49 protein-coding genes and 2 tRNA genes (1 of these 51 running past the window's edge) are annotated in these 57,671 nt (G+C 37.6%); 17 read left to right on the top strand and 34 right to left on the bottom strand.

All coding sequences use genetic code 11. From position 1 onward, the window contains the following. The 4 genes in view from mnmA to GM552_RS01735 are tightly spaced (at most 47 nt apart) and all read right to left on the bottom strand, a layout consistent with a single transcriptional unit that may run on beyond the window. Positions 1 to 652: the 5' portion of a tRNA 2-thiouridine(34) synthase MnmA gene (gene mnmA / locus GM552_RS01750; RefSeq protein WP_155565069.1), read on the bottom strand. The gene continues 410 nt to the left of window position 1, outside the view; 652 of the gene's 1,062 nt are visible here — the first part of the coding sequence; its start codon is at positions 650 to 652; the stop codon falls past the left edge of the window. Between the two features lie 4 nt (positions 653 to 656). Continuing rightward, a complete protein-coding gene (locus tag GM552_RS01745; protein ID WP_155565011.1) occupies positions 657 to 971 on the bottom strand; it encodes a ferredoxin family 2Fe-2S iron-sulfur cluster binding protein in 315 nt (104 codons plus the stop codon). A gap of 47 nt (positions 972 to 1,018) precedes the next feature. Further along, positions 1,019 to 2,170: a cysteine desulfurase family protein gene (locus GM552_RS01740; RefSeq protein ID WP_370533578.1), complete on the bottom strand. Its 1,152-nt coding sequence runs from the start codon at positions 2,168 to 2,170 to the stop codon at positions 1,019 to 1,021. A gap of 46 nt (positions 2,171 to 2,216) precedes the next feature. Continuing rightward, positions 2,217 to 3,338, bottom strand: a complete 1,122-nt coding sequence (locus tag GM552_RS01735) for a cysteine desulfurase family protein (RefSeq protein WP_155565009.1) — start codon at positions 3,336 to 3,338, stop codon at positions 2,217 to 2,219. A gap of 383 nt (positions 3,339 to 3,721) precedes the next feature. Here GM552_RS01735 and GM552_RS01730 point away from each other — a divergent pair, with 383 nt between their 5' ends. The 5 genes from GM552_RS01730 to GM552_RS01710 all read left to right on the top strand — a co-directional run bounded on the left by GM552_RS01730 (position 3,722) and on the right by GM552_RS01710 (position 8,110). Further along, a complete protein-coding gene (locus tag GM552_RS01730; protein ID WP_110439421.1) occupies positions 3,722 to 4,378 on the top strand; it encodes an alpha/beta hydrolase in 657 nt (218 codons plus the stop codon). A 138-nt stretch (positions 4,379 to 4,516) separates the two neighbouring features. Continuing rightward, positions 4,517 to 6,025: an APC family permease gene (locus tag GM552_RS01725; protein WP_155565008.1), complete on the top strand. Its 1,509-nt coding sequence runs from the start codon at positions 4,517 to 4,519 to the stop codon at positions 6,023 to 6,025. Between the two features lie 38 nt (positions 6,026 to 6,063). Continuing rightward, positions 6,064 to 6,885, top strand: coding sequence for a glycosyltransferase family 2 protein (locus GM552_RS01720; protein WP_155565007.1), 822 nt, complete (start codon positions 6,064 to 6,066; stop codon positions 6,883 to 6,885). Between the two features lie 22 nt (positions 6,886 to 6,907). Further along, positions 6,908 to 7,678, top strand: a complete 771-nt coding sequence (locus GM552_RS01715) for a TSUP family transporter (RefSeq protein WP_155565006.1) — start codon at positions 6,908 to 6,910, stop codon at positions 7,676 to 7,678. A 45-nt stretch (positions 7,679 to 7,723) separates the two neighbouring features. Beyond that, positions 7,724 to 8,110: a DUF4186 domain-containing protein gene (locus tag GM552_RS01710; protein WP_155565005.1), complete on the top strand. Its 387-nt coding sequence runs from the start codon at positions 7,724 to 7,726 to the stop codon at positions 8,108 to 8,110. Here GM552_RS01710 and GM552_RS01705 read toward each other — a convergent pair. From GM552_RS01705 to GM552_RS01690, 4 genes are all read right to left on the bottom strand, one after another. Beyond that, positions 8,052 to 9,221, bottom strand: coding sequence for a glycosyltransferase family 4 protein (locus GM552_RS01705; protein WP_155565004.1), 1,170 nt, complete (start codon positions 9,219 to 9,221; stop codon positions 8,052 to 8,054). The genes GM552_RS01710 and GM552_RS01705 overlap by 59 nt on opposite strands. Positions 9,222 to 9,229: 8 nt before the next feature. Beyond that, positions 9,230 to 11,137: a heparinase II/III family protein gene (locus tag GM552_RS01700; protein WP_155565003.1), complete on the bottom strand. Its 1,908-nt coding sequence runs from the start codon at positions 11,135 to 11,137 to the stop codon at positions 9,230 to 9,232. Positions 11,138 to 11,203: 66 nt separating this feature from the next. Then, positions 11,204 to 11,869, bottom strand: a complete 666-nt coding sequence (rpe, locus tag GM552_RS01695; protein ID WP_110439414.1) for a ribulose-phosphate 3-epimerase — start codon at positions 11,867 to 11,869, stop codon at positions 11,204 to 11,206. Positions 11,870 to 12,016: 147 nt separating this feature from the next. Beyond that, positions 12,017 to 13,339: an RsmB/NOP family class I SAM-dependent RNA methyltransferase gene (locus GM552_RS01690; protein WP_230882723.1), complete on the bottom strand. Its 1,323-nt coding sequence runs from the start codon at positions 13,337 to 13,339 to the stop codon at positions 12,017 to 12,019. Between the two features lie 291 nt (positions 13,340 to 13,630). Between GM552_RS01690 and GM552_RS01685 the strand changes: the two genes are divergently transcribed. The 5 genes from GM552_RS01685 (at position 13,631) to GM552_RS01665 (ending at position 19,039) form a co-directional block, all read left to right on the top strand. Next, positions 13,631 to 14,410, top strand: a complete 780-nt coding sequence (locus GM552_RS01685; RefSeq protein WP_155565001.1) for a glycosyltransferase family A protein — start codon at positions 13,631 to 13,633, stop codon at positions 14,408 to 14,410. Between the two features lie 111 nt (positions 14,411 to 14,521). Continuing rightward, entirely contained in the window at positions 14,522 to 15,229 is a 708-nt protein-coding gene (locus GM552_RS01680) for a YggS family pyridoxal phosphate-dependent enzyme (RefSeq protein ID WP_155565000.1), read from the top strand. Between the two features lie 57 nt (positions 15,230 to 15,286). After that, positions 15,287 to 17,395 (top strand): potassium transporter Kup, encoded by a 2,109-nt coding sequence (locus tag GM552_RS01675; RefSeq protein ID WP_155564999.1) that lies wholly within the window; start codon positions 15,287 to 15,289, stop codon positions 17,393 to 17,395. Next, positions 17,395 to 18,594 (top strand): radical SAM family heme chaperone HemW, encoded by a 1,200-nt coding sequence (hemW, locus tag GM552_RS01670; protein WP_155564998.1) that lies wholly within the window; start codon positions 17,395 to 17,397, stop codon positions 18,592 to 18,594. The genes GM552_RS01675 and hemW overlap by 1 nt, the downstream gene beginning before the upstream one ends. 19 nt (positions 18,595 to 18,613) lie before the next feature. Further along, complete coding sequence (locus GM552_RS01665; RefSeq protein ID WP_155564997.1) at positions 18,614 to 19,039, top strand: DUF1489 family protein; 426 nt, start codon at positions 18,614 to 18,616, stop codon at positions 19,037 to 19,039. Positions 19,040 to 19,093: 54 nt separating this feature from the next. Here GM552_RS01665 and GM552_RS01660 read toward each other — a convergent pair whose 3' ends face one another. Both GM552_RS01660 and metE read right to left on the bottom strand, forming a co-directional pair. After that, complete coding sequence (locus GM552_RS01660) at positions 19,094 to 19,300, bottom strand: hypothetical protein (RefSeq protein ID WP_110439407.1); 207 nt, start codon at positions 19,298 to 19,300, stop codon at positions 19,094 to 19,096. Between the two features lie 183 nt (positions 19,301 to 19,483). After that, positions 19,484 to 21,781: a 5-methyltetrahydropteroyltriglutamate--homocysteine S-methyltransferase gene (metE, locus tag GM552_RS01655; protein WP_155564996.1), complete on the bottom strand. Its 2,298-nt coding sequence runs from the start codon at positions 21,779 to 21,781 to the stop codon at positions 19,484 to 19,486. Positions 21,782 to 21,912: 131 nt separating this feature from the next. Between metE and GM552_RS01650 the strand changes: the two genes are divergently transcribed. Together GM552_RS01650 and GM552_RS01645 are read left to right on the top strand one after the other, a co-directional pair. Then, positions 21,913 to 22,812 (top strand): LysR family transcriptional regulator, encoded by a 900-nt coding sequence (locus GM552_RS01650; protein WP_155564995.1) that lies wholly within the window; start codon positions 21,913 to 21,915, stop codon positions 22,810 to 22,812. A gap of 136 nt (positions 22,813 to 22,948) precedes the next feature. Beyond that, positions 22,949 to 24,157 (top strand): lytic transglycosylase domain-containing protein, encoded by a 1,209-nt coding sequence (locus GM552_RS01645; protein WP_155564994.1) that lies wholly within the window; start codon positions 22,949 to 22,951, stop codon positions 24,155 to 24,157. Between the two features lie 82 nt (positions 24,158 to 24,239). Here GM552_RS01645 and GM552_RS01640 read toward each other — a convergent pair whose 3' ends face one another. The 7 genes from GM552_RS01640 to GM552_RS01610 form a co-directional block, all read right to left on the bottom strand. Further along, a complete protein-coding gene (locus GM552_RS01640) occupies positions 24,240 to 24,806 on the bottom strand; it encodes a DapH/DapD/GlmU-related protein (protein ID WP_155564993.1) in 567 nt (188 codons plus the stop codon). A 46-nt stretch (positions 24,807 to 24,852) separates the two neighbouring features. Next, positions 24,853 to 25,704, bottom strand: coding sequence for a carboxylating nicotinate-nucleotide diphosphorylase (nadC, locus tag GM552_RS01635; RefSeq protein WP_155564992.1), 852 nt, complete (start codon positions 25,702 to 25,704; stop codon positions 24,853 to 24,855). A 57-nt stretch (positions 25,705 to 25,761) separates the two neighbouring features. Continuing rightward, positions 25,762 to 27,282, bottom strand: a complete 1,521-nt coding sequence (locus GM552_RS01630; protein WP_155564991.1) for an L-aspartate oxidase — start codon at positions 27,280 to 27,282, stop codon at positions 25,762 to 25,764. Next, a complete protein-coding gene (gene nadA / locus GM552_RS01625; protein WP_155564990.1) occupies positions 27,279 to 28,247 on the bottom strand; it encodes a quinolinate synthase NadA in 969 nt (322 codons plus the stop codon). Before nadA ends, GM552_RS01630 begins: the two co-directional genes overlap by 4 nt. A gap of 66 nt (positions 28,248 to 28,313) precedes the next feature. Further along, positions 28,314 to 29,225 (bottom strand): NrtR DNA-binding winged helix domain-containing protein, encoded by a 912-nt coding sequence (locus GM552_RS01620; RefSeq protein ID WP_155564989.1) that lies wholly within the window; start codon positions 29,223 to 29,225, stop codon positions 28,314 to 28,316. Between the two features lie 81 nt (positions 29,226 to 29,306). Beyond that, positions 29,307 to 31,037 (bottom strand): ShlB/FhaC/HecB family hemolysin secretion/activation protein, encoded by a 1,731-nt coding sequence (locus GM552_RS01615; RefSeq protein ID WP_155564988.1) that lies wholly within the window; start codon positions 31,035 to 31,037, stop codon positions 29,307 to 29,309. Between the two features lie 333 nt (positions 31,038 to 31,370). Next, a complete protein-coding gene (locus GM552_RS01610) occupies positions 31,371 to 31,640 on the bottom strand; it encodes a hypothetical protein (protein ID WP_110439398.1) in 270 nt (89 codons plus the stop codon). Positions 31,641 to 31,804: 164 nt separating this feature from the next. Between GM552_RS01610 and GM552_RS01605 the strand changes: the two genes are divergently transcribed. Next, entirely contained in the window at positions 31,805 to 32,554 is a 750-nt protein-coding gene (locus tag GM552_RS01605; protein WP_122123063.1) for a helix-turn-helix transcriptional regulator, read from the top strand. A 30-nt stretch (positions 32,555 to 32,584) separates the two neighbouring features. Here the strand turns inward: GM552_RS01605 and GM552_RS01600 are convergent, their stop codons facing one another. From GM552_RS01600 to GM552_RS01555, 11 genes are all read right to left on the bottom strand, one after another. Then, entirely contained in the window at positions 32,585 to 33,076 is a 492-nt protein-coding gene (locus GM552_RS01600; protein WP_196424671.1) for a YdcF family protein, read from the bottom strand. A gap of 461 nt (positions 33,077 to 33,537) precedes the next feature. Next, on the bottom strand, positions 33,538 to 33,717 hold the full coding sequence (locus GM552_RS01595; protein WP_155564986.1) for a hypothetical protein: 180 nt from the start codon (positions 33,715 to 33,717) through the stop codon (positions 33,538 to 33,540). Positions 33,718 to 33,878: 161 nt separating this feature from the next. Beyond that, positions 33,879 to 34,943 (bottom strand): DNA polymerase III subunit delta, encoded by a 1,065-nt coding sequence (gene holA / locus GM552_RS01590; protein WP_155564985.1) that lies wholly within the window; start codon positions 34,941 to 34,943, stop codon positions 33,879 to 33,881. Between the two features lie 34 nt (positions 34,944 to 34,977). Then, positions 34,978 to 35,694, bottom strand: coding sequence for a hypothetical protein (locus GM552_RS01585; protein ID WP_155564984.1), 717 nt, complete (start codon positions 35,692 to 35,694; stop codon positions 34,978 to 34,980). Further along, entirely contained in the window at positions 35,694 to 38,306 is a 2,613-nt protein-coding gene (gene leuS, locus GM552_RS01580) for a leucine--tRNA ligase (protein ID WP_155564983.1), read from the bottom strand. Before leuS ends, GM552_RS01585 begins: the two co-directional genes overlap by 1 nt. A gap of 24 nt (positions 38,307 to 38,330) precedes the next feature. Then, positions 38,331 to 38,825 carry a DUF3576 domain-containing protein gene (locus tag GM552_RS01575; protein WP_155564982.1) on the bottom strand — a complete coding sequence of 165 codons (495 nt, stop codon included), beginning with the start codon at positions 38,823 to 38,825 and terminating at the stop codon, positions 38,331 to 38,333. Between the two features lie 152 nt (positions 38,826 to 38,977). Then, entirely contained in the window at positions 38,978 to 40,222 is a 1,245-nt protein-coding gene (locus GM552_RS01570) for a LarC family nickel insertion protein (RefSeq protein WP_110439390.1), read from the bottom strand. 156 nt (positions 40,223 to 40,378) lie between these two features. Then, positions 40,379 to 41,134 (bottom strand): aspartyl/asparaginyl beta-hydroxylase domain-containing protein, encoded by a 756-nt coding sequence (locus GM552_RS01565; RefSeq protein WP_155564981.1) that lies wholly within the window; start codon positions 41,132 to 41,134, stop codon positions 40,379 to 40,381. A 253-nt stretch (positions 41,135 to 41,387) separates the two neighbouring features. Then, positions 41,388 to 41,463: transfer RNA gene (locus GM552_RS01560), tRNA-Glu, on the bottom strand. A 188-nt stretch (positions 41,464 to 41,651) separates the two neighbouring features. Beyond that, entirely contained in the window at positions 41,652 to 41,786 is a 135-nt protein-coding gene (locus GM552_RS08990) for a hypothetical protein (protein ID WP_255412382.1), read from the bottom strand. A 224-nt stretch (positions 41,787 to 42,010) separates the two neighbouring features. Further along, the gene (locus GM552_RS01555) at positions 42,011 to 42,292 is read right to left on the bottom strand and encodes a hypothetical protein (RefSeq protein ID WP_155564980.1); all 282 of its coding nucleotides are present in this window, start codon (positions 42,290 to 42,292) and stop codon (positions 42,011 to 42,013) included. Between the two features lie 111 nt (positions 42,293 to 42,403). Between GM552_RS01555 and GM552_RS01550 the strand changes: the two genes are divergently transcribed. Beyond that, on the top strand, positions 42,404 to 43,393 hold the full coding sequence (locus GM552_RS01550) for an RluA family pseudouridine synthase (protein WP_155564979.1): 990 nt from the start codon (positions 42,404 to 42,406) through the stop codon (positions 43,391 to 43,393). A 373-nt stretch (positions 43,394 to 43,766) separates the two neighbouring features. Then, a complete protein-coding gene (gene rpoH, locus GM552_RS01545) occupies positions 43,767 to 44,675 on the top strand; it encodes an RNA polymerase sigma factor RpoH (protein ID WP_122122994.1) in 909 nt (302 codons plus the stop codon). 35 nt (positions 44,676 to 44,710) lie between these two features. Here rpoH and GM552_RS01540 read toward each other — a convergent pair whose 3' ends face one another. The 6 genes from GM552_RS01540 to GM552_RS01515 all read right to left on the bottom strand — a co-directional run bounded on the left by GM552_RS01540 (position 44,711) and on the right by GM552_RS01515 (position 50,130). Further along, on the bottom strand, positions 44,711 to 45,019 hold the full coding sequence (locus GM552_RS01540; protein WP_155564978.1) for an AzlD family protein: 309 nt from the start codon (positions 45,017 to 45,019) through the stop codon (positions 44,711 to 44,713). After that, entirely contained in the window at positions 45,012 to 45,806 is a 795-nt protein-coding gene (locus GM552_RS01535) for an AzlC family ABC transporter permease (RefSeq protein WP_155564977.1), read from the bottom strand. Before GM552_RS01535 ends, GM552_RS01540 begins: the two co-directional genes overlap by 8 nt. Before the next feature lie 472 nt (positions 45,807 to 46,278). Continuing rightward, positions 46,279 to 47,568: an adenylosuccinate synthase gene (locus GM552_RS01530; protein ID WP_155564976.1), complete on the bottom strand. Its 1,290-nt coding sequence runs from the start codon at positions 47,566 to 47,568 to the stop codon at positions 46,279 to 46,281. Positions 47,569 to 47,641: 73 nt separating this feature from the next. Beyond that, complete coding sequence (locus GM552_RS01525) at positions 47,642 to 48,787, bottom strand: ATP phosphoribosyltransferase regulatory subunit (protein ID WP_155564975.1); 1,146 nt, start codon at positions 48,785 to 48,787, stop codon at positions 47,642 to 47,644. A 42-nt stretch (positions 48,788 to 48,829) separates the two neighbouring features. Continuing rightward, positions 48,830 to 50,002, bottom strand: coding sequence for a phosphoserine transaminase (locus GM552_RS01520; RefSeq protein WP_155564974.1), 1,173 nt, complete (start codon positions 50,000 to 50,002; stop codon positions 48,830 to 48,832). Positions 50,003 to 50,046: 44 nt separating this feature from the next. Continuing rightward, positions 50,047 to 50,130 (bottom strand) — tRNA-Leu (locus GM552_RS01515). Positions 50,131 to 50,610: 480 nt separating this feature from the next. Between GM552_RS01515 and GM552_RS01510 the strand changes: the two genes are divergently transcribed. Together GM552_RS01510 and GM552_RS01505 are read left to right on the top strand one after the other, a co-directional pair. Continuing rightward, positions 50,611 to 54,660 (top strand): Hint domain-containing protein, encoded by a 4,050-nt coding sequence (locus GM552_RS01510; protein WP_155564973.1) that lies wholly within the window; start codon positions 50,611 to 50,613, stop codon positions 54,658 to 54,660. 411 nt (positions 54,661 to 55,071) lie between these two features. Beyond that, positions 55,072 to 57,671: Hint domain-containing protein (locus GM552_RS01505; protein ID WP_155564972.1), on the top strand; the 2,600-nt coding region annotated here is incomplete at its 3' end.

Raw genomic sequence — 57,671 nt, 5'->3', positions numbered from 1 at the left:
CTGGCATAACACCTTCTGGTGCCAATTTCTCAACAATTTTTATATAAGAATTATCTGTAACGAAACATATGTCCTGGCTATCCGACTTCTGAGCAACAGCCAAATGAAAACGTTCGGCTTCTTCCCGAACTTTATCTTTATTTGGCATGTCCCCTAAAGGAAAACGCAAATATTCAAGCTGTTCAAGGGTGGTGGCGAATAAAAACCATGATTGGTCTCGACTTAAATCAACTGGACGGTGCAACTCTGGACCATTTTTTCCCACAATTCGACGCACATAATGACCTGTTGCCATCGCTTCTGCCCCAAGCTCTCGCGCCATTGTCAATAAATCCGTAAATTTGACTCCCTGATTACAGGCAATACATGGAACAGGCGTTTCTCCCTTTTGGTAAGATTGTGCGAAACGTTCAATTACCGTTGTTTGAAAACGGTCTTCCGCATCGACAACATAATGCGGGATACCCAGCTTTTCTGATACCCTACGTGCATCCCTGATGTCCTGACCAGCACAACAGGCACCTTTTTTAACCACACCTCGCGCATCATAAAGCTGCAAGGTGGCACCAAAAACCTCATGTCCTTGTTCTTTTAGAAGAGCAGCCGTAACGGAACTGTCCACTCCGCCCGACATTGCAATCATAATACGCATTGGTTCAGGATAACTTTGGCAAGCGAACAACCAAACCATCTAATTCTTCTGTCATAATAATCTGACAACCCAATCGAGAGGTTCTTTCCAACCCAAAAGCCATATCCAGCATCTCCTCCTCTTCTTCTGCGGCGGGCTTTAATTTATCCCACCATGATTCATCAACAATTACATGACAGGTCGCACAAGCCAATGATCCCTCACAAGCACCTTCAAGATCAATTCCATGCTTATGCGCTATTTCCAATACTGAAAGCCCTACAGGAGCATCCACCTCACGACGTGTTCCATCTTGTTCAATAAAAACTATCTGTGGCATTTTATAGAATTCCTTATTTAAAAACCAATTAATATTCTGATTTTAACTCATGTCCCTTTTCTTACATCATACCATGCTGAATAAAGGTCATGAACGGTTTCAACGACTTCTTGTTTTGTTGTCATCCGACCAAAAGAAAGACGGATACTAGATAAAACTTCTTGTTCTGACAATCCCATGGATTGTAAAACATAGGATGGCATAGAAACATGATTGCATGCTGAACCTGTTGATAAACATAAATGAGGAATTCTTGCCAAAAGATCAAGGGCCTTAACCTCTGGAAATTGTAGATTAACACAATTTGACAAGGCACATTCGATTGATCCATTAATTTTAAGTTGTGGAATTCTTGCCTGCAATTCATTTATCAAAAAATGTTTATAAGATGCCAAACGCCTGATTTCTTCATTTCCCTCATTCTGGAATAGCGAAAATGCCTTACCCAAACCAACAATCAAGGGAACTGGCAAAGTTCCTGATCGAATTCCTCGTTCCTGATATCCTCCATAAAATAAAGGTTCCACCCTTACCCGAGGTTTACGTTTTACATATAAAATGCCAATTCCTTTGGGCCCATAAATTTTATGCCCGGAAATTGAGGCAAGATCAATTCCCCAGGAGCGCAACTGGATTTTTTCAGATATTTTTCCACAAGCCTGAGACAAATCACAATGAAAAAGAGCGCCATATTCATGAGACAATGCCGACAAATAAGGAATGTTCTGTATAACTCCTGTTTCATTATTAGCGGCCATGACACTGACTAATATTGTTGGAACCTGCAATGCCGCTTTCAAACTATCAGGATCAATCAATCCATCGGATTGAACTGGCAAAATAAAAGGATCAGCACCAATGGACTGTAAATTCTGGACTGTTTCAAGAACGGATTTATGTTCAGTCGCAATCGTGATAACCCGTTTGGTCTTGGGATAATGATCAATTAGATAACGCACACTACCCTGCAAGGCAATATTATTGGATTCAGTCGCACCAGAGGTAAAAATAATTTCTTGAGAAACCACCCCGAGCATTTCGGCAATATCGGCGCGAATCTTATCAATGGTTTCAGCAACATATTTACCCAATATATGCTCTGAATTGGCATTTGCAAAATTATGCACAAAATAGGGTAGCATCGCTTCAACAACACGTTCGTCACACGGTGTGGTCGATTGATAATCAAGGTAAATCACCTTTTCTTTTATCTTGTTTTTTCCTGAAAAATCCATTTTCTATAGATTATGAATCCTTTAACTTTTGAATCAACTGGCCATAAACATGAATAAAAGTTTCAACATCTTTTTGCTGGATATTCCATGGTAAAGATACACGGATCGTACAATCAGCCAATTCTTCCAACCCCATTGCTGATAAAACAGGTGAACGCGATAATTTTCCTGAAAAACATGCCGATCCCGTTGAGACACAGAAACCAGCCATATCCAAAGCCATAAATAATTTTTGCGCTGAAACTCCAGCATAAGCTATAGAGGATGTATTATCTAAACGTTCAGCTTCCTCGCCACAAATGACGGCTCCATATTTTTTCACTTCTTTTTCCAAATAATTACGTAATTTTAAAATATTGGAACGATCTTCTTTACAGGCCTCTTTTGCGGCAGTCATCAACCCTATAATTGCCGGAACAGCCAGAGTTCCTCCCCTTCTTCCCTGTTCCTGTCCTCCTCCACTAAAAAGAGGATTTATCTTTTTCGCATTTCTTTCATGACCAGCCAATAACAATGCGCCTACCCCTTTTGGACCTCCCATTTTGTGAGCTGAAAGAATCAGGCTGTCCGCTCCGATATCTTCCAAATTGAACATTATACGTCCAGCAGCCTGAGCTGCGTCTACATGAAGAATTGCACCATAATCATGACAAATTTTTGCTGCCTGTTGAATGGGATGTAATACACCTGTCTCATTATTGGCCAGCATTAAACACACTAAGGGAGGTATTGACGTTTTTTTTAGTGCATCTTCTAAAAAGTTAAGATCGACAATGCCCTGCCGTGTTACAGGTAAAATTTTTTTTGAAAGGTCAATCTGCATGATTGCAGGATGTTCCGTAGCTCCCACCCAAAGAGGACGTTGTTGATTGCCTTCACCAATCTGACCATGCACAGCCAGTACATCTGCCTCTGTCCCACCAGAGGTAAAAATACAATTTTGAACGCTCCCCCCGAATAATTCGACCAAGGTTTCTCTTGCATCTTCCGTTTGATTATAAATCTTGCGTCCCATTTGATGAACAGACGTTGGATTACCAGTCTGCTGCATGATATCCACCATTGCAGATATAACTGAAGAGCGCATGGGCTCACTGGCATTCGCATCTAGATATATAGATTGTCGTATCATTTCATTTATAATCCAATTTATTATATTAAACCATGAATTCCAAAATTAACCCGCATAATTTATTGCATTACAACAATAATTTAATTAAATCTGTATTTAATTTACAATATATAAATACAAATATGAACCCTGTTACCTTATAATAGAAATATTTTCACAGATTTACTGGTAAATAAGCAAAGATAAAGGATATGTTAACCTTGTCCGATCACCATATCGCTATTGATTTTTCATTTATATTTTATAGATAAGACAAAAACACTTTCACTTTATAAGAAATATCTTTATAGAGATAAACTGTTTTTATTGTTTTCCTACACTCACTTATATTATTGTTAAATCTTACAAATTGTGCCAGTTTTAATAGATAAACGGATCGTTCTATGCCAGAGGTAATGTTTGCAGGCCCAGCAGGTCGTCTTGAAGGACGCTATCACCATTCCAGTCAACCTAACGCCCCCCTTGCCTTAATCCTACATCCCCATCCTCTGCAAGGTGGGACAATGAATAACCGAATTGCCTATACAATGTATTGTGCATTCCAAAAAATGAATTTTTCTGTACTACGTTATAATTCCCGTGGTGTTGGACGGTCTCAGGGACAATATGATGGTGGTATTGGTGAAATATCCGATGCGGCAGCGGCCCTGGACTGGTTACAGATGGCGAATACAAATTCCAGGGAATTATGGATCGCGGGGTATTCGTTTGGAGCCTTTATTGGAATGCAGCTCTTGATGCGTCGTCCTGAAATACAAGGATGGATCAGCATCGCGCCATTGGCAAACCACTATGATTTTAATTTTCTTGCACCTTGTCCATGCAGCGGTTTGATGATCGCAGGAGAATCCGACAGCATTGTCCCATTGCAGGAAATTGACAAACTTGTTGAAAAACTTAACACTCAAAAAGGCATCAAAGTTGCCTATAATACAATCCCTAATGCCGATCATATTTTTGCCGATCAAACTGAGCAGATCGAAAAAACAATTACCAATTACGTTAAGAAAATTTTAAAGAACAGATCTGATCAACCTTAGATTAACGTTGTTCTTTTTATATCTCTTTAATTTTCCCGAATTAGATACATTTTATGTTAGGCAAAATATCTGAATTTTATTTCATCATAAAATGTTGTCTTTCTTTTGGTTTATTACCTAACCCTTTACACAAAAAATATGGCCTTTTTCTCTAAACGCAAATCACTGGAACAACTTACACTTGATTCAAAAAAACATGGTCTAAAACAATGTTTGGGTCCATGGCGTTTAACAATGATTGGGGTCGGCTCTACCATTGGCGCAGGCATTTTTGTCATGACAGGAACAGCTGCGGCTAATTTTGCTGGACCAGCAATTCTTTTATCCTTCATTATTGCTTCAATAGCATGTTTATTTACTGCCCTTTCCTATGGTGAACTGGCATCCACTATGCCGACTGCAGGATCGGCATACAGTTATGCCTATACATCACTTGGTGAAAAATTCGCTTGGATTGTTGGATGGTTACTGTTGTTGGAATATGGAATATCGGCTGTATCAGTTGCCTCAGGATTTTCAAGTTATAGTGTTTCCCTACTAAAAGATTTCCATATTCATATCGCTTCATGGCTACATAATCCCATGATTCAACCTGCAATTGGTGGATATGGAAAAGGAATTGTATTTGTTAAGTCCCTTGACCTGATTGGAGCAGGATCTGTTCTGATCGCAACCATCTTCCTCTTATATGGGGTTTCCGAATCAACAACAATTAATGCAATAATCGTCAGTTTAAAAATCGGAGTATTAATTCTTTTTATAATTTTGGGATTTCACTATATTAAACTGGAAAACCTGACACCTTTTATCCCCTCCTCAACAGGTCCGATGAATTTTGGAATCAGGGGCATTTTTCGGGCAGCCTCAACAATTTTTTTTGCCTATATAGGCTTTGAAGCTGTTTCCACAGCCGCATCAGAAGCAAAAAATCCTAAAAAGGACGTCCCCTTTGGAATCATAGCTTCCTTGTTTGTTTCAACCATGATCTATATTGGTGTAGCGCTAATTTTAGTCGGGGTTGTTCCTTATAGAAAATTAAACATTTCTGATCCACTGGCCCTGGCAATTGATTATATGAACATGCCAAACTTAGCCTGGATTTTGAAATCTAGCGCAGTTATCGGACTTTGCTCAGTAATGCTCGTTTTGCTATATGCTCAAAGCCGCATTTTCTACATCATGGCACAGGATGGATTGCTTCCACCAATTTTTAGCAAACTTCATCCTAAACATTGTACACCTTGGATAGGAACCATTATCCTCAGCCTCAGCATCGCCATTACAACAGCTTTTTTACCTATTGATATCATAAGTGACCTAATCAGCCTTGGAACCTCTCTGGCATTTGGTATTGTCTGTTTCACGGTTATATGGCAGCGGAATGTTCATCCCAATATTCATCGACCCTTTCAAGTACCCTTTGGTGGATTCAAGATTAGAAATATCTGGATTGGCTATATTCCCGTTTGCGGCATCCTATGTTGCCTGACCATGATTTTTCCCTTGATCATTGACATGATTTATTCCCTAATTAATCACAATCCACTTCCACTGCTCTTAATGTTTATTTATAGTGTAATCGGTGTCTTTGGCTATTATTATTACGGACGCAAACATTCAATTCTATCCAGTTCAAAAGAAAAATGATATTTTAAAAAAATAGTTTTTTTAAATATGATTTTATTATGAATTTTCCATCACCTCTTCGCATTGCCGCCATTACAAAATGCTATCAAGAAACAACCATGCTTCCCATATGGATCAGGCATTATGCCAGACTAGTAGGAAAAGATAACTTATTCATACTTGATGATGGCAGCGATCCGCCTGTCAAAGCTGAACAATACATTTATGTTGAGCACATTCCACGTCGCAAGTATTTGGATGAACAAGATAGCGTCAATATAATGAGCGAATGGCAGCATAAACTTTTAAAACTTTATGACTGGGTTCTTTGTATTGACACAGACGAATTTATAATTCCCCGTCCATCTCGTTGGACTTCCTTACATGAATATCTTGCACAATGTTCTGCCAAAACATGTCGATGTGTTGGTGTGGAAATCATTGATCCTTTGATTGGAAAACCTGTTGATTGGTCAAGACCCATTTTAAAACAACGTTCCAAGGGCACCATTAAAAGTTGGTCATGCAAACCCTCAGTTTCATCAGTTCCGACACAATGGGAACCCGGTTTTCATCGATGTCAAAATGAAACCCTGTTTGCGCACGATTTATGGCTGTTTCATTTGAAATATGCTGATCAGAACCACCTCCTAGAACGTTCAAAACTCAGACGCAGAATTCCAAGAAACCCAGAAGATATTAAAAATGGATTGGGAACCTCACATTTAATATCCGACAATGTTCTAATCAGGTTTCTAAAATCGCAGAGATCAAAAATTGGCACAGGAACCTTGGATGACTATTTGATCACTAATCCTGATCCTGATAACGCTGATTCACTCTATCTTGATATTCCCCATGAGTTTATTGATTTTTTATAATCAATTAAACAGACATCTCTAAATGCATTTTTATTTTTATGATTGTTTTCTATTTTTCATCGGTTTAATAGCCGGGACAATTGATACCCTTGCAGGTGGTGGAGGTTTAATAACCGTACCCGCTCTACTTTTTACCGGTATTAATATAATTCCTGCATTAGGTACAAATAAATTGCAATCAGCAATTGGTGAATTATCGGCCACATTACGATTTTGGAAAAGCGGACAACTAAGTTTTCATGGGCTTGCCATCCCTCTGTTTTTCACTGTAATCGGATCTGCCATAGGTACAATTACATTACAATACAGCGCTGATCAGACCTTGAACAAAATAGTCCCATGGCTTTTATTGGCAATATTGCTTTATTATTATTTATTTCCAAACCTACATTTCAATCTCGAAAAAAGACAGTTACCCATAAAACCGAAAATACTGCCATGGATGGGGACTGTAATTGGATTTTATAATGGCTTTTTTGGACCTGGAACAGGAGCGATCTGGACAATTTCATTAATGCAGATTTACAAATTACGTATTAACATTGCGACAATGATTGCAAAACCGTTAAATATCGCTGGAAATATTACCGCGCTCAGTATCTTCATATCAGGCGGACAAATCAACTATTTTAGTGCATTTATAATGGGTATTAGTTCTTTTATAGGCGGACAGATTGGTGCATCCTTGGTTATTTACAAGAGTTCACGTTTTTTACGGGTATTTTTTTTAATTGTCATAACATCATGCGTATTTTACAGTTTTGTCAAATATTATAATATTCATTTTGTTTGATTTATGATAATCACAGAAATAATTATTTATTAAAAAGTCACAAGAATGGTTCCTTCTTCCACAGAATTAATCTTGGATCGGCTTAATCGTTCAAAATTCCGGTCTAGATTTACATTACATGAAAAAGAACGAAAATATCTAATCGATAAAGGCCTTGATAAAATAATTGAACATGCTACGGATTTCATCAATCAACGTCTGGCTCCTGCTTTTCCAAAAAATGATGGAAAACAAACGCCATGGAAAGGACATCCTGTTTTTATTGCCCAACATGCCACAGCAACTTGTTGTCGTAGCTGCCTTGAAAAATGGTATAAGATTCAAAAGGGGCAGGCCTTAACACAGACAGAAAAAGATTTTATCCTCGATTTGATCAAGGCTTGGATAAAAAGGGATTATCAAACCCATCAATCTGTGAAAAAACATTCATAACACGATCCAGACAGATAGCTTCGGTATACATTGATAAAGCCCTGGCCCGCCCATTTTCTCCCATTTTTTTTCTTTGTTCTGGATGAAAGGCAAGCCAGGCCATTGCCCTGGATAGCAAAGATATAGAACCTGGCGGGATCAATAGCCCTGTTTCTGAATGCTGAACTTGTTCTCGGGGACCCCGTATTGAAGTGCCTATAACAGGTAAACCACTTAACATTGCCTCGATAATGGACATTGGTAACCCTTCAAAATGACTGGGTAAAACAAAAACATCAGCAGCTTTCATCAACTGATCTATGTCTTGACGATATCCCCAAAAACGTATTTGATTACCCAATTTTTTTTGTGCTTTAGTAAAAAGTTTATCCAATACCAAACCATAATCAGAAGACAATCTTTCGCCTACAATCCATAATTCAGCTTCTGGAAGCTTTTCTGCAATTGCAGAAAAAGCGACGATTAACTCTGGATAACCTTTATGTTGAACAAGACGGGAAACTATCATAAAAACTATATGATTCTGTGGAATCTTGTTTGCCTGTCTAAATTTCTGTTTCAGGGCAATATCAGAAAAGAATTTTGCTGGATCCCGACCGTTACCTATAAAAATAGGATTGGAATGAATGCCCAACCTTTTAGCATCCCGAGCCTCTTCCTGAGAGACAGTCATGTAAAAATTCGTAATTTTTCCACAACACCATTCAAGAACAAAGGATAATAGACGTCTTATCCATGATTTTATACCTTTCCCGGATTGATTAAAAAGATATCCGTGACAAGTATAAATAATTACAGGCGTTCCACATAAAAAAGCGGCTATACGTGCCAATACGCCACTTATGGGCATATGGGCATGAACGATATCTGGTTTTTCAAGTTTGATTATACGGTAAAGAACCCAAAAAGCTTTTAACTGACCTATGATCGAAAAAGAACGGACAAAAGGAACGGTTCGAATCTGAAATCCCTCTTGTCTCACTTTCTCCAATAACCTTCCTTCTGCACAAACACCAATGACTTGATGGTGACAGGAACGCAACCTACGCATTAAGGGAAGTAGAAATTGATATAAGGCAAAATCAACATGTGCAATTTCCAAAATTTTCATAAATTCATTTATGCCTTACGACGCAGAGCCCATCGAATTTTAGTTATTTTTTCTTTATCATTTTGAATATTCTTAATATTTGAATGATTTAGAGAACTATTTATTTCTGATTGCCTCTGAATTTCTGAAGTTTTTTCCGACAAATCTTCAGGCATTCCAACAGAAACATGATCCGCAGTGTTTCTTTGCCATATTTTTGCATCATCGTTTTGATTATGGAAAATAGCCACATAATCAGACCCTTCTTCTTCTTGCTCTTCGTTTAAAACCGATTGTTTGTCTTGTTTCTCAAATTTAGTTATAGAAGTTCTATTCTCTTCAACATCACTTTTTTTTGATTGATGCAGATTATATAAAACAATCTGTTTAGTCGCAAGTCGAACTTTTTCACCAAAGTAGACGCTATTTTCAACTTTTCCCTCTGCATCGGAAAAACGGAACCACCAAATTTGTTTACCTTCTTGAGGATGTTGAAACGATAAAACAAAAATTTTTTCCTTCTCATTTTTCCGAATTTCAACCAATTTTTCTTCAACTTTAACCGAAGGATGTAAATGAAAACGAATAGTAAAAGGATAAGACTGATCAAAATCGAGCGTTTCCTCCCCTCTTAAATCCTGACCATCCGCAGAAAGATAAAATTTACGATGATAAATTGCACCATATGCTTTTTGCCAGCCATTATGACTTAATTCCACCCAATGGGCACCCTCAGTCATTTCATGAATTGATTCAACTTTAAAATTTAAATCTTTTAATTGATTATCCTCCAGTAAAACACTTTCTGTATTGGATAATTTTAGAACAGAATGAGCCGCAGTTCCCGCCAACGCAGATCGCCAGGCTGATGATCCTCCAGCGCCACAATTAACAATTAATCTCTGTTTACCAGCAGAAAATTCAAAGGATAAAGCACCAAGATATTTTATATCTACCTTTTTCGGTGGAACACCACTGTCAATTAACAGAGTTGAACGATTGGCAAAACAACGAATATATCCACCCGCTTTCATATCCGTCATGGCAACACGTTTTTGTGTGGAATTACTCAGAACACGATCAATAAAATGTGCCTCATTCTCACTGGAACCATTAAATAGTGCAAGCCTGCCATCACCATGTCTCAATGCCCTTAAAGCACGGCTGACATTATCAAGCGCTAGAATAAGTTCGGAAGGGGGACGCATATTGATCAACTGGTACATCAAACGAATTTCGGTCAGATCTCTCAATACATAAAGTTGTATTTCAGGGTTTCGTTCAATATGTATTCCATCTTCAAGAATCTGTTCAGCCAGTTCACTTTGCAGGAATTTACTGATTTTTGGTATTAAATCAAATTGTTCCGGCATACATAATGCAAGAGCCAGAGCGGCCTTTAATAACGTAAAATTTTCATGTGTATGATTGTCCAAAGGAAGCATGGCAACAACATATCTTCCTTCTTTCATAATTCGACGCATAAATTGTTGATGAAAATATTTTTCTGCTGATGCCGCAAAAAAATCATAGAACCCCAACCAATTCACTATACGATCTGCAAGGATAATCGGTCTGTAAACAACAGAATCATAAGATGAAGGTGAATTGCCAATCCAATCCGTCACCAAATTTCTTGCTGCAAGACGCGCATTTTCTGTCCCTAGCTCTCGCATATCCCGTAACCACGAAAAACCATGCAGTTTGCCAATAATTTCACAGGAGAGGTTTTTATCACCCCATTGACCGGGATATAGGGAAATAACATAATCCTGGTAAATAAATTCCCCTTTTACAAGATGCATGCCATAAACAGAATTTCCGGTCCATAAATCTCGCAAAATATATACTGGAACTTCGGGAATCTGTCCATAACCAATGGCAGGTAATCGTACCAGAGAAAGTCGGATTTTTTTTACCATTTCTTGAAAAGCCATCCTAAGCCTCCCTATTTCTCTGAATCATTTCTCCTAATGGGTGAAAGTCATAATTTAGCAAATTTTTTACTTTTTAGTTCCCCGCAATGCATCTATTGCCTGACCATAATCAGGTTGACCATAAATTGAAGTTCCAGCTATCAAAACATTGGCTCCCGCTTCTATCACCAGGGGTGCAGTTTGAACATTAATCCCGCCATCAACACTAATATGAATGGAACGACCCGACTTTTGAACCATTTCATGTATTGCACGAATTTTCGCCAATTGACTGGATAAAAATTTCTGTCCACCAAAACCAGGATTTACAGTCATAATTAGAATATTATCTACAAGATCTATAACCTCGGAAATTGCATTGGCAGGTGTGGCCGGACATAATACTATCCCGGCTTTTATTCCAAACGATTTGATATGTTGCAAGGAACGATGCGCATGAGGCCCCGCCTCGATATGAAAAGAAATTTGATCGGCACCCGCCTGAACAAACGGTTCGATAAAAGGATCGACAGGTTCAATCATAAAATGCACATCAAAAAACAACTTGCTATAAGATCGCAAAGATTTGAGAACTACTGGGCCAAAAGTCATATTGGGAACAAAATGACCATCCATAACATCAAGATGTATCCAGTCAGCACCATGTTTGTCAACCGCCCTAATTTCCTCTCCCAAACATGCAAAATCTGCCGAAAGAACACTGGGAGCAATCAAGGGAACCCTTATATCCAATTTACAGCCTTTCTAAAATTTTCAAATATTATGTCAAACTATTAACTGCAGTTTATGATAAAATTTACGAATTGAACAGAAAAAACACGATTTGATTTTATCGTGTCCACCAATACAAAGATATATTTCACTTGAAATAATGTTTAATTAGTCTTCTTTTACAAAACGTGCGATAAAAAAACCATCCATTCCGCCTTTTTCTTGCCACATAGAAGGAAGCGTCCTAATCCATCCCTCTTCTGTTAATGCTTCAGTTAAAAATGGAATTTCTTTTTGTGTAAATGGTAGAGCCCTAACACCAGGTAAATTTCTAAAGAATTCTGCCTGCTCTTCTGCCTCGGAGCGCTGTAGGGAGCAAACACTGTAAACTAATCGTCCTCCTTTTTTTAGATAACTGATCGCTGCACCAATCAACTTTCGTTGAATCTTAACAAGACTTTGAATTTCATTTTCTTTTTTTAAATGCAAAACATCTGGATGTCGTCTAAAAATACCCGTGGCAGAACAGGGGGCATCCAATAATATCGCATCAAATTCATTTTGATAATTTAAACTTCCAGCATCACCAAGAACCAACACTGCATCCATCTGTAACCGGTTCAGATTTTCTTTCAACCGTTTTAACCGTATAGATTTTTTTTCAACCGCAACAACATTTCCCCCTGCTTGAATTAATTGTGCTGTCTTACCACCGGGTGCCGCACATAAATCAGCAACTTTTTCATTTTCCTTCACATTCAAAAGATAGGCAGGTAGAGATGCCGCCATATCCTGAATCCAGAACTGCCCCTCCTGATAACCGTCAAGCTGTTCAACCTTTACATGACAAGAATAACGCCAATGATTATTCATTAATTGCACACCTCCTTCTGGAACAGTGGCATTCGTTTTGAAATGCATATCCAAAGGGGGTTCACTATCCAACAGGGTTGCCAACTGACGAGGATTAAATCCTGCCTGATTCCATGACTTCCATAGCCATGCAGGGATATTCAAGCGATTTTGATCAAGATCCTTCAGTATGCTTGGTCCATTTTCAGAAATCCGCCTGAGAACAGCATTGACTAGACCCGTAAACTTTGCAAATCCATTATGACGCGCAAGTTCTACAGATGTATAGATAGCGGCATGTATAGGTGTTTCCAAAAAAAGAATTTGAGCCACCCCTAGCAAAATAATCCATAATACCTGCTGTGGTGGCGATCGTTTCAGAAAAGGTTCTACAAGCGCTTCTAATGTTCCTTTTTTTCTCAAGATACAGACAATTAATCGATATGCTGCTGCCTTATCCCTTTGATCAACATCAACAGGTAAAGCATTTTTTAATGCTGTTTCTAACGGAAGATGTTTCCAGTCAAATATCTGACAAACAGTATCAAAAGCAATTTGTCGAGTAGGATCATTATTTCTATCAGATCGGATATTTTCTTTCGATGACAGATGATTCTTAATTGATATATCTTTTTTCAAAAAATTATAACTTTTCTTACTTAAAATCATTATAGTTTTAAATGAATTAAATAGTAAATATATTCACTTTCAATAAATAAAATTACTACGTTCTCTGCTCTATTTTTCTGATAATCAATTTTTACCAGAATTGCGAGATTTCATCTTAACTAATTATTTATTTTAGACTCTAACAATAAAATATTATAAATTATCCAAAAAATAAATCCAATATAAAAGAATTTAATCCCGAATGAATTTAAATTTCATATTTAAAAAATTTATCAACATAAACCTAGAAATTATATTTAAATGAAAAATTGGACTATTCTTTTACCGTATTATAATGAAGCAACCTTTCTTCCAGGTACTCTTGAAAGCATAGCATTACAAAATTATCAAAAATTTAAACTTATTCTAATCAATAATTATTCCACAGATAATTCTGAAAAGATAGCCAGAAAATTTATGAATTTTTATCCTGCAATTGAGGTGCAGTTTATTAATGAAAAACTTCCTGGCAAAACAAATGCCTTACATACTGGATTAAATCATGTCACCACTCCTTTTGTGGCAACCATGGATGCTGATACTTACTATCCTCAACATTATTTGGAATTTTGTAATCAGATCTTTGAAAGTCACCCGGAATATTCTGCCGTGATGGCTTGTGATATTTATCAGCCCTTTAAAAATCGCAAAAGTCAAAAACGATGTCGGAAAATATATTTAAAATCAAAATTAATGCCCAAGCAATGTCATGCTGGAGGATATGCACAGACTTTTCGTACTAAAAGTTTAAAGCAAATTGGGGGATTTGATCAAAAATTATGGCCTTATGTCTTTGAAGATCATGAGGTTATTCATAGACTTTTAAAAATTGGTAAAGTTTATTACTCTCCAAAACATTGGTGTATTCCATCGGAAAGACGCACAAAACATAAAAATATTCGCTGGAGCCGCATGGAAAAGTTTCTATATGAATACACCCCTTTTTTTCTCAAGGATTGGTACTTTTATTCTTTCTTAAAAAACAGGTATATTAAGAAAAACACTTCCATTCTTCAGCTTAGACAACGGGAATGGGAATAAAATCCAATTCGTGAGGATTAATTTAAATACTTCAATGAAAATAATCCTATTTGAAATAACTTACCGATACTGTATGATACAATGTGTTTCTAATTTTATATAATTTATTAAATGCATGATTCAATCCAAAAAATTATAAGCCGAAATTTAAATTCTATACGGGATAAAATTCAACAGGCTGCTTGTAAAGCTGGACGTAAACCAAATGATATTCGACTTGTTGCCGTTTCAAAATTTCATCCCATGGAATCAATATATGCAGCTTTCAATGATAAACAGTTGATATTTGGTGAAAACCGTATTCAAGAGGCAAAAAAGAAATTTGCACCCATTTTATCGGAACAGCCAGATATTAAACTGCACATTATAGGTCCCATCCAGAGCAATAAATTATTGGATGCCGTTAAAATCGCGGATACTATTGAAACTGTTGACCGCCTGTCAATTCTCGACCCGCTTGAAAAAGCCATTCAGAAAACAGGACGGTCCCCCACTCTTTTCATCCAAATCAATACAGGAAGAGAACCGCAAAAGGCAGGAATTTTTCCCGAAGATGCGGATCATTTTATTTCATTATGCAGGAAACGGTTTGGATCATCAATTCAGGGTGTAATGGGTATTCCCCCCGTTCATGAAGACCCTATTCCTCATTTTAGAAAACTTGCCAATCTTGCCAGAAAATTTGGTCTGAATGAAATATCAATGGGAATGACAAATGATTTTGAAACAGCCATTACATGTGGAGCAACGTATGTTAGGGTGGGAACTGGAATATTTGGAACACGCCCTTTAAATCCTAAAAATAATTCATTCCAATAATGAACAGCTGCAAATTTAATATTTACCGCAATTGCAACCTAGGTGGAGTAATATATCATGCTTTCTTCTCATGAGGAAAACATCAACCCTGATAATGAAGCAAACCAAGAAGAGAATGATAGCGTAAGTACGGATGATATCAATATCATCGAGGGAAAAACCCCTTCAAAAATAGAAAATGAGGATGAAACTCCATCAGATACACTTTATAAACAAGATACGATTGCGGTATTACCATCTCTGGATCAGGAAAACCAAGTTACAGAATTCGGAACCGATCAACCAGAACATAAAATCAGACCATTAAGTTTGGCTATTTTGTTGACTGTTCTGGGCGTTGTCTATGGTGATATCGGGACAAGCCCTATTTACGCCCTACGTTCCACAATTTTAGTTGTATCCAATCATCACAGCAATATTAAATCCTGGGAGGTTTTCGGTGTTGTCAGCTTAATTTTCTGGGCATTAATATTAATCGTTACAATTAAATATGTAACGCTGGTTATGCGCGCTGATCATAATGGAGAGGGTGGAATCCTTGCATTGATGTCCTTGGCTCAACGTGTATCAAAAACAACCAGAGGAAAAATATTTCTGGGAATTGTCGGTATTGCAGGAACCTGTCTTTTTTTTGGAGATGGAATGATTACCCCGGCAATTTCAGTTTTGTCAGCAATTGAAGGTCTGGAAGTTTCTCTTCCAGAGACAAAAAATTTCATCATTCCCCTTGCCCTTATAATCCTGGTTGCATTATTCAGTTTTCAAAGCAAGGGAACTGAACATATAGGTAAAATTTTCGGTCCAATCATGCTTATATGGTTTGCGACTATAGGTTTTCTGGGTGCCTATGAGGTTCTGAAATATCCCTATATCCTTTTGGCTCTTTCTCCGCATCATGCGATTTTATTTATTATCCATCACGGTTGGATGGCGTTTATTGCCCTTGGATCTGTCGTTTTGGCAGTAACAGGTGCTGAAGCTTTATATGCTGATATGGGACATTTTGGAAGAAGTCCAATTCGTTACAGCTGGATCTGTTTTGTCCTTCCTTGTCTGACTTTAAATTACCTTGGACAAGGTGCCCTAATTCTTTCCAATGCCAAATTTCTGGAAAACCCGTTTTTCTATTTGGCTCCTCATTGGTTTAATATCCCTCTGGTTATCCTTTCCACATTTGCAACTGTTATCGCCAGTCAGGCCGGAATTTCAGGAGGATTTTCACTTGCACGCCAATTAACCCAACTTGGATATTTTCCAAGGCTGCGTATTCGACATACCAATGCACAAGAAGAGGGACAAATTTATATTCCTGAAGTCAATAATGCCTTAATGATAGGGTCCCTCTTATTGATTTTAAGTTTCCAATCCTCTGATGCATTGGCCGCTGCATACGGAATTGCAGTTACGGGAACCTTTACTTGTACCTCTATTCTTTCCTCTGTGGTTTTTAACCGTTCTTACAAATGGTCGATATACAAAGTCGCATGTACATTTGGAATTTTCTTTATCATTGATGTCACTTTCTTTTCGGCAAATGCCCTGAAGATTCCACAAGGCGGGTGGGTCCCATTATTATTGGGAATTTGTTTGACCATCCTCATGACAACATGGAATAAAGGACGTACCCTGGTTTATAATAAACGGGCACAAAATGCTTTACCAATCGCCTCGTTTTTAAACCGCCTACCTCAATCCCATTTAACAAGGGTTCCTGGTATTGCCATTTTCATGACACCAGACCCTCTTTCTGTTCCAAGTTCCCTATTACATAACATTCGGCACAACAAAGTTTTACATGAACATGTATTTTTTGTAACTATTGAAAATATGAAACAACCAGAGGCGGAACGTGGGCACCGTATTGCAATGCGGCAACTCGCACCCAATATTTATCAAGTGATAATTCGATATGGATTTATGGAAATGCCTAATTTGCCCCGTGCTCTTGAACTGATGAAAACTCAACCCAACCTGAAATTCTTTGATACTTTACAAGCTTCATATTTTACAACAAGGGAACAAATTGTAAGAGCACCTATTTCTAAAATGAGTAAATGGCGAATGAATATATTCATGTTCATGTTACGTAATGCCAGCCCGATTACCGATTTCTTAAGAATTCCCGTGGATCGGGTTGTTGAACTTTCAGTCCGTATTGCTGTTTGATGAATGAAATAAAATTATTAAATTTGGAAAAAAAGACAAGAAAACATAAGCCTGATCCCTTGGCTCTTTATATCCATTGGCCTTTTTGCCTGTCCAAATGTCCCTATTGCGATTTCAATAGCCATGTTGCCCAAATCATTCCACAGGAAACCTATGCACATGCTTTGCTTCAGGAATTACGTCATGCTATTTCAAATATTGAAAATTATAAGTTAACCTCAATTTTTTTTGGTGGTGGCACCCCCTCTTTAATGGATCCTATAACAGTGCATAAATTGATTGATTATGCCATCAACCATTTACCTGTTACTGAGGACCTTGAAATCACCCTTGAAGCCAATCCAACCAGTGTTGAAATCCAAAAGTTAAAAGATTTTCAACAGGCAGGTGTTAACCGCATTTCCCTTGGTATCCAAAGTCTTAACCAACAAGCACTACAAAGGTTAGGTCGTCAACATGATGCAAGGCAGGCAATTGACGCCTTAACACTTGCCAAACGCCTATTTCCGAGGATTTCTTTTGATCTTATCTATGCACGTGAGGAACAAACCCTTTCCGAATGGCAGAAAGAATTAAAAATGGCACTGGATTTGGCTCATGATCATTTATCACTCTACCAGTTGACAATAGAACCAGGAACAGTTTTTGCCAAATATGAAAAACAGGGGAAATTATCTCTCCCTGATGAAAAATTAAGTAGTGAATTATTAATTGCCACGGAAGAAATGACACATCAATATGGTATGTATAATTACGAAATTTCTAATTATGCTAAAATTGGTGCGGAAAGCAGGCACAATCTTGCCTATTGGCGTTATCAGGATTATATTGGTATTGGGCCGGGAGCACACGGCAGAATTACAGAAAATGCTGTTTTATATGCTACAGAACGTAAGAAAAATCCTAAAATTTGGCTTGAATTAGTGCAAAAAAATGGTAACGCCCTAATTATCAAGGAAGCCTTGAATTCAATCGACAAGGCCCGTGAAATGATATTAATGGGATTACGTTTGAAAGAGGGTGTTGATTCTATTGCCTTTCAAAAAAAATGCAATATGACTTTAACCAATGCAATCGATATGAAAATCTTAGAAGCGCTTGTAGAAGAAGATTATATCTTTTGGGACCAAAAACGGTTGAAAACAACCCCGACAGGAAGCATGCGGTTAAATGCTATTTTAGATATCTTGGTAAAATAGGAATATTATTTTGTTACACATGATGAAGGTTGCAGTTGGTATCCAAGATATTGCGCATTTGAAAATTATTAATGAACAAATGGCCGTGAATAACAATGGAAATTCATACACTTTAACACGCTTTATGCCGAAGCAGGCCGATGAAATCTTAAAAAATGGTTCCCTATACCGGGTTATTAACGGAACTTTATGTTGCCGACAGAAAATTGTTGATTTTCTGCCAGGTCAACGGGAAAACGGAAATCCCTGCATTCAAATTATTCTTGATTCAGAAATAATTCGTACCTTTTCCATTCCAATTCGCCCTTTCCAGGGATGGCGATATCTTAAAAACACTGATGCGCCTAAGGATTTGCCATTAAGCCATACAAATATATCAGCAGCATTACCTAAAAAGCTGAGAAAAGAGTTGGAAACTCTAGGATTGATTGATCCTATTGGATAGGAAATCGATAATTAACCAATATCTATAACCCTATATGGTTTATTCTTCTGTATATTATTTCTCTTTCAAAACTTGATCAGCTTTACGATCAACGGTTTCTTCCTGTTCTTTTGTTAAATTGCCTTTATGATATTCCTCAGACGCCCTTGCTTTGGCATTCCTTGCTCTGTTTTTTGTATCCAAGGGATATTTACGCTCATCAGGCAATGCAAATTCCTGATCTGGTAAAGATTTACGTTGTTTTGATGTTAATTTAGTCATAATTACTCCCCTCCTTAAAAAAGGAAAATAACATTGAACCATTAAATATAGTTAATCATAAAACAAAATCTATTATTATTCAATTCGCCAAAAAAATTACTTTCAATCCTTCCGATATATTTTTAGAAATCTATTAAATAACAATCAAGGACTGATCTTTTATTGATCAGTCCTTTTCAATATCTATTTAATATGTTTTTTTTTATATTCCTCTCTCAAGATCTGCGCTACCTGTACCATATTTTTCAATGAAGGAATAACCTCTGACCATTGACGTGTTTTCAAGCCACAATCTGGATTAATCCATAACCTTTGAACAGGAATATATTTTTTAGCCTGATGAATTAAATGAACAATTGATTCTACTGTTGGAATATTGGGAGAATGAATATCATAAACACCTGGGCCAATGCTGTTTGGATATTCAAATTCCTCAAACGCTTTTAACAGCTCCATGTGAGAGCGTGAGGTTTCAATTGTAATGACATCAGCATCCATCTGGGCAATAGCAGCAATAATATCATTGAATTCTGAGTAACACATATGGGTATGAATCTGCGTTTGATCCTTTACTCCATTCGCTGTTATTCTAAAAGACCGAATTGCCCAGTCCAGATATTTTTGCCATTCTGAACGACGCAGGGGTAATCCTTCCCGTAAAGCCGCCTCATCAATTTGAATAATGCGAATACCTGCCTTTTCCAAATCCAACACTTCTTGACGTATCGCCATAGCCAATTGATAACAGGTTTCCGAACGTGGCTGGTCATCTCTTACAAATGACCAGTTCAACATGGTTACAGGTCCCGTCAACATGCCCTTCATCGGTTGTGCCGTTAAAGATTGGGCGTAAGTAATCCATTCAACCGTCATTGGTTCAGGACGACTAATGTCTCCAAAGATAATCGGGGGTTTTACACATCTGGAACCGTAAGATTGAACCCAACCTTGTTGGCTAAAAACATATCCTTTTAACAATTCACCAAAATATTCCACCATATCATTCCGTTCTGGCTCGCCATGAACCAAAACATCCAATCCCAGTGATTCCTGCTGTTCGACACAATAAGCAATCGCCTCTTTCATACGATTGCCATATTCATTCAAGGAAAGTTCACCCTTACGAAATTGACTTCTGATCTGGCGTATATTCTGAGTTTGTGGGAATGAACCAATTGTGGTTGTTGGCAACAATGGCAAATTCAAGATTTTTTGCTGTAATTCCATACGATCGGCATAGGCACTTTTCCGGTTTCCCAATTCCGATGTTATCGATTGACATAGTTTTTTAATTTTATCATTATGAACTCTATTTGACTGACGCCTGTTATCCAGACAAGCCTGGTTACTAGATAACGCCTCTTTTACTGACTCTCTTCCTTCATTTAGAGCTTTAGCCAAAACAGTAATTTCATCAAGCTTTTGTATCGCAAAAGAAAGCCATGAACGAATTTCCGCATCCATTTTACTTTCACGTTCCAGGTCAACAGGAACATGTAATAATGAACATGAGGGGGCCAGCCACAATCGTTTTTTTAATATAGCGTAGATAGGCTCTAGCCATTCAAGCGTAGCATTCAAATCCGTCTTCCAGATATTACGCCCATTAACAACTCCCAATGAAAGGACTTGTTTATCTTTTAGCTGTTTAATTATGGCAGGAATTTCATCACGCGCATTTATGGCATCAATATGGAACCCCTGCACCCCCAATTCTGGCAATAAAGCTATATTTTCTTTTAACTTTCCAAAATAGGTTGCCAACAAAATATAGATTGGTGCCTGTTTCAAAACCTTGTAGGCAGAAACAAGTGCCTTTTTCCACTCTTCTGCAAGCTCTGTCACCAAAATTGGTTCATCAAGTTGAACCCAGCTTTCCCCCTGTTCTGCCAACTCTTGCAATAATGCTTGATATTGTTCCAAAAGTGCAGGCAACAAAGCTAGTTTGTTGCTTTTATCCTGTTCTTTTCCCAACCATAAATAGGTTACTGGTCCTAACAATACAACTTTTGTTTTTAAACCTTTCTTTTTCGCTTCCTTCAATTGATCTAGTAAAATCTGGCTATTTAAAACAAACCGTGTATCCTTTGTGAATTCCGGTACAATGTAATGATAATTTGTATCAAACCATTTAGTCATCTCACCTGCCGCAACGTGACAAAGACAAGAATTTTTTCCACCCGAACGTCCACGTGCAACCTGAAAATAATGATCTAATTTTTCCCCTTGCTGTTGTTGAATACGTGATGGAATATTACCAAAAAGAAAACTTGTATCCAGAACATGGTCATAATAGGAAAAATCCCCAACAGGAACAAGATCGAGTTTACTTTGATTCTGCCAATGACACTTCCGTAAATTTTGGGCTGTTTGTTCCAATTCACCTGAGGAAATATTTCCTTGCCAGTACGCTTCAAGCGCAAATTTCAATTCACGCTTTACACCAATTCGAGGAAATCCTAGATTATGTACTGTTACCATTTTTTATTCCTTTACTTGCCTATTCAACATCGGATTTTGCTCTAAACACCCTATTCAGATAACAGCATAAAATAAAATGATATTATTTCATCGATCCATTAACTTTATTCATAGGATATAATCTTGCATTCATGATTGAGATCATTCATTTAAAAATCATTCAGGAAATCGAAACGCAAAAATCAATGACTGCCGCGGCTGTCAATTTGTGTTTGACACAATCCGCCTTAAGCCACGCCATCCGGAAACTCGAACAAAATTTGCAGGTCAGCCTATGGCGACGGGAGGGAAAATACATGCAGCTAACTCAGGCGGGACAGGAATTATTGACGCTGGCCCATCGCATATTACCTCAGATCGAACATAATGAATCAAAATTGAAACAATTTGCGCAGGGGAGTATTGGCAGTCTAAAGATTGGCATGGAATGTCATCCCTGTTATCAATGGCTGCTTAAAATTACCTCACCCTACTTGAAACAGTGGCCTCAGATTGAACTCGATGTCAAACAAAAATTTAAATTCGGTGGTTTAGGGGCGCTACTGAATTATGAAATAGACATCTTAATAACGCCTGACCCGATTATTAAGTCTGACCTCCATTTTGAACCTGTCTTTAATTATGAACAGATCTTAATTGTTGGACCTTCACATCCTTTCAGAAATTTACCTTATATCACTCCAGAACAAATGTCCTCAGAAACTCTTTTAACTTATCCTGTAGAACCAAATCGACTGGACATATATAGTCTCTTTATGGCACCAAAGGGTATAATGCCACGTCGTCATAAAACAATTGAAACAACGGATATAATTTTACAAATGGTTGAAAATAATCGAGGCGTTACGGCTCTACCACATTGGTTGGTACAGGAAAATAAAGAACGCTTTGAAATCTTTCCTATCAAACTGGGAAAAAAAGGAATTCCAAAACAGTTATTTATTGGAATACGCAAGGCCGACCAATTAACTAATTATCTTGATGCTTTTATTCAGCTATCCAAACAAATATCCTTTCCAATGTCGACCTGAAATACTCAAAATAAACTGTATAATCTCCAATTTCTGACCAAATATCATAGAATAGTTTTTAACAAAAATGATTATATCTGTTACCATCTGAAACTTAAATTTTATAGTCGGTATTTTTCAAAGAAATCAAAAAACCATGCAGGAAACAATTTGCAAAAATTTTTATGTTCCAATGCAATTTTTGCTTTTGTTTTTCCTGCTTTGCCTCTCTGCCTGTGGTGGAGGAAAGCATTCTTATAATGGAAAAGGAGGCATTTCTTCACGATATAGCAATTACATGCCTGGCTATCCTAAAAAATGGAACCCTCCGGGTCCCCCTCTTGATCCGTGGGGTCCATATATCAATCAATCCTCACAACGTTTCAATGTTCCTGATCAATGGATACGGGCCATCATTTTACAGGAAACGAGAGGATATCAATATTATAACAAACGGCCAGTCACTTCACCTCATGGAGCAAAGGGATTGATGCAAATCAAGTCAACAACTTATAAAGATTTAGCAAAACGCTATAATTTGGGAAATGACGTATATGATCCGCATGATAATATCATGGCTGGAACAGGATATATCCGCACCTTATATAATAAATACGGTGCCCCCGGCTTTGTTGCAGCTTACCATGGTGGACCCGGAACTTTGGATGCCTATCTAAAAAGAGGAACCGCATTGCCAAAGGCAACCAAAAACTACATGATTTCCGTCACTCCCAATCTGGGGAATTCAGTACCTATGAGTGGACCTTTTGCAATTTTTGGCGGACCTTACGCCAAAAAAAATACTCGTACCCCATTACCACTCGAGGCTTATTATTCACCGAAAACCTATAGCCCCGTTCAAATGGTTACAACAGCACAGGTTATGCCTTCTGAAAGTAAAAACGAACTTAAAAAATTCATTGTCAAAGATAATGAACATGCAATTGCATCAGACAATGCCAATGAACCTCCAATCATGATTGTTCCATCCAATTATCATCCTGCATATGATGCAAATGTCCATAACAATTCAACCTCATCCAATGCTTATTATTCAGCAAAACCCAAAGCCCCTTCTATTATTCGAACCTCTCCTAGCAGTAGACATTATTATATATCAACAAAAGGTAACTGGAATATTCAGGTTGGAGCTTTTACATCTGCAGATTTAGCTAATCACGCAATTGCAATCGCAAAACAAAAAGCCGCCAGTTTACTGGTCCTGGCGTATCCAAATATTGAAACCGTTCAGAAAAACGGAAAAACATTATACCGAGCCAAATTAGGAGGATTAAGCTATGCAACAGCCTTACAGGCTTGTAATTTGCTAAAAGTAAAAAGAATGAATTGTGTTCCTGTTCAATAATACAAAATTGTAATTTTCAGTTATTTTGAATTTGTTCAATAATTTTATGGTCAATGGCGGTAGATGCATCATATATATCTTTCTATATACTTTTTATCCATTTTGCCGGCACACCTGCATAAACACTTTTAGAGGGTACATTTTTAGTTACAACAGCACCGGCACCGATTATTGAAAAATCATGAATAGTAACACCAGGCAAAATTGTGACGTTCGAGCCTATCCAAACATATTTTCCAATCTTAACAGGAGATGGATATGTCGTACCACGATCTCTTATATCCAAACCATGATTTAATGTGGCAATCGTAACATTCATGCCTATAGCACTGTGATCACCAATAAAGATTCCTCCCCTATCCTGAAAAGAACATCCTGTATTAAAAAATACATTTTTACCAATATGAATGTTTTTACCGAAATCAGTATAAAAAGGAGGAAAACAAACAAAAGATGAATCTACAGTTTTTCCTGTCAGACTACTGAAAATATCAACGATTTCTTTTTGCGTATGAAAGCTATTGTTTAATTCCATTATTATTTTTTGCGCTTCAAAGGCACATTGGTATAACAGCTGCATCAATTCTTTTTCGTTAGTGGAAATGGAATGTCCGGCCTGACAGTATGTAATGAATTCCTCCATTTGCATAAAATGATCCTTTTCTATTACTGGAAAGCTTTTATTGGTTCATCTATCACGAAATAAAATCAAGTCCTATATCGAGAATAGGTGCACTATGGGTTATCCAACCTACAGAAATCAAGTCAACACCGCTTTCAGCAATTATCCGAGCCGTATCGGGATTGATACGCCCCGAAGCTTCTGTGATGGCACGTTGATTAACAATCGCAACCGCCTCTTTTAAAGTTTCAGGATCCATATTATCTAGCAAAACGGCATCAACACCCAATGCCATGACTTCTTTTAATTGATCCAGCGTATCCACTTCTATTTCAATTTTAACCATATGCCCTACATTTTTTTTAGCCTGTTCAAGCGTCTTACGTATTCCACCCGCGATTGCAATATGATTATCTTTAATCAAAACTGCATCATATAAGGCAAAACGATGGTTCATTCCACCACCACACCGCACGGCATATTTTTCCATCATGCGTAAGCCTGGTGTTGTTTTTCTCGTACAAACAACCTGTGTTTTGGTTCCTTCAATAGATTTGACAATCTTATGAGTTACCGAGGCAATTCCAGATAGATGGCTCATGAAATTCAAGGCTGTTCTCTCACCTGTCAGAATTGCACGGGATGACCCTTCAATAATTGCTATCACATCTCCCGGCTTTAATATATCTCCATCCTTTTTCTTTAAATCTACATTAACTAATGGATCAATTAAGGTAAAAGCCATTGAAGCGATATCCATTCCTGACAATATACCAGTCTCTCTTGAAACCATCGCCACTTTGGAGTGGTGATTTTCATCAATAACTGCATTAGTGGTTATATCCCCAGCCAATCCTAGATCTTCCAATAACGCATTGCGAATAATGGGTTCAATTAGGATATGGGGCAAAGCTGGAATCGTCATAGTCACCTCTATATTCTGATAAATCTATAATATACAAACTAATTTCATATAATAACATCATAATGTCTTGGCATACTGATATGCCTGATCAAAACTGATGAAAGATCGATTGGCTTTTTCAAGCGTAGCGGGATAATCCTGTCGATAATGTGCCCCACGAGATTCTTTCCGCAAGAACGCACTCACTGCTATCATCATGGCAATTTGTTCTGGATTAAGGACATATTGATCATCATGTTCATTAACCAGGGTAAGAAACTGCCGAATTGCCGATCTCAAAGTATCCTCATCTCGAATGATATTTAAATCTTTCTGCATTATCTTTTTTACAAAAGGTAAACGGTCAGAAATCACAATCCCAGTTTCATCTATCTCATTATCATTGCTTTGAATGGAAGGATGATTATCCAAAATTGCCTTGGCTGCCCGCATGGCCATAACTGTAGCTTCCAGCAATGAATTACTGGCCAAACGATTTGCTCCATGTAAACCCGTAGAAGCAACCTCACCCACTGCCCACAAACCTTTTATCGTTGTTTCTCCATTCAAATTTGTCTTAATGCCTCCCATATGAAAATGTTCAACGGGTTTGACAGGAATCAAATCCATTGAAGGGTCAATACCGACTTGATGACATAACTGTGCAATGGTTGGAAAACGTGTCTTGAAACCTTTGCCTAAAGCCTTTCTGGCATCAAGATAAACTTTTTTACCCTGAATAGTCTGATGATAAATTGCTCTTGCCACAACATCACGGGATGCCAATTCCTGTCCTTCTGTATTGGCCAGAAACCGTTGGTTATCACTATTAACCAAAACAGCCCCTTCCCCACGAACCGCCTCGCTGATTAAAGTCTTTGGAAAAATATTTACATCAAGTGCGGTTGGATGAAACTGAATAAATTCCAGATCAGCTAATACAGCACCAATATCAGCCGCCAAAATCAGACCTTGACCATAATTTTGCAGAGGATTTGTACTTTCCTCAAATAACCCGCCAATACCACCGGTGGCCAACACAATAGTGGATGTCACGATTGACCTGAATTGACCTTCTATTTGGGTTATTACTCCCCTTATTTTATTTTTATCCTTTAGAAGACGAACCGCAATGGTGTTTTCCATTACAGTTATTGAGGGGGTTCGCAAAACCGCCTCTGTCAACGCTTTGATAATACCCTGCCCGGAAGCGTCTCCATCAATATGAAAAATTCTCCGATGACTATGTGCACCCTCTAATCCGAGCCTAGGCCTGCCATGGCGATCATGATCAAAAATAACACCATATTTCTCCAATACTTCAATTGCCTTTCTTCCATCGTCCAATATGGTAGCGACAGCTTTTTGATCACATAATCCCGCTCCAGCCCTTAAAGTATCCTCTATATGCGCGGAGCTATCTTTCTCTTCATGACTGGCCGCCGCAATCCCACCTTGCGCATAAATACTGGATGTCTCCTGTCCTATCTTTCCCTGCGTCAAAAGCAAAACCGGCAATGGCGCAAGTTGTAATGCCGTCATTAATCCAGCCAATCCACTGCCAATCACGACAACAGGTGACTGCATAATGTTTTTCATATTTCCAACATCCTTTTGATGGAAAGGCGTGCCTTATCAGCAATAGATGGATCAATCGTGATTTCATATTTATTTTCTTCCAACGACGTCAAAATATTATCCAATGTGATACGCTGCATATGAGGACATAGATTACATACACGAATAAATTTGATATCTGGATGTACTACTGCCAGATTGTCACTCATTGAACATTCAGTCAGCAAAATCACTTCATCAGATCTTTTTTGCTTGATGAAATCTGACATCTCAGCCGTAGATCCAGAAAAATCAGCCGCTTCAATCACCTCAGGAGGGGATTCAGGATGCACCAGGATTGCAGCCTCTGGATATTCAGCTTTCAACTGCTTGATTTCCTGTGGTGTAAATCGTTCATGAACTTCACAATGCCCCTTCCATGTCAGAATCTCGACGTTGGTTTGTTTTGCAACATTTTGTGCCAGATACTCATCAGGAATCATGATAACCCTCGGAACTCCAAGCGCTTCAACAACCTTTTTGGCGTTCCCTGATGTGCAACAAATATCCGAAGCCGCTTTAACCGCCGCTGAAGTATTCACATACGTAATGATAGGAATACCTGGATATTTCTTACGTAATCCCATGACATCCTCTGCCGTAATAGATTCAGCCAAAGAACAACCAGCCTTCAAGTCGGGAATAAGAACTGTTTTATCAGGATTGAGTAATTTTGTCGTTTCTGCCATAAAATGTACGCCTGCCACAACAATGACATCCGCGTCAATTTTTTCAGCCTCCCGTGCCAAAGCAAGACTATCCCCAACGATATCAGCAACCGTATGAAAAATTTTTGGAATTTGATAATTATGCGCCAGAATAACCGCATTACGTTCTTTTTTTAGCTGGTTAACACGTTGAATTTTTTTTGTTAAACTCATTCGTTCCGGGGCAGCAGCAATTCTGCCCAGTTTATTTTCTAAATAATCAGGTAGTCCCTGCCGCATGTCACTCTCCTTTTATACTCAATTTGAGTATATATATGCCATTTTATCCTTAAAATATAAAGAATGTCAATTCCTTACCAATGGCAATTTTGATCCGGACATTGCTCTGGCATCAACAATTGACTTTTGGTACCTAAAAAGTTTTGCAGGTCTGCCACGATACTGGTCAGTAATATGACCAGTCTCCTCAATCAAATTCTGTTGTTCAATCATTCGCCTAAAATTAGACTTGTGCAAAGAACGCCCTATGATACGTTCAATGGTTTTTTGCAATTGCAACAAAGTGAATTCTGTCGGCATTAGTTCAAATACCAGGGCCTTGTATTTTATTTGTGCCCTTAACCGCGCAATTGCTGTAGCTAAAATCCGTCGATGATCAGCAAACATACCCTGACCAGCAAAATCTTTCCTTTCTAGATATCTATTCCCTGCTTCCGGAACCAAGCCTGCCTCATATAACAATTCATAGCGCTGTAAAATAAGATCTTCATTCCAGACATATCCATTGAGACCAAATAAAAATTCAATACGACGTTTTGTTTGTTCCGTATCTTCCGTTTTCTGGCTCTGCCATTCATATAAAGCCCCGATTATTGTTTCTCGTATGTTTTTTACAGCTGGTTTTAATTCATTTTCCCATGGAAAATATTCATACCAACCATGCCATTCCGTTTCGTTTAGACTGAAATCTTGATGACGCACAAGTCCAAGATAGCTAATCGAAATGGTTCGAACTTGAGGTTGATTGTATATGCGGTCTTGATCGGCAAAAGTATAAAGTTGTTCCAAAAAACCGACAGGATAACGTGTTTGTTGATGAATCCAAGCGCGCAATCCAGCTTGTAAACTTTGATGTCCCGGCTCAAAAGAACCAGATGGAAGCGTTGATCCCTTATGAATTGTCATAACATAAGGCATATAATCTATAATTGATACCAACACAGCAATCAATTCGGTCTGGGTCAAGGCTGCAGACATATATTTCCTTTATCCATTTATCTTGTTTAATTCATCTTTAACAATGATATTTTAAAGAAAATTCTTAATCTATAAAAAAATTTAAAGGCTTATACCAAACGCAAAACCAGCAATCCATCCTTCTGGCGCAAGAATAGACGGGGTAAAGGCATGCGTCACCGATGCATCCCACATAAAAATTCCATCTTTTTTTCTTAGCCCTATTCCTCCACTCCCGATATTACCGACTTTTGGCTTGTCAACATGATAAGGGGTAGCATAGACGGCTCGTGTCATTCCTGCATCCAAAGAACCGTAAAGCTCTGACTTATCCAGAAAAAAATCGCAAAAAGCCTGATAATCTCCACAATGCATATCATCCGTTGGTAAAGTCCAAGAAAGATCGTTCCGAATATAAACACCGGCATTACCAGCCAAATTCTGACGTATAAATCCCCTTACTGTATATGGTCCCCCAATCTGCATCTGCTCGTTATCATATTGACTTTTGTCGCTATATTCACCATGCACAAAAGTGTGCCAAGTCAGCGATTTTGTTATAGGCTGATCTCCCTGTATATCCATGATAAATTTAACAAATCGCGTATGTGGTGCATATTTTCCTGAATTATTTATCCAGGTCTTGGTCATTAATCCATTTAATCCAATTTTAGTTCCCAGGTTAATATACCATACCCGATCCCACAATTTTGTATATTCACTTAAAGTTATATTTAGCATTGACAAACGTGCGCTTTTATAATTTTCACGAATATGATTTCTATAATTCATGAAGGATTTTGTTTGATAGGAAATAATTAAAGAAGTTACACCAATTAAATCCCTGGTTAAAACCCTGGAAATTCCAACATGAAAATCCTTCTGTGTTACATCTTCACGATGCAGCGCGATTTTTGGTCCATCATGATACATATCATCTGAACGCCACCATCCACACCATAATAACCACGGACCCATTGGAACGGAACCCTCCATGGAAAAAAACGAGTTATGTCCCAACCTCTGTCGATTATTCAACGAATGATCATATTCAAATGACCACATATCTAATACACCAAAAAGATCAGTAACAATAAAATTCGATCGACCTATCGTTCTGGCTGAAATGCTTTGCCCATTGTTATCCGTACTCACCTTGCCATGAATTAAGCCCGCTTTTGGAGTTTTCACCTCAACAATAGAAGTATTATCCTGATGACCTTTATTGATTTTTAATGAGGTTTTCCAATTAGGTAAACGATTCATGTTATCCAGTCCCTGTTTCAAATCATTCAGATCCAAAACATTACCAGCAATCCATGGAAAAGCCGTCATTTCATGAAATCGTTCAGGAGTTCCTGTAAAATTGAAATTTTCAATCCTGCCTTCAATAATAACAATACGCAAATGACCAGAAGATAAATCTTGTTGTGGCAGGTATGCCCTTGTCGTCAAAAAATTGGTTTTAAGATAAGCCTGATTTAAAATATTTAGGATTGTATTTATATCCGAAACAGTTAAACAACGATGATTCCATTTTTTAATGATATGGTCTATTTTTTCTTTTGAAAGACTGTACGGATTTTCAATATCAATATTATTGATTTTTACACAATCCTTGATCTGAGGCTTGAATTTCTCGCCCTGATTAACAGAAATATCGTTGGATAAAGGCAATTCCATATCCATTAACTCCTGCCTTTGACGATATCCTTGATATTGCAATGAATTATAATACTGGTTATTACCAAAACCGTAAGCCTTGTTATTTAAACATAAAAAGCTTAAGCAATAGATCAATATAGCGTTAAAAACTAACGATCGTCTATTCATTAAAATATTCACTCAATAATTTCAGGCATTAAATTATTATTTAACAAAAGTAAATAAACTAATTGAGGCAATAATTATAAGAATGAAATACATAAATAATAAATTATATTCAATATAATTATTATCAATAATAAAAAATAAATTAAAATATAAATTATTTGTTTATTATAATTAATAATTCTTTAATAAAAAGAATAGATTACTATATTAAAATAATAGTATATATAAATTTTCAATAAACCTTTTATATATACTATTTCAACCAACGAATGGTATAAGATTTTGATATAAAACAGCTATACATACAAATAATGTTTATTTGAATATTATAATTTATTCACCAATCGTTGAGGCACAATAAACCTGTGTCTTAGGACGATTATTTGTATAAGCATCAGCCTCATAAATAGCCTGATTATTACAAAAAGATATATTTTTAAAATGAATATATAATGGTGAGGATCCTAACATTAATTCAATCCATAGCTCTTTTTGCAATTCGTTAATATCCTCATCAATATACGGAACAATTGCCAAACGGTTATTTTTTTGGAAAGGGTCAAAATCAATACATACTTTTTTTAAAAATAATTTTTCAGTCATTTTATATCCTTTTATAATTATATTTCTTTTAAATTATTAACATATTTATAATTATCATTATTACAAAACATTAAATAGTAAACATAGTAATTAATACAAATAAAATTGTTTTTTACAATAAAAAAAGTAGAGATTTTTAGAGAAAAATAAATAAATTGATCTTTATGATCAATTATAATGAAAAACGATACAAAAATATTATAGGTAAAAATGTAGAACGGTATCGTTTGAAAAACAGCTATACACAAGAAAACCTAGCTGATATTGTAGGATGTAAACAGCAAACAATTAACAGTATTGAAAAAGGCAGAATTAAACGCAGCAAATATCTGCCATATATCGCCAGCGCATTGGGCGTAAATATAGCTGACCTGGATCCTGATCTTAACAAAGATCAAAATAAAAGAGCCTTTGAATTGACCCATTCCAACAATCACAAGGAAAATATCAATAGCGATATAAATACGGTAAATATTCATGATGTCATAAATGAACATAAATCGACATCAAATTATTTGAAAAAAATAAACAGTGACATTCCTATATTCGCCACCATCAAGGAACTTGACAATTATTTCTTAATTACAAATACACCTGTAGAATATATTCCACGACCCCATCTGGTTAACCTTGAAAAAGATGCATTTGGAATTATAATCGGCAATCATGCTATGTATCCCCTATTCCGTGTTGGCGATGTAATTGTTGTTCATCCACGGAAAACAGTAAAAGAACATGATGTCTGCATTTTTATTGGCTATGAAAATGGATTAATGATTTACACTATTGGAGAGTTAATTCACGAGGATGCGTTATCATGGACGGTAAGACAATACAAGCTCTATTGTAATTTTTCTCTTCCGAAAACGGTTTGGAAGAAATGTAATGCAATTATTATAAAAATTTTCAGATGATCATTATTGCATACCCGCAATTTTCAAAAATTATTTTAATTTTAACCAGTAAAACAAATAGGCTACTATCTCTCTATTCAAAGAAAAAATATCCCGCCATGAATTATAACGCGGAGCAGATTGACCTTTCAATGGCATGCCAGCCTGTTTAAAAGCCAGTTGTATTCTGGGTAGATGATAATACTGAGATATTGCAATAACTGATTTAAAATGTTGCTTGGTGCATAATTCAACCACATTTCTGACAGTTGCTCTTGTATTAACCCCTTTTTCATCAAGAATAACCGCTTCACGGGGTATATTCTGGGTAAGTAAGTAATCGGCCATAACCTTAGCCTCATTATATCCTTCTTTTCCCAATCCCCCGCTAACAAAAATTAAAGAGGCCACATGTTTACGATATACAAACACCGTCTCATCTAAACGTGCTTTCAATCCAGCACTTGGCGTACCATCCTCATGAATTTTGGTACCAAAAACCACAAGTAAATCAGCATTGTCAATCTTTTTGAGACTACCCAAAAAAACGATAGCTATTATTATAGTTATGTAAAAAAATAAGATTATTAAAAACGTTCTGTAATTTAGCAGCATAATATAAATTTATTGATTTTAAACTATTACATTATACGTTAATTCCATTTGAATATTAAGAAAATCTTTTTTGATCCAGATAAGGACAAATTCCCTTAAAAATATAATAACCAGCTGTCATTAGGCAATCAAATAATTATTATCACCAAACTAATCTTGCCAATTTTATTTAACCAAAAAATATTCAAGGATATAAATTCCCATTCTATCCAACTGAACGTTCTGAATCGGTTAAGATAATTTGTACCCACTTTCCTTGAATTTGTACCCACTTTTGCACCCACTTTTTATCGCATAATCTGTCATGAACTGGCAAGAATATGATAGATAAATATGTATTTTTTAGGAAAAACAAGGGATTTGTCAGGAACTGGCAATATCTGGCATATTCAAATGGTGTCCGCGGCGGGATTCGAACCCACGGCCCCAGGATTCATCTCACCACGATTTTCATCGCCATTGATTGTGAAATTGACAATCAATGTTTGTAAGCTGGACTGTCTCTTTACCGTAGAAATATTTCCGTAGGTACCACCCGTACAGTCTCTACACCTTTCTGTTAAATTCAAAACAGACTTGGCTCGGGATTGGCATGATCGTTCTTGATCGAAGCGTTCCCCGAATTAGAGTGGATTCATCTTACTGTTTCCAAATAAGATGCCCAATATTTAGGAATCCTGTGCTCTATCCTGCTGAGCTACGCAGACACTATGCCTCTTTTACCCTGTCTTTATAAATTTGAAAAGAGTTCCTTTAAATTCATTACCATTTTTTTATCCTTAACCATCTGGGCAATCATCAACATAAACTGTCGACATAATGTTTCACCCGGCACAGCAGTTTGCTTGCTTAAAAATTCCAGATACTGAACTTGTCTGGCAAGATCCAATAATCGTTCTTTATTCCAATAGGTCATTGCCCTTTGAAAATCATTGGCACGCTTGAAAAAAATTGGTGGATTTAATTTTCCCATTGCAGATTTCAGGGACAATCCATCTTCTTCCATCATGATTCTAACCTGCATCATACGATCATTTAAATATAAAAGTCCACGAATAAGCGCAATTAAGGTAATCCCTTCCTTAAGTCCCCGATTTAACGTACGATCTGCAACAATTGTTTGCCCTGTCATAACCGCATATAAAATATCCTCTATAGAATATTCATTACTATCCCCCAAGACCTGTTCAACAGCTTCAATTGTAATTTCTGCCTCATCTCCAACAAAAAGTAATAATTTTTCTATCTCATTACGAATAAGAATTCGATCTCCACCTAACATTGCCAATAAATATCGGAATGCATCCGGGGAAATCTTCTTTTTCCCCAATAGTGAATGAACAGTTTCTTCCAGTGAGCGTCCAGTCTCTGCATAACACGCAATTGCCGCCATTAATGGATGTTTTTCGGCCAAGATCCGTAAGGGAGAACGAGTGGAAAGACTGCCCGCTTCAATAACAATCACTGAATCCAAATGGGATGAATTTTCTTTGTTCAAATAAGAAGCGCAAAAAATTTCAAGTTTTTTAGCTAAATTATCCGATGCATCTCTTACCCATACAGCACGTTGCCCACCCATCAAAGATAAGGCTGTCGCCTCTTCAACCAAACGGTCATGATTTTCCTTATCCAAAACAGCGACAAGAAAAGGATCGTTCAAACTATTGGCAATTTTTTTTACCAAGCGGCTGGCACGTTCTCGTACCAATCCTGTATTTTCTCCATAAATCAGATATACACGAAATTGATTGATATCTTGAAAAATACTTGTAATTTTTCGTGCATCGATTTTCATGAAATATTGATACCCTTATTTCATCTTTTATCCATTACTTATCTGAAGGCATTTCATCTTCTGTCATGTTATCCATTCCAACAGGAATCATGGTATTTCGACCGGTAGCCATTGCTGGCATTCCATCACTTCCCGCTGATTGAGTCTGTGCTCCGCTTGTTCCAGGCATCATGCTTGGTAACATATACTGCGCCTTGGGTGTATTTGGAACTTTACTTGTTTCTTGAAAAGAATCATTATGCCTGAACCAGACAGCAACTTGTTGTGTAACTTCATTCGCCAAATTCTGAGCAACACGAGTTTGCGCGGTTTCGTCATTCAACGTCTGAGCAAAATATTGTTCAAAAGTAATATTATAACCATCCATTGTCTGCGCATCACCCTGTGCCAAAATGACTGGATTAACAGATATGGTTTTCAATATCCAATGCGCATTCCCGGTCATTCTTGCCCGACCCGAAGAATTGTCATAATGAATATCAATTGCTTCTTCACTTAAAGACGGGGTTACATCCAACTCATATGTTTTTGGATCTTCAGGCCCATCCCCTGCCATATTCTGTTGTAAAAACTGCCGAATTTGCTGACCAAAACGATCATTCAAAACAGGAATATAAACTTTTTTCAATTCCTTATTGGTATCCAATGTAGCCGTTTTTTTATAGACAGGATGAAAACCACATCCTGCCAATAAAATTGCAAACCACAAGGGAATACTGGATTTTTTAAGGAATATAGTTAATGATTTCATCAGTTTACCACAAAATTAACGATTTTATTAGGCACATAAATTGTCTTTAAAACCGTTTTTCCTTCCAAAAATTTAGAAACTGTTTTCTCCCGCTGTGCCAATTGGATTATCTTTTCTTTTTCCATATCCGGAGCAACCTCAATCGTTCCCCGTAACTTGCCCTTTATTTGCACAGCAATAACCACTTTTGTCGCGGTTAACAAAGCTTCATCCGCTTTAGGCCATTCACTTTCAGCCAACAATTTGTGATCCTCAAAAAGATGAGACATCATTTCTTCCGCCATATGCGGAATTAACGGACTGGAAAGTCGACTTAACATCATGGCAGCTTCACGACGAGCAAAATCCATTCCCGGATCACCCGATTTTTTTTCTGCATCAGCCAAAGCATTGGTTAATTCGCGCAATCTTGCAATCGCAACATTCATTGCAAAATTATCCAATGATTCTGTTACCGCAACAATGGTGCGGTGGGTCAAGCGTCGCAATTGATCCGCATTTTCCGAAAATGTATCAGGTAAAACAACCAGCACTGGAACCTGTTGTGATACCGTTAAAACCAAACGGTATAAACGTTGCAGGTAACGGGAAGTGGCCATTACCCCTTCCTCTGTCCATTCCATGTCCCTTTCGGGAGGATTATCTGACAATATGAACCAACGTGCCGTATCAGCACCAAAACGTTCAATAATTGCAGATGGTGGAATCGTGTTTTTCTTGGACTTTGACATTTTTTCAACACGACCAATCTTAACAGTTTCGCCGGTATCACGTAAAACAGCTTTATTCCCTGTTTTTTTTACTTGGTCAGGAAAAATCCACTCGCCTTGTGCATCTTGATAACTTTCATGCATCACCATACCCTGAGTAAATAAAGCTTTAAAAGGCTCATCAACACTCACATATCCCATTTGTTTCATGGCTCGTGTAAAGAAACGCGCATATAGCAAATGTAATATCGCATGCTCAATTCCGCCAATATACTGATCTACCGGCATCCAACGATGAACAGCCTCCTTTTCTGTCGGGGTTTCGGCATGAGGTGCTGTAAATCGTGCAAAATACCAGGAACTATCTACAAATGTATCGCATGTATCGGTTTCTCTCTGGGCAGCTCCATGACAATGGGGACATTCAACATGTTTCCAGCTTGGATGATTATCCAACGGATTTCCGGATAAAGAGAAATCAACATCCTCTGGTAACTGAACCGGCAACTGGCCTTCTGGAACAGGGACTATTCCGCATTTTGGACAATGAATAACAGGTATTGGACAGCCCCAATAACGCTGACGGGAAATGCCCCAATCCCTTAAACGCCAGTTCACCACTTTTTCACCAATGCCCAATTTTTCCAATTCCGCTATTGCCACATCCTTGGCTTTGACTGTTGGCAATCCATCCAAGAATTCAGAATTTACAGCAATTCCCTGATCTGTATATGCAGTCTCGGTAACCTTAAAAGTTTCAGAGGTTTCTCCTTTCGGAACAACAACTGTCTTGAAATCAATTTTATATTTGCATGCAAAATCCAAATCCCGCTGATCACCACAGGGACAGGCAAATATTGCACCCGTTCCATAGTCCATCAATACGAAATTGGCAATCCAGATTGGAAATTCCTGATCAGGCATAAAAGGGTGCCGAATTTTCAGGCCAGTATCGATTCCTCTTTTTTCAGCTTTCTCAATCGCCTCTTCTGAAGTGCCCAACTGATGACATTCAGCTATGAAATCAGCCACTCCGCGATTTGTCTTTGCCAATTTAGCCGCCATCGGGTGATCAGGTGAAATAGCAACGAATGCCATACCAAACAGGGTATCCGGACGGGTTGTAAATATTTCCAAAACGTTCAAACTAGATTCAAAATCTGCTGGCAAATTCAGAACCTCAAAACGCACTTTTGCCCCTTCGGATCTTCCTAGCCACCGCTCTTGCATCGCTTTCACACGATCAGGCCAGTCATTTAGTGTATTCAATCCATCTAATAAAGGCTGTGCAAAATCCGTAATTTTCAAAAACCACTGGAAAAGCTGTTTTTTTACAATTGGAGCTCCAGAACGCCATCCCTTGCCATCAATTACCTGTTCGTTAGCCAACACAGTTTGATCAACAGGATCCCAATTCACCCAACTTTCGCGACGCTCAACTAGGCCTTCTTCCAGCAAGCTTAAAAACAATTTTTGTTGCTGACCATAATATTCGGGCTGACACGTAGCAAATTCTCTGTCCCAGTTTAGGGAGAAGCCCAATCTTTTGAGTTCTTCCCGCATGGCGGCAATATTTTCCATAGTCCATTTAACAGGAGAAACACCATGGCTTTTGGCAGCATTTTCAGCTGGAAGACCAAAAGCATCCCATCCCATAGGATGTAATACGCTATAGCCCCTTGCCCGCTTGTATCGAGCGACAACATCCCCCAATGTATAATTTCTTACATGCCCCATATGCAACTGTCCGGATGGATATGGAAACATTTCCAAGACATAATATTTTGGCAATTCAGAATTAGGTACATTGGGTACATCAAACAAATGACGTTTTGCCCATTGCTGTTGCCAATAAAATTCTACACGTTGAAAATCATACGATGATGGAGTGGAATTATTCATGTTAGTCTATCAAATATATTAAATTTACTTAAGTTTATCAGCACGCAACTGACGTGCGCGCACCTGAATTTTACTGGTAAGATCTGAAGCTGTATGAGAGGTTACAGGCGCATCGACCCACTGTCCGTTTTCCTTTATCTGACGATGAACAACAACACTGATCGAATCCGATCTCAACCGTCGGTCAAGTACAGTGCAAACAACTTGAAATCTTTCAGGATTGGATGGAACAGGCTGATACCAATCCGTTATAATGCTTCCCCCCACAGCATCAGCTGAAAGCATGGGCATAAAAGCCAACGTATCCAATGCCGCACGCCATAAATAAGCGTTAACACCACCTGCCAGACTATCATCCCCACCTGTGGCTGAACGATCCACACCAACAAGATGGTTTTCGGGCAAAATCAGATCCCGTTCTTTTTTATGACTGGAACAAGCTACAAGCCCCAGACTTAAAGCACTGACCATTACCAAAGAACGGGAAAAAGAGAATGAAGCATTTAAATTCTTCGTCATGTAGCCTCTCCAATGATTATTATGGCAGCTTGTGAATTTTTTCTATTCGCATTTTGCCTTTTGTACATCAATAAAACGGAAATATTACAATAATAATAGGTTTTCTTATACAGATTTTTATACGTTTTTTAAATCTTTATTCATAATTTCAATCAACTTTTCCCGGAAAAAAACAACCGTTTAACCGTTTCCTCAATTTCAACTGTTGATAAATCATGTGCTTTGGCAATAGAGCGGCATGTTGTTTTATCAGGAACAACCGAAACAATTTGATTGTTTAACAGTTGTCCTACAATAACTTTTATTTTTCCCCATGGGGTATTAACGTTTTCATCATAATGAATCAAATTTTCATATTTCTCAATACGCCAATGCACATATGCCGTTTTTAATCTTTGAAATAAGAAACGGCGCATCTCATCGGCATGTTCCGGGAGACAGAAAATAACAACCTTATCGGTCATTTGATTAAAGACTGAATAAATTGGCACAGTATAGACAAATTTTGCCCCATTCGCATAAAGATGGGTTTGTAATTCAATTAATGCATCTTGCGATGATTTGGCAAATTCTGCCTCTACAATAACAATTTCCCCAATAACTGATTGTGTATTTTTTCCTTTTGTTGTGGTTCCCACACATAGTCTTAAAAAATTTGGAAGATTATCATATTCCATTCTTCCCCCTCCATACCCTATACGAGAAATCAAGATTGGAGGGCAAGGCTGATAACTGGTCTTTAACGCTTTCAACAATGCGGCACAGGTTGGGGTTAACAATTCTTTTTGTGGCCCCGAGGCATAAATAAGAACCTCATTTCCCAAAAGCTCAAGCGTTACAGGGGTTGGAATAGGTAAAAATCCCTTGGAATCTTTTTTGATTCCCGATCCTACATTCAAGGGGGAAACATACCATTGATCTATCTTCAGCCAGACACATGCAACGCAACAAACTGTTACTCCAACAATCGTGTTCAGCGCTTTAATCTCATGAAAACTGATTTCTTCGATTGGCAGACCTGAGATTTTGGCTTGTGCTTCAGCCAAATTCTGAAAAGTTTCCAAAATAAGCTTTTTCGCTTTTACAGGTAGGGACGCATTGGAAATCAAGGCCTGAATTGTTCCCAGCAACTGTTTATTATTGACTTTTTCATCTTGAAAAGAACGCAAGAAATCATGAGAAAAATTCAAGCCATTTTCTGAAATGTCAAAACTAATATAGGCTTTGATCGTTGCAATATTGCTTCGCTTGACATGCATTAATTCTAGACGTGCGCCTATATCAAGGGCGTCAACTGCATCTTGTAAAATTTGTTCAGGAACACCGGCACTTGCCAAAGCCCCTATAAATCGGCTGCTACTCATACCAGCAAAACAGTCTAAAAAACCGATTCTCACAAATCTACACTTTCTCCAGAATATTTACAGTAATAATTTATAACCTAATTAAAAATTATAACAATTCACTTATTATTCAATAATCCTTTCTGCAACCCCATTTCATTGATTAAAGCATTTGAACATTAATAAAAAATCAAATACCTCAATCAATAACTAATGTAATATTTGTTGTTTATTGATTTTCATAAAATTATCATAGGCTTCTTTAACAAAGGCAGAACGACGGATCGCCATCATAAACAGATCTTGAACAACCTTACCAAATCCTCTTTCCGGCCTTAGAACCTGAAATAATAAAACAACCCGAGTTTGATTCGTATCATTTTCAACACTATGCCTATAGGTATCATCGAAAAGAATGCATTTATCCTGGACCCAGTATAAACGTTGCGTATCAACATCAATCCAGCATTTTTTTTGATCTATCGGCACAGCGACCCCAAGATGACACGTAAGCAAACCTTTGGTCACACCATAATGCGGGGGGATAACGGCACCCGGTTCAAGAATAGAAAAAAACGCTGAATTTAAATTCGGGATCTTATCTATCAAAGCTGCTGTTTTAGGCATTAACTTACAGTTTTCCATCACCCGTAACCCGTAACCCTGCAAAAAAAAGGATTTCCAACGTTTATCCGCGGCAATTCTAGCATGGTCAGGAGATATATCTCGCAGTGAGGGTGCGTTAACAGATTCATTTTGATACTTCTGAACAAGCTGTTCCCATTCTTTACGAATTATATCTGCATTAGCTTCGATTACAGATATCCATGGTAGAACCGAAATATCATATACAGGTTGATCCGGAATTTCTGAGTAACGGGCAAGCACTTTATTAAAATAAGGACGAAGTTTTTTCCCCATTTTGATTATAAAAGGTCTTTTAGGCTTTATAATTTTTTTTTGCATAATTTTACCAAAGTATTATATGGATCTATTACAAAAATTATTTTCAGTAATCTAATATTTTTCCATTTCACTATATGAAAAAACTATGTCTATATTATAATGCGAAAAAAGATTTTGTTTAAACAAAACAGATAATTTCGTATTGAAAATATTTTCAATTATTTTTGAAGCAAATCTTCTAGTACTTTTTTAAATATCTATATAATCTTACGATAATAATTATTTAACGTATTGCTAGATTGATATTCTCTTTTGGTGTCCCGTACGGGATTTGAACCCGTGTTGCTGCCGTGAGAGGGCAGTGTCCTAGGCCTCTAGACGAACGGGACCAGAAACCTTCTATATTTTTCTTTTATCTACGTCATCCTGCCCTAAAAAGCAACTAAAACTCACCAAAAAATCCAAATTAATCACAAAAAAATAACGACTGTTAAATAGTCCCTTTTCAAAGACCTGCAATCGTTATTTGAGTTTAGCATATAAAAATCAAAATAAATGGGATTAATTATCTAGTTATCTATTTTTTACCTTGATTTTTTTTCTTTGATAATTCAGAACCTGCTTCGGATTTATCACATTTACTAGCTTTAGGATCCCTTAGCGTTTCGGCAGCTTTGTGAGCTTCTTTTTTTGATACTTCATGTTTACTCATAACAATTCTCCTTTAAATGATTGTTATAATTCAATTATATACTATTTTTCTCAATTGTCATTAAAATATCAAAATATTACATTTTTTTATAAAGTAAAACAAAGTATAAAAATCCATACATATATTATTTCTTGTTTTTTTATTTGATAATTGCAATAACTATTCATATTATAAATCCGAATATATGCAAGGTGTTTCATAAAAATTCTTTTTCAATTAACAAACTATTTATCATCAATCCCCGAATCGATAATTTTAACTTCCGCCACCTTTTTTTGTTGATCAATGTCCCAGAAAATCAAACGATCAGGCCCTCCACCTCTCAATGTTATCAATACCATCCTGTCAGACTGACGTGTGACCTTTTCTATCCGTGTCCCTTTAGGTTCTTGCAATATACTGATTGGACGTGTAATTTTTAGTGAATTTTCATAAATCATGACAGAATCGTTTTTCTTATGAGTTATACGACTGATAATTGCGAAAACCAGTATCGTTGTGGCCATTATTATCAGAATTCCCAAAAATACAACTAAAGCTAACAATCCTTTATTTTTTCGTGATAAAGAATCTTTGTTTTCAAGGGATATATTCATTGACATTAAGGTACTTTCTGTATGAATGGTTCAAACACGATCGACTCAACTTTGCTTGTAACTTCAGTTCAAGAAAAATACAATAATTTAAGACTTGATCGATTTTTAAGCAAAACCTATCAAAATTATTCACGATCAAGAATTAAAGCACTCATTGAACAAGGACATTGTAAACGTAATCATGTCCCTGTTAAAAATCCATCAACTCCCATTAAAACAAATGATAAAATTGAATTGCAAATCCCTGAAGTAAAAGAGTATTCATTGATACCTCAGGACATTCCCCTGGAAATTCTATTTGAAGACAATCATCTTATCGTAATCAATAAACCGGCTGGATTAGTTGTACATCCAGCCCCGGGAAATGAAAATGGTACCTTGGTCAATGCTCTTTTGGCGCATTGTGGAGACAGCCTGTCAGGAATAGGAGGAGAAAAACGTCCCGGAATCATTCATCGGCTGGACAAAGACACTTCTGGAGTAATGGTTGTCGCAAAATCTGAACAAGCCTTAAGCAAACTATCCGCTGATTTTGCAGATCGAATCATAAACCGGTTATATCATGCCATCTGTTGGGGAATACCAAACCCAAGTCCAGGGTCTATTGAGGGAAATATCGGTCGTGACCCCTATGATCGTAAAAAAATGACAATTGTCAAAAAAGGTGGAAAATATGCCAAAACAAATTATAAAATTCAAAAAATAATAAATCCAGCTGTAAGCTTTATTCAGTGTAAACTTGATACAGGACGCACTCACCAGATTCGTGTGCATTTATCGAAACAAGGTCACCCCTTAATAGGTGATCCCGTATATCTTAAGCGGATTCCCGCCATTGCAAAAATCTTACCCATAGATCAAAGAAATGAACTTCTTGATTTTCCCAGACAGGCCCTGCATGCGACACTTTTAGGATTTAATCATCCCATAAGCAATAAATATCATGAGTTTGAAACATCATTGCCCCAGGATATGGAACGTTTAATAAAGAAAATAACTACGGAAAAATAAAGATATAATAAATCCTTATTTTTCGATTCGAAATAAACACTCTTGCAAAGAAAAAAATAACTTGTTAAAAATTTATTAATAAATTATTAATTATAAAGATTAAAATTTTGTAAAATACATGTTTTAAACTCTATAAATATTAACCAGTTCAATTTTTATTACCTATAATCGAATTTATCGATGAAAATATACTTTATTTTTATGTTATTTTTTTTGACAGGACTAAATTAGTCTGATATAACAATGTTCGTAAACAAAACAAACTTCATAAAATATAAATGTGGGTCAACTGCATTAATTAAAAATACAATAAAGATCAACAAGACATGTGTTCTGTTTTACGCAGACCATAACATCATAAAGGTACAAATCAATGGTTCCTTCAATGTTAGATATCACGCCAGAAAACAACATTACACAATATATCCAGAATATCCGCAAATTTCCCCTCTTAACAGCTGAAGAGGAATTCACCTATGCGAAACAGTGGAAAGAGGAGGGAAATATACAGGCTGCACATAAATTGATCAATGCACATTTAAGATTAGTCGTTAAAATAGCCACAACATACAAACGCTATGCCTTGCCCCTGAATGAATTGATAAGTGAGGGAAATATAGGTATGCTTCAAGCCATCCAACGTTTTAATCCAGACCGTGGGTTCCGGTTTACAACCTATGCAATTTGGTGGATTAAAGCGGCCATTCAGGAATATATTCTTCACAACTGGTCTTTGGTTAAAATAGGGACAACCGCTGCTCAAAAAAAGCTTTTTTTCAATTTACGTCGCGTTAAAAGCCAGATTAAGGCCTTTAGTGACACTGATCTAACCCCGGAACAATTGGAAACAATCTCGGAGAAACTTGGGGTAACTACATCCGAGATTCAAAGTATGAATCAACGGTTAAGCGCTCAAGATCACAGCCTAAATACCCCTATGGGAAACGACAGTGATTATAACGAATGGCAGAATATGCTGGTTGATGACGCCATTAACCAGGAAGAGAGCTATGCCGAACGTGAAGAACTATCCCAACGTCATAATATTCTACAAAAAGCGATGGAAGGCTTAAAACCCAGAGAACGTGAAATATTAACGGAGCGTAGGTTAAAAGATAAACCTGCAACTTTGGAAGAACTTTCAAAAGTCTATAAAATTTCCAGAGAACGTATCCGTCAGATTGAAACCCGTGCTTTTGAAAAATTGCAAGAAATTATTCAAAAAGCACATGGTTCAGATATTGGATTTAAAAACTCAATAAACCAGGTAGCTATTGCCTAAAAATATAAAACATAACAAGCTGGATTATGGCGTATTTAACCTAGAAGATATCGTAATAATCCAGCTGATCCTATCGCGATAATCAGTGTAACCAAAAAAGAGCATCGAATAGCCGCCGTTACCGTAAAGATTAATGCAATCATATCTGCCATCCGTCCTGTAACAAAATAAGGTGCGATCAAGGAAATCATTACGCATCCAAGAACAATTTCCAATATGTTCTTTAATCGGGGATGATCATATTTACTAAAAACAAGGTATCCACCAATTCGTGTCAGATATGTTACCATCCCCATGAATATAATCGTCAGAAAAGCGTGTTCATTAATGTAGGTACTAAACATTTTTTGATGCCTGCAGCATGTGATTGGGAACCAGAAAGACAAATATTATTCCGGTCAAAGTACCCGCAATAATATACCATTCCCCAGGCACAAACATATACACTATACAGGCAGTTATAAGGCTACTTGCCCAGATAATGCCTTTTCGCCATCCCAGCCACATACCACGAAGTAAAACAATGAATATGGCTGCAAACGCCATATCAAATCCATAATGCAAAAGATTGCCAAATAAAGGCCCCAATAAAATTCCTATCACGGCACTTGTAACCCAGACAAGATACAAAGAAACTCCTACAGTCATATAAAATATATAGCTAAAAGATGGACTAATGACTTTTTTTAACCTGTGATAACAGTCCTGCAATGACAATGCCCAACATTCATCACATAAAAAGAAAAAAGATGGTAAAATCCTTTTTAATGAAAAATGCTTGCAAAACTGTATCATGGTGGCGCCCATTAAAATATGACGGCAATTCACCAGTAAGGTCATCGCAACAATCAATAATAATGGCGGTGTTTTTTGCCATAAATTAATCGCGACAAATTCAGATCCGCCAGCAAAATTTAAACTGCACATTAACCAGAGCTCAAGCGTTGACAATCCATGTATCTTTGCCTGCGCCCCCAATAACAGACCAAAAGGAATGACACTTAACATTAAAGGAAAAGCTGTCTTTAAAGCTCTCAGAATTTCCCTGCGTATATTTGATCCTACGCGTTTTTCTTTATTGGAATCAGATGTTAACCCGTTATTTTTTTTATTGAATATTTGGATAACCATGTGCATCACATTGAATTGGTCAAAATAATATTTGATAATTATCTATTAAGCTGTTAATAAAACAGTTTTTTTTAAAATTTTTCTTTTGGAATATATTAAATCTACAACAAATTTCAAAAGATAAAAAAATTTAAAACATACTGTTATTAATTTTACGATCAGATAAATTTGTTTCAAATGATTCTTAGTTACAATCTATCTTTTCGATCATTATATTTAAGCAATAAAATAAAATTATCTATAATATATCCTTAAATCATTTCTTGAACATATATTAAAAGGTGGTTTTTGTTTCTTTTTCATATAAATATTAATTTTCAAATCTTTTTTTGAATAAAATTCATTAAAATTTTCTTAATAAAAATCTTTTATTCACAAATAAATATTTATAGAACGAATTAAGAAACGTAAAATGAGAATTATAAAAGACCCCTTGTCAGGGGTCACAAAAAGACAATAAATTATCTTAAAATTAGTTTGGCAAAAAATTCTCGGATAATATTGTATCTTCACGTTCAGGACTGGTTGAAATGACAGCAACCTTAACCCCTGTCAATGCTTCAATACGTTCAATATAATTTCTTGCTGCTGCCGGCAATTCTTTCTTTGACCGAATACCAGAGGTCTTTTCATTCCATCCTGACATCGTTTCATAAATAGGTTTCAATCTTTTTTGCGCTTCCAAAGTATATGGAAAACGCTCTATATTCTGACCGTCCAATTGATACCCGACACAAATTTTGACCTCTTTTAAGCCGTCCAGAACATCTAGTTTCATCAAGGCCAAACCATCCAATCCACCAACTTGAACTGCACGACGTACCAGTACAGCATCGAACCATCCACAGCGTCTTGGCCGTCCTGTTACCGTACCGAACTCGTAACCTTTTTCACCTAAATATTTTCCAGTTTCATCAAATAGCTCGGTTGGAAATGGCCCTGCACCAACTCTTGTCGTATAGGCCTTGGCAATTCCAAGTATGTATCCGCCTGTCCGTGGACCTGTACCGCTACCAATCCCCGTTTGAGCAGGCACAGTATTTGAACTGGTTACAAAAGGATAGGTTCCATGATCTACATCCAACATTATGGCCTGTGCCCCTTCAAATAGCACAAATTTATTATCCTTAATATAACTTGCCATTAATTCTGAAACGGGTGCCATAAAAGGTAAAACCTTTACAGCAATAGTATTGAGATAGGATAGAATTTCATCTTTTGAAAATGTTTTTTCACCCAATGATACCAATAAGGCATTATGATGAGCCAATAACTCATCCAAACGCCAATCTAGCGTTTCCGGTTCTGTCAAATCACACAAGCGAATGGCACGACGCGCCACTTTATCTTCATAAGCGGGTCCGATACCTCGACCGGTTGTTCCAATTTTATGTTCTCCACGTGCTTTTTCACGAGCCTGATCCAAGGCCACATGAGAAGGCAAAATCAAAGGGCAATTCTCGGCTACTTTTAAAATATCTGGAGTAATTTCGATATTTTGATCTTTAAACTTGGCAATCTCATTTAACAGGGCCTGTGGATCAACAACAACCCCATTGCCAATAATACTAATTTTTTGCCTGACTACACCGGAAGGCAATAATGATAATTTATAACTTTTTCCATCAATAACCAGGGTATGTCCAGCGTTATGTCCGCCCTGAAATCTTACTACAACATCTGCCTGACTGGCCAGCCAATCAACAATCTTTCCTTTTCCCTCATCTCCCCATTGGGAACCGACAATGGTAACACTGGACATATAGACTTCCTTATCTAAACAACCTTATTTATAAAATTACACAAATATTAAATGATTAAAGCGCTTACACCAATTACAAAGGAAACAACTTTCCTTTTTTGTATATATATTGACAATTTAAATGATGAGCCTCTTCTTCAGGATCGCCTTCAACCGCACAACTCATTAATGTAACATATCCCTCTTCATGCAGTTTGCTCAACTCCTCAATTCTATGACAATCATAGGGAACAAAAACCCTTGATTTGCTCAAAGGTCTTTCCGCTCTTTGCAACAAAATATCTGGACGAAGGGTTAAACCACAAGCAGGTTCCTGATTATTGGAAAGATATCTTCCACCCCGACCAACTTCACCACTAATACCATCAGCATAAACGGAAATACATAATCCTGTATGATAATCCCAGCCTCTAAATTCAACAGGATCAATAGTCAATTCAATATCCGGATCTTGATTTCGCACCGCTTTTACAGAAGCCAACAACCGTTCAAACAACCGTTGGGCCTCTGCTGGAAAATCTAATTTTCGCAATGCGCCAATAGCCTGATCCGCAGGTCCTGCCGCCTGCAACATAGCTGTCAAAATATCCGAATAATCCCCACCATAATATTTTACGGCGGCAACATCTTTACGATCCAATGCACGCATTAACGCAACCAATTGTGCAGAGGTAAAATTTTCCGGGCAAATAATTGCCTGTACCAGCTGCGGCATCATTAAATCAAAACTGAAGGCCTGAATCCCAAGCGCCTGCAATGCCTGTGCAGTCACCAGAATCACCTCGGCATCAGCCTGTGCATTATCGATGCCAATTAATTCAATGCCAGTCTGTAAAATTTGACGGGCTGCTGAATGTCTTGCCCCTTTAACCCAGATACAGAGACCGGCATACGACAACCGCAAAGGACGTGGTGAATTGATCAATCGTGTCGCAGCAATTCTGGCAATCTGAGGTGTAATGTCTGCGCGCAAGCCCATCATATAACGTGTTTCTGGATCCATTATCCGAAAAGTTTGCTCTGCAATTCCTTTGCCCGCATGCGCAAGAAGACTCTGTTCGAATTCCAATAAAGGTGGATTGACCCGATCATAACCGTAATTAGCAAAAATATTCATCATTTTTTGCAAGCCATGCGCTTCTGTCTCAGCATCAGAGGGCAAGACATCGCAAAAACCAACGGGGAGCAATGCGTTACTTATTTCCAGATCATCAATCATATGTATAGTTGCTTTTTACCTTTAATCATCTTCCCGTATGATTCAGCCATCCGCCTTTACCATCGCAAACGCCCAATCAAGCCAAGGTAACAGGGCCTCCATAGATGCAGCAGTCACCGTTGCCCCACCCCATAACCTCAATCCCAGAGGAGCATCACGATAACTGGCAATATCATAAGCGACCTGTTCCTCAGCCAAAAGCCCAGTCAGTTTCGATAAAACCGTTTTCTGACTTTTATTATCCAACGCGACAAACCAAGGATCCACAATTTTTAAACAAATAGAGGTATGTGAGCGATACTTCTCATCTTTTGCAAGAAATTCAATCCATGCCGTTTTAGCAACCCATTGACTGACAATCCTCAGATTATTTTCACTAAGACGTTTCAATCCTGCCAATCCCCCGACAGATTGAGCCCATCTCAAACTATCCAGCGCGTCTTCAACGCAAAGCATTGACGGGGTATTGATTGTATCTCCCTCAAAAATTTTTTCGTTCAATTTTCCCTGTTTCAATACACGGAAGATTTTAGGCAAGGGTCTTAACTGTTCCGTTTCCTCAAGACGTTTCACTGCATGTGGGGATAAAGCAAGCATTCCATGCGCGGCTTCCCCACCCAAAACCTTTTGCCAGGACCACGTTACCACATCAAGTTTCGACCATGGCAGATCCATCGAAAAAACAGCCGAGGTCGCATCACAAATAACCAATCCATCATGATGGTCAGGAATGAAATCCCCATTTGGAATTTTAACACCCGAAGTCGTTCCATTCCACACCATTACAACATCATTATCCCACTGAATTTCATCCAGATTTGGCAATTCACCATACTCTGCATGAATAATATTGGTATTGGGCAGTTTTAACTGTTCAACAACATCGGTAACCCATTCCGCAGAAAAACTGTCATAAGAAAGCACATCAACAGGACGAGACCCTAGCAAGGCCCACAAAACCATTTCAACAGCCCCGGTATCTGAAGCGGGAACAATACCCAATTTCCATCCTTCAGGAACATCAAGTATTTCAGCAGAGCGGTGGATGACATCATGTAACCTGGCCCGCCCTTCCTTGGAACGATGTGACCGTCCTATCAGGGCATTTTGCAAAACATTGATATTCCATCCGGGACGTTTTGCGCAAGGACCAGATGAAAAACATGGATTTTCAGGTTTTTTTTGGGGTTTGGGAGATATGGACAATCTTGACATAAGCGTTAATAACCATTCATTGCACGTTAACAGATAACGTGAATTGGTGCGAAAGGGGGGATTTGAACCCCCACGCCTTGCGGCGGTCGATTTTGAGTCGACTACGTCTACCGTTCCGTCACTCTCGCTTGCTTATTTCCTCTTAGCAGATAACACCACCAAAAGACAATCTTGTTTTTAAAAAAAATTAAAAAAATTGCAAGTGTTTTTCAAAGATTTTTTCATTTAAAATACATAATATTCACATTATAATTAAATTTTATACAAAAAATTATGAAACTGGTTACTTATACATCGTTTATTTAACTTATATTTATTTAAATTTTTTTAGAGTTTTTTAATAAAAAAAATTAATTCCAATAAAAAGCAAACCTTGCAAAACTTTTAAAGTAACCAAAAATATTCACTACTTTACCAAAATTTAAAAAATTAAAAAATCAATAATTCATTAAATAATATTAAATAAATTTAATGGTTATTACTTTAAATATCATTTTTTATATGTAAAAATTACTTATTAATAAATAACATGTTTGTATATTATGTTGTATTATACTAATAATAATATTTCAGGAACGAAAAAATAAAGTAAAAATAAGAGATTACTTATGGTTAAACATGTAAAAGACGACAAACGCAAAGATTTAACAGATGAAAATGAATTTAAAACAAATCATTTTGTAAACTATATTTATTATCCTGTTAATTTGGCAAATAAAAATAACGTCACCGAAGATCAAATAAGCACTTTTGATTCGATAGGATATTCCATACACAATAACAATCCCATCCTGAATACCGGTGATTGGTACGCCGTTAACTATAATGGAAAAACTATATATAGTAAGGGCGGATATAATCAGGGCGGTACAAATTCATACTTTAGCCTGTATACGGCTGATCACACAACCACTGATCCAAACTATGCCTATTCTGGCCCTGTAAACATTATCAACAGCAATTTGCATATCGAGAATGGCGCAGTAGTATCAGGACTCAATTACTTTTCCACTGACGGGAATCAATATACGCTTACCGTTGATCAAAATGGTAAATTGCAAGATTCCAATATTTTCAATCAAAATGTCAACATCAACAATGGTTTTTCCAGTAATAACAATTACTATAGCTGCCCCACCACAATGGCCGGCAACACTCGGTCAGACAACGATTCATTTACCAATGCCTACATCCTATCAGTGGGTAGCTGGACTTTAACGGGTATAGCCTCCCAACAGACCCCCTCATCAGGAAATTTTTTCTTTAGTAAGGGTGGAACAACAACAATCAATATAAAAGACTCTACCATAGTCACCAATCCCACTGTCACCGCCGATACGCAGGTTCCAGCCGACACGAGAAGTACGCAGATCAATGTTGATCAAGGAGCAAGATTCGGAAAACAGGATTTTTATTCCGCAAACAACATTGATGAATATTTGAACAACATAATAATCAAAAATAATTATAAATCCATTATCGGTGACGGAAGTTTCAGTGATTATAACGTTGTATATGTCACCAATGAGACATTTACAGACGCCAATGGAGTGACACAAACAGCAACAACATACCGGGATTCAAATAATAATGTACTCTATCGGGGAAACGGTCCTGTCAATATCTATAATGTCTCAAGAATAATTGTCAGAAAAGGCGCGGTACTGGATCATGCGCAAATTTTTGGCGGAGCAATTCCCAGTATCCTGGTTGAAAACGGAGGCATTCTTCAAAATTCCAATATTTTCGATAGCTACATCGGGATTCAGAATGGGGGTCAATCACTCAATAACACCTATTACTCACCCGAATTCTGGTACAGCAGAAATAATGTCACCAGCCGCATGGAAGGGATCTCCAAAAATGATAAATTCTATGAATCTGCACACTCTTACCAGAATCTTTTAGACATTAGTGATAATGCCAATGTCTATTTCGATCAAAATGGTTTTACCGTAAACGATCCCACTAAAAATCCATCCCAAAGCCAACGCTTTTCGGTTGTCAATGGATTTATGCAACTGCATATCGGTTATGGAGGGCAATTCATTGATCCAAGTATATCAAGCTACAATAGTTATTATCTTGATTATTTTGGCGGGGGGGAAAATAATGATCCAAACAGTTCGCCAAAGTATAATTATCCGGGTGTGGATCCTGACCTATCTGCTGATACCAGTAAAAATCCATTGAAATTCGATAACAATGTCGATTTTGCAAATTATACCGTCCGTAACAATAACCCGATCCTGGATGGAACCATTCCATGGCATGCCGTTAAACTTGACAATGGTAAAACGGTCTATCAACGGGGAACCGGCACAAATGGCCCCTATTTCAGTTTACACGACAAGGATCACCTAACCAATGATCCCAATAAAGCCTATTCAGGTCCTGTTAATATCATAAATTCCGATTTTTACATTGAAAATGGGGCTGTTGTCTCTGGATTGAATTTCCTTGCCAGTGACAATTCCAGAACATTATACAATAATGGTGGAACACTGCAAGATTCCAATATTTTCAATCAAAACGTAATTTTTACTGGCAATAGTCATTCCAATAACAACACTTTTATTTCCTGCCCCGTCAACATAAGTGGAACTACCGTATCCGATGGGGATTCTTTCGTCAATTTTTCCTCTAAAACAGGATATTATGATTTAAAGGGAATCAGTTATACAAATAGAAGCTATCTTGACACCAAACATGACAACACCTTTCTATCCAGTGATAATGGATCTGCTGATGTAAACGTAAATGACAGGAGTATTGTCAGAAATCCCCATATACCGAATGTTCCATTGAACAACTCAAGTAATACCATGACTATAAATGTGGTAAATACAGCACAATTTGAAACAAAGGGGGTGCCTACTGGTCCAGAACTTGATAAATATCTCGCCAGTACCGTTATTCAAAATGACAGCCTGAACATTATTGGCCCAAATAACGGTAGCAGTAACAATTGTGTCTATGTATACACAGAAAACGTTCTGGACCAAAATGGAAAACCTGTTTTGGACTCATCAGGTGTACCCCAAACAGTAAATGTCTATCGGGATAGTGCCGGACATGAAATCTACCGTGGTAATAAAAAAATTAATTTTTACAATGTATACAAGGTTATTGTCACCAAAGGTGCAGTTCTTGACGGCGCGCAAATTTTGGGAAACAATATCCCGAGACTCCTTGTCCAAAATGGCGGAACCATAAAAAATTCAAAATTTTATGATGGTTATGTAGGCATTGAACAAGGTGGACAGTCAATAAACAATACTTATTATTCACCGGAATTCTGGTATTCCGAATGGGACAATCTGGGCGACCATCGAATGGAAGGCACTTCACAGGACGACAAATTCTTTGAGAGTTCTGGAACCGTAAAAGGTCTCGTAAATATCGCAAATAATGAATGTCGATATATTGATGGCAATAATAATGTTGTTTATAATGACAAAAGCTATAACCCTCCAAACAATACACAATTTACCGTAGCCAGTGGTACAACCCAAATCCATGTCGCGGGTAACGGAAAACTAATTAATCCGACGATATCAAGTAATAGTAAATATATTTTGGATTACAGGGATAATGCTCAGGAAGAACCCTGTTACCTTTGTGGGACGATGATAGAGACAAGAGACGGATTGAAGGCCATAGAAGAGATCCGTGCCGGAGACATGGTTTACGCATATGAAGGCTCCGCGAGGATTCTCAAACCCGTGACCTGGGTCGGGTCGGGTCACCACAGTGTCCGCAGGAACAGGCCCGATGATGTGGCGGGTTATGCCATCCATATCGTCAAAGACGCCCTGGCTGACAATATCCCATACAAGGATATGCGCATCACGCCGGAACATTGTCTCTATATTGATGAAAAGTTCATCCCCGCCCGCATGCTGGTCAATCATCACTCCATCCGTTACGATTATTCAAGAACCGAATATACCTATTATCATCTCGAGCTGGAGAAACATGGCGTTATCAAGGCGGATGGCGTATTGTCCGAAAGCTACCTCAATACGGACAACCATAAAAATTTCCACAATCCTGAAAAGGTGGTTCAGTTAAGACAGGAGACAAAAGACTGGGCACAGGATGCCGCAGCCCCTCTGGAAACAAGTCGTGAGGCCGTTGAACCTGTCCATGCCCATTTGAAACAGAGGGCATTGCATCTGGGCATGAAGAACATGGTTGCGCCAGAAACAATCACCCACTCCACAAATCTTCATATCATTACTGACAGAGGCGAGGTTATCCATCCACAATGGCCGGTAACGGGAAATGGAAATTATGTCTTTGTTCTCCCCAGTCCCGTTCATCATGTCCATATCGTTTCAAATAGCAGTCGCCCGTGCGATGCCATCGGTCCATTCGTTGATGACAGGCGCAATCTCGGCGTACTGATCGAAACCATCACCCTGTTTGACAATAGGGAGAACCACTATGTCAAAGCCCACCTGGAAACCAGGAAACTTGAAGGGTGGCATAATCAGGAAAACATACCCTGCCGCTGGACGGACGGCTATGCTCTCCTGCCCCTGGACCAGCATGTTCTGCAAAAGGGCCGGAAGATCCTTACCGTAAAGGTCATCGCCGCTGGACCGTATATCTCACAAAACCAGTTGGATCATAAAAAAATAATGTCATCATAATAAAAATTACAAATACCATTTTATATTACTTATAAGGCTGGATCAGATAAATTGATCCGGCTTTTTTATAAAACCCATTTGATTCTAGCAATTTTATTACTTAATCCATATCCCGACCAGGCCATTACTTCATAATGTTATTTTCCATACATTTATTGAAAAACAAAATTGGGTGAATCCCTATCTAACTATTTTTAATAGAAATCTAATATTTATTAAAAAATAATAAATGTATTCAAGATATTACATTTTAATTATCAAATTTAATTTACTAAATATATTAATAACATTATAATAATTAAATATATTAAATAATAAATAGCATGCTCATGAAAGTATTACTTAAATAATAAATGTCGCAAATACTTACTTTCTGACACGCTTATAATAAAAATTATATGAGAATCACTGATGACGAACCAACAAAAAGATTACTTGCGTAAAGATAAAAAAGATGATGATACATTCAAAATAAATCATTCATTTGTCCATTCATATCAATATCCTCCATCCTATGGTGAAAAGAACAGTCAAAATTCTATTCAAACCTTCTCAAATAATCGCCTTACAAGAGAGAATGCGACTTCCAATCAATTAAAAAATGTCGAAAATACAGACCTGAACAGTTATATATTACAAAATAACAATCCGATCATTGATAGTGGCAATTGGTATGCCGTTAAATTAAGTGATGGCCGCACTGTCTACAAAATAAACTCAACCAATGGACAGTATTTCAGCCTATCAACAAATAATCATCTTACATCTGATCCATCACAAGCCTATTCAGGACCCATCAATTTTGTTGACAGCACTGTAACCATTACAAATGGTGCAACCGTTTCAGGTTCAAATTTCCTTTTGATCAAAAACAGCCCCTCTAACAATTCAGCCATTACAATCAATACTGGTGGAACGCTCCAGGATTCAAATATATTCAATCAAAATGTTACGATGAATGGTGGCAGTTCCACCAACAACACTTTTATTTCCAGCCCCGTTATCATGAACGGTTCCGCCACTTCGGATAATGACTCATTCCTTAACCCAAATACTACAAGAAGCGGTTATAATCTGGGAGGTCAAAGTTTTAGTGGCAATAGTTACAAGAATCAACCCAACTCTTATTTTCAATCAAGTGATAATAATACTGCCAATCTTACCCTCAATAACAACAGTAAAGTAACAAATCCCAATATACCGGATCTTTACAGATACAACCCTTCATCAAACAGGCTGACCGTATCAGTCAGCAGAACCGCCCAATTTTCTCAAGAACAGATTACCGGGGATGATATTGAAAACTATGTAAAAAACTATAACATTTCCAACGATCATATCAATATCATCGGTACGGGTGGCACCACCTCAATTTATATCAGCTCTGAAATCGCTTCAGATCCTGCCGGTAATATGATTAGACAGAATGTCTATAAAAATGGAGCCGGAATTATCATTTACAGAGGTAATGATCCAGTAAATATTTTCAACATTAACAATATCTATATTCAAGATGGAGCGGTTGTAGACGGTGCTGAAATTTTTGCCAATAATAGTTGGCAGAACGTTTTTATACAAAAAGGTGGCACCCTAAAAAATTCAAAATTTTATGATGGTTATATAGGGATCGAACAAGGTGGAAAGTCAATAAACAATACTTATTTCTCGCCAGAATTTTCAAGTAATGGCCATTATATCGACGGTTTGTCTCAAAATGATACGATTTATGAAACATCCTGGTCAGCAAGTGGGAAATTAAATATCGCAAATAATAATAATATTTGCTTGAATGGAAACAACCCCCCTGTCTATAATCAGACTAACAACAACCCTCCACCCAATCAATCCATCTGGTTAACCAACGGATTGACTCGCGTAACTGTCGGGACTACAGGACAATTCATCAATCCAACAATAAACACTAATCACAACTATTCCATAGATTATGTGCCGGGACTGAACACTGATAATCCCCAACCCTGTTACCTTTGTGGCACGATGATAGAGACAAGAGACGGATTGAAGGCCATAGAAAAGATCCGTGCCGGAGACATGGTTTATACATACGAAGGCTCCGCGAGGGTTCTCAAACCCGTGACCTGGGTCGGATCGGGTCACCACAGTGTCCGCAGGAACAGGCCCGATGATGTGGCGGGTTATGCAATCCATATCGTCAAAGACGCCCTGGCTGACAATATCCCATACAAGGATATGCGCATCACGCCGGAACATTGTCTCTATATTGATGAAAAGTTCATCCCCGCCCGCATGCTGGTCAATCATCACTCCATCCGTTACGATTATTCAAAAACCGAATATACCTATTATCATCTTGAGCTGGAGGAACATGGCGTTATCAAGGCGGATGGCGTATTGTCCGAAAGCTACCTCAATACGGACAACCATAAAAATTTCCACAATCCTGAAAAGGTGGTTCAGTTAAGACAGGAGACAAAAGACTGGGCACAGGATGCCGCAGCCCCTCTGGAAACAAGCCGTGAGGCCGTTGAACCTGTCCATGCCCATTTGAAACAGAGGGCATTGCATCTGGGCATGAAGAACATGGTTGCGCCAGAAACAATCACCCACTCCACAAATCTTCATATCATTACTGACAAAGGCGAGGTTATCCATCCACAATGGCCGGTAACGGGAAATGGAAATTATGTCTTTGTTCTCCCCAGTCCCGTTCATCATGTCCATATCGTTTCAAATAGCAGTCGCCCGTGCGATGCCATCGGTCCCTTCGTTGATGACAGGCGCAATCTCGGCGTACTGATCGAAACCATCACCCTGTTTGACAACAGGGAGAACCACTATGTCAAAGCCCACCTGGAAACCAAAAAACTTGAAGGGTGGCATAATCAGGAAAACATACCCTGCCGCTGGACGGACGGCTATGCTCTCCTGCCCCTGGACCAGCATGTTCTGCAAAAGGGCCGGAAGATCCTTACCGTAAAGGTCATCGCCGCTGGACCGTATATCTCACAAAACCAGTTGGATCATAAAAA

It is taken from the genome of Commensalibacter sp. ESL0382, from assembly GCF_009725775.1.
GTDB classification, from domain to species: Bacteria; Pseudomonadota; Alphaproteobacteria; order Acetobacterales; family Acetobacteraceae; genus Commensalibacter; species Commensalibacter melissae.
The sequence above is the reverse complement of the archived record's forward strand: the minus strand, read 5'-3'. Positions and strand labels throughout refer to the sequence as shown.

Bases quoted from the DNA above. Each gene is read 5' to 3' on its own strand.
- GM552_RS01745 (WP_155565011.1), bottom strand. From the start codon at position 971: ATGCCACAGATAGTTTTTATTGAACAAGATGGAACACGTCGTGAGGTG.
- GM552_RS01735 (WP_155565009.1), bottom strand. From the start codon at position 3,338: ATGATACGACAATCTATATATCTAGATGCGAATGCCAGTGAGCCCATG.
- GM552_RS01730 (WP_110439421.1), top strand. From the start codon at position 3,722: ATGCCAGAGGTAATGTTTGCAGGCCCAGCAGGTCGTCTTGAAGGACGC.
- GM552_RS01725 (WP_155565008.1), top strand. From the start codon at position 4,517: ATGGCCTTTTTCTCTAAACGCAAATCACTGGAACAACTTACACTTGAT.
- GM552_RS01720 (WP_155565007.1), top strand. From the start codon at position 6,064: ATGAATTTTCCATCACCTCTTCGCATTGCCGCCATTACAAAATGCTAT.
- GM552_RS01715 (WP_155565006.1), top strand. From the start codon at position 6,908: ATGCATTTTTATTTTTATGATTGTTTTCTATTTTTCATCGGTTTAATA.
- GM552_RS01710 (WP_155565005.1), top strand. From the start codon at position 7,724: ATGGTTCCTTCTTCCACAGAATTAATCTTGGATCGGCTTAATCGTTCA.
- GM552_RS01705 (WP_155565004.1), bottom strand. From the start codon at position 9,221: ATGAAAATTTTGGAAATTGCACATGTTGATTTTGCCTTATATCAATTT.
- GM552_RS01700 (WP_155565003.1), bottom strand. From the start codon at position 11,137: ATGGCTTTTCAAGAAATGGTAAAAAAAATCCGACTTTCTCTGGTACGA.
- GM552_RS01685 (WP_155565001.1), top strand. From the start codon at position 13,631: ATGAAAAATTGGACTATTCTTTTACCGTATTATAATGAAGCAACCTTT.
- GM552_RS01680 (WP_155565000.1), top strand. From the start codon at position 14,522: ATGCATGATTCAATCCAAAAAATTATAAGCCGAAATTTAAATTCTATA.
- GM552_RS01675 (WP_155564999.1), top strand. From the start codon at position 15,287: ATGCTTTCTTCTCATGAGGAAAACATCAACCCTGATAATGAAGCAAAC.
- hemW (WP_155564998.1), top strand. From the start codon at position 17,395: ATGAATGAAATAAAATTATTAAATTTGGAAAAAAAGACAAGAAAACAT.
- GM552_RS01665 (WP_155564997.1), top strand. From the start codon at position 18,614: ATGATGAAGGTTGCAGTTGGTATCCAAGATATTGCGCATTTGAAAATT.
- GM552_RS01660 (WP_110439407.1), bottom strand. From the start codon at position 19,300: ATGACTAAATTAACATCAAAACAACGTAAATCTTTACCAGATCAGGAA.
- metE (WP_155564996.1), bottom strand. From the start codon at position 21,781: ATGGTAACAGTACATAATCTAGGATTTCCTCGAATTGGTGTAAAGCGT.
- GM552_RS01650 (WP_155564995.1), top strand. From the start codon at position 21,913: ATGATTGAGATCATTCATTTAAAAATCATTCAGGAAATCGAAACGCAA.
- GM552_RS01645 (WP_155564994.1), top strand. From the start codon at position 22,949: ATGCAGGAAACAATTTGCAAAAATTTTTATGTTCCAATGCAATTTTTG.
- GM552_RS01640 (WP_155564993.1), bottom strand. From the start codon at position 24,806: ATGCAAATGGAGGAATTCATTACATACTGTCAGGCCGGACATTCCATT.
- nadC (WP_155564992.1), bottom strand. From the start codon at position 25,704: ATGACGATTCCAGCTTTGCCCCATATCCTAATTGAACCCATTATTCGC.
- GM552_RS01630 (WP_155564991.1), bottom strand. From the start codon at position 27,282: ATGAAAAACATTATGCAGTCACCTGTTGTCGTGATTGGCAGTGGATTG.
- nadA (WP_155564990.1), bottom strand. From the start codon at position 28,247: ATGCGGCAGGGACTACCTGATTATTTAGAAAATAAACTGGGCAGAATT.
- GM552_RS01620 (WP_155564989.1), bottom strand. From the start codon at position 29,225: ATGTCTGCAGCCTTGACCCAGACCGAATTGATTGCTGTGTTGGTATCA.
- GM552_RS01615 (WP_155564988.1), bottom strand. From the start codon at position 31,037: ATGAATAGACGATCGTTAGTTTTTAACGCTATATTGATCTATTGCTTA.
- GM552_RS01610 (WP_110439398.1), bottom strand. From the start codon at position 31,640: ATGACTGAAAAATTATTTTTAAAAAAAGTATGTATTGATTTTGACCCT.
- GM552_RS01605 (WP_122123063.1), top strand. From the start codon at position 31,805: ATGATCAATTATAATGAAAAACGATACAAAAATATTATAGGTAAAAAT.
- holA (WP_155564985.1), bottom strand. From the start codon at position 34,943: ATGAAAATCGATGCACGAAAAATTACAAGTATTTTTCAAGATATCAAT.
- GM552_RS01585 (WP_155564984.1), bottom strand. From the start codon at position 35,694: ATGAAATCATTAACTATATTCCTTAAAAAATCCAGTATTCCCTTGTGG.
- leuS (WP_155564983.1), bottom strand. From the start codon at position 38,306: ATGAATAATTCCACTCCATCATCGTATGATTTTCAACGTGTAGAATTT.
- GM552_RS01575 (WP_155564982.1), bottom strand. From the start codon at position 38,825: ATGACGAAGAATTTAAATGCTTCATTCTCTTTTTCCCGTTCTTTGGTA.
- GM552_RS01565 (WP_155564981.1), bottom strand. From the start codon at position 41,134: ATGCAAAAAAAAATTATAAAGCCTAAAAGACCTTTTATAATCAAAATG.
- GM552_RS08990 (WP_255412382.1), bottom strand. From the start codon at position 41,786: ATGAGTAAACATGAAGTATCAAAAAAAGAAGCTCACAAAGCTGCCGAA.
- GM552_RS01555 (WP_155564980.1), bottom strand. From the start codon at position 42,292: ATGGCCACAACGATACTGGTTTTCGCAATTATCAGTCGTATAACTCAT.
- GM552_RS01550 (WP_155564979.1), top strand. From the start codon at position 42,404: ATGAATGGTTCAAACACGATCGACTCAACTTTGCTTGTAACTTCAGTT.
- rpoH (WP_122122994.1), top strand. From the start codon at position 43,767: ATGGTTCCTTCAATGTTAGATATCACGCCAGAAAACAACATTACACAA.
- GM552_RS01540 (WP_155564978.1), bottom strand. From the start codon at position 45,019: ATGTTTAGTACCTACATTAATGAACACGCTTTTCTGACGATTATATTC.
- GM552_RS01535 (WP_155564977.1), bottom strand. From the start codon at position 45,806: ATGGTTATCCAAATATTCAATAAAAAAAATAACGGGTTAACATCTGAT.
- GM552_RS01530 (WP_155564976.1), bottom strand. From the start codon at position 47,568: ATGTCCAGTGTTACCATTGTCGGTTCCCAATGGGGAGATGAGGGAAAA.
- GM552_RS01525 (WP_155564975.1), bottom strand. From the start codon at position 48,787: ATGATTGATGATCTGGAAATAAGTAACGCATTGCTCCCCGTTGGTTTT.
- GM552_RS01520 (WP_155564974.1), bottom strand. From the start codon at position 50,002: ATGTCAAGATTGTCCATATCTCCCAAACCCCAAAAAAAACCTGAAAAT.
- GM552_RS01510 (WP_155564973.1), top strand. From the start codon at position 50,611: ATGGTTAAACATGTAAAAGACGACAAACGCAAAGATTTAACAGATGAA.